We start from the raw sequence: 57,671 nt of genomic DNA, 5'->3' as shown, positions 1-57,671 counted from the left end.
CGATGACATAGACAGTGATCCGGATGATGATCCAGATAATGACGGGCCTCCGGAAGATGGAGAAATCGATGAAAATCCGCCGATTGATGAAGACGACCATGATCCGGCTGATCCGCCTGTTGTAGATTTTGCCCTGAGAAAATGGATTCCTGGTAAAAAACCATATTATATTCCTGGGGACACAGTGGACTTTATTATTAGTCTCCACAATCAGGGAAATGTTGTTTCATCTTCTATCGGTGTTAATGATTATATTCCAGCAGGCTTCCAATTCCTACCAGCTATAAATGGAGGTTGGAGTGTAAATGGCACCAGATTGGAATATTCATATGGTACCAGATTGTATCCGGAAGACAGTGTACAATTGCATTTGAAATTGAAAGTGATAGTTTCTGCCAACCCTACTCTTTCAGATTGGGAAAACTATGCAGAGATCAGAACAATGAGAGATACATTTAACCTCGTAAGAGATAATGATGATGCAGACAGTAAACCTAACACAGATGATGCCTGGGAAAGAGCAGTCCATGATGATGAACCGTGGGATGATGTAATTGATGGAAATGGACAGGTAGAAAATGAAGATTCTGATGATCATGATCCAGAAAAGGTAGTAGTTACTGCATGGATCGGAGATTTTGTATGGAAGGATCTGGATGGAGATGGTGTTCAGGATGCAGGTGAGCCGGGAGTACCTGGTGTACATGTGTACCTGTACAAGTGTGCAGATGGCAGTATCGTAAAGAAAGATACTACTGATGCAAATGGTAAGTATGAGTTTGACTTCTTATTGTCTGACAATTACTTCCTGAGATTTGATCCATTGCCGATCAATATGCCTAATTGCGCCTTTACTTTTAAAGACAAGGGTGGCAACGATGCCAAAGACAGCGATGTGAGTCCAAGTGGTATTACTGCATGTACTTTCTTGCAGTGGGGAGAAAGAGACAGTACCTGGGATGCAGGATTGGTTGAACTGGCGAAATATGGTGATTATGTTTGGCATGACAGAGATGCCGACGGTGTTCAAGAAGTTGGTGAAGAAGGAATAAAAGATGTTGTAGTGACACTGTATGATGCAGATACACGTCTGCCTGTTAAAACCACTACAACTGATGCAACTGGAAAGTATCTTTTTGAATATCTGATGCCTGGAAATTACTATGCTAAGTTTGAATGGCATCCAATGTGGAATCAAACTACTTCAAATCAAGGTAGCGATACAAAAGATAGTGATGTAGATGGAAGCAATGGAGCACAAACAACAGCAAGTACTTACCTCAGCCCGGGAGAAGATGACAGAACGTGGGATCTTGGTTTGTATAAGTGTATCATGATCGGAGGTAGAGTATTCTTGGACAAAGACAAAGATGGAATTTTTGATCCGACAGAAAATGGTTTGAATGGACTAGATGTGTATTTAGTGGATGCAATGAGCGGAGCTGTTGTTGCTAATTTAAGGACTGCAGTCAATCCATCGACACCATCGGATGACGGATATTATAAATTCGCATGCATAAAGCCTGGCATGTATCATGTTAAATTTGAAAGACCAGGACATTTAGCGGCATCAGAGCCATTTAAAGGAGGCAATACGGATAAAGACAGCGACATCAGCCATGAATTTGGCGTGAACACGACCAGGAAATTTACAGTACTGAGTGGTGATATGATCTTGAATGTTGGAGCGGGCTTCCAGGATAAAGCGACCTTAGGGGATCGTGTATGGTTGGATCGCAACTTTAATGGAATACAGGATGGAAATGAAGAGCCTGTGCAGGGAGTTAAGATTGCAGCCTATACGCCAACCGGAGTGATGGTAAGTGAAGCCACCTCTGGATTTGATGGTACTTATATGTTGGATGGAGTTGCGCAGGGAGATTACTATGTAAAATTCACAGCGCCGGTAAGTTTTGGATTTACGATACCACATGCTGGATCAGATAACATGGACAATGATGTGGATGGAACGAACGGCTACGGAACAACTCGAATGTATCGTGTACAAACCGGAGATGCCTTCCCGACCATAGATGCAGGATTGGTATATCAGGTTCTTCCATTGGAGTGGCTGAGTTTTGAAGCAAATTACAATGGAGAATTTACTGAATTGGATTGGACAACGGGATTGGAAATCAACAATTCACATTTCATAGTTGAAAGGAGACATGAGAGTGAATCAGACTTTTCTGAGATTGGTCAGGTGGAAGCATCCTCTGAGACTGGAGCATCCAGACATGCTTATGAAATGGATGACTTGAATGTAAACCAATCAGGAGTATATTACTACCGAATCAGACAAGTGGACAGAGACGGCAAGTACAACTACAGTAAAGTGATCTCCATTAAGGTACAAAGGGGTAAAGATTTGAGTTTGGAGATTTATCCGAATCCTGTGGACGATTTGTTGAAAGTGGAGATAGGATTATCTGAAAATGGCATACTTGAATCGAGGGTGTTTGACAACAATGGCAAGAGTGTGTTGGTAAATCCATTTGGAGGAAATTATATGAAAGCTGGAAAGTACAGTGAATTGATAAATACATCTGTACTCACCCCTGGTCAATATAATCTTCAAATCAAAACCAGCAATGGATTGATTAATAAGAGATTTACCGTCTCCAGGTAAAAGAGAAATTCTAAAGCGATTAAAAGTTAAAACCCGGTGGAATAAATTTCTACCGGGTTTTTAATTTAACAATACAGTAACTCGCCCGGATAATGAACGTTCTTTCACTTCTAATGTGCATCATTTCCATTAGGATGAATTATTGGTTTTTAGACATTGCCAATAATTTATAAACTAAAAATTGATTTTTACAATTGCTTATTCCTCATCTTCAGTTTCGAATGCAAATATTATTTAACACTTTCCTAATATTATTTTAACGCGCTGTTTTTAATCTCTCGAAGGAAATTTTCGTCAAAGTATTAAATTCAAAAAAATGAAAAAGAAGATTTTATCTATGTTGACATTTACTTTGTTTGTTCAAAGTTTGTTTGCACAATTTCAAATGGGGGTGGAAGTGGGGCCTTCAGTGAGCAATATGACTATTAAAGGAACAGGTAGTCTAATCAATGACCCTGATCCTTTTTTGGGAATAAGAGCCGGACTTTCTGCCAGTTTTTCACCAATAGATGCATTTAGCATCAAATCCGGGTTGTATTACCACAAAACAGGTTTTATTGCAAGTCAGTCTTTGGATTTTGAAATATTTGATGTAGACATTCCGGCTAATTTAAAAGCGATTACTCAATTACATTTTATCGAATTACCTGTACTTGCTCAATATAATTTTGGAAAGGGCGTGATCAAAGGTTATTTGGAGGCAGGGCCACAAATGAGTCTTGCGGTGGATGGAGACATTCGTACCAGGGCCAGTTTATTGGTAGACTTCAATTTAGGAACTTATGACATCAATATGCGGAATTCAAATTTCAGACAATTTGAGTGGGGTGGAGTAATAGGAGCCGGCATAAAATGGAAACTGAATGAATCCATGAGAATGTCTTTAGGAACTCAGTATTTGCATGGGTTTACTGACCTGACCAATGAACCAATCCTGGACATCAGGACCAGCCGAAATGCGTTGTCCGCACAACTTGGATTGCAATATCAATTTTAGTACTTCATCGCATCTGAAATAAACAGGACTTTCCGGTTAATCCGGGAAGTCTTTTAATTTTTATCCGGTTTGATCAAACCAAGGCTGGGAGTTCAAAGCTTATGAGCTTACCTTTTAAATCACCTGTGACATCAAACCCTTCAATCAAAACATCCTGAAAAGTATTGACCATATCAATGGTTGCATTTGGTAAATTTACTCTGAGGTAATTGTCAGTAAATCCGGACAAACCATTAAAAGGTTCATCTTGCTTTTGCTCCAGCAATACTTTTTTTCTGGTGTTGAAAAATTGAATATAAAAATTATTCTTCTTCTTAATCGATAAATTTCTAAGCTGCTGACTTCTTTGATGCCTGGTAGAAGCAATAACTCTTCCCGACATTTCATTTGCCAAAGTGTTTGGTCTCTCGGAGTATGTGAAAACGTGCAGATAACTTACATCCAGTCCATGAATAAAGTCAAAGCTGCTTTGAAAAAGCTCATCAGATTCACCAGGAAAACCAACAATGACATCCACTCCGATGCATGCATGGGGCATTACATTTTTTATGTACGCAACTCGTTCTGCATAAAGTTCTTTACGATACCGCCGCTTCATTAGACTCAGGATTTGATTGTCTCCCGATTGTAAAGGCATGTGAAAATGTGGCATAAATCTTTTAGATGCGGCTACAAAATCAATTACTTCCTTCGTGCATAAGTTTGGTTCAATGGAGGAGATTCTGAATCTGTCAATTTCTTCTACTTCGTCGAGGGCTTTAATAAGGTCTATAAACAATGCATCCTTTTTGGGTCGGGCACCTTCAATTACCTCTGTCCCATTGCCAAAGTCACCAAGATTAACTCCTGTCAAAACAATTTCCTTTACTCCCTTCCTTCCAATTTCTCTGGACAGTTCAACAATTCGGTCTACTTCACCAGAACGGGATCGACCCCGTGCCAAAGGAATGGTGCAAAAACTACATTTATAATCACAGCCATCCTGGACTTTTAGAAAAGTTCTGGTTCGATCTTCAATCGAATAAGATGGAATAAATTGATTAACATCACGAATATCACCTGCATGAATTTGTCCTAATGGATTCATAGGTTCCAGGTGCTGTAAATGTTCCAGGATATTGAATTTCTCAGCCGCACCAAGTACCATGCTGACACCGGGGATACCAGCTATTTCAACAGGCTTCAATTGCGCGTAGCAACCTATTACAATTACTTTTGCAGAAGAATTATTTCTTAATGCGGAGCGAACGGCCTTTCGACATTTTTTATCTGCCTGATCGGTGACCGAACAGGTATTCAAAATGTAAATGTCTGCTGCCTCCTCAAAGGCCACTTCATCATAACCCGCCTGCCTGAATTGCTGACTAATGCCGGAAGTTTCTGCAAAATTGAGTTTGCAGCCAAGGGTATGAAATGAAACAGTGCGTCCGGTAGACAAATGAAGGATTTTGGTGCAAAAATAGACTTATCCTGTTGAATCAGCAAAAAGTAATTAGCAGACCTGCGTAAATCATGGGATTTTCCGGGGTTAAAAAAATGGGGTACCACCTTGAATAGATAAGTTTTATATAATTGCAAGCATTATGTGAAGCTTGTTTTTAATTTTGCAGGGAAAGTGCTCCTTGTTTGGAAACGGAAAAATGGCATTTAAGATCAAAATAGCTGATGAATAGATATTTTTTTTACTTAATTTTTATCTTCATTGTCTCTGCAATTTATTCTTGCAAAAATGACAATACTGTTGAAATATTAAAATATTCTGTGTTGAAAGAATACCCACACGATGCGAGTAGTTTTACTCAAGGTCTGGCATGGGAGAATGGTCAGTTGTATGAAGGGACCGGACTGGAAGGTAAATCCAAATTGCTGAATGTAGATCTTGCCACCGGAAAAATAAATAAAGCAGTTGATCTTGGAGCGGAATATTTTGGGGAAGGAATATGTATTTTGAAGGATAAGATATATCAATTGACCTGGCAAAACAGGAAGGTATTTGTTTACGACAAATCAACCTTCAATTTGTTGCAGACTTTTTCAATTGAAACCGAGGGTTGGGGAATCTGTACCGATGGACAAAATCTAATCGTGAGTGATGGAACCAATAAATTAAGTTTCTATGATCCGGAGAAATTTCAGTTAATTAAAGAATTATTTATCAAAGAGAAAAATGCAAACATCTACCATCTGAATGAATTGGAATTTGTCGATGGAAGTGTTTATGCAAATAAATGGAACAGCGATCTTGTATACAGAATCGATCCTGTATCGGGTAAAGTAACCGGTAAATTAAATTTGTCGGCGTTGACCAAAAAGGCCCAGGCTGCCCATCCGGAAGCAGATGTATTAAATGGAATTGCATTTAATTCCCAATCAGGTAATTTTTATGTTACCGGTAAAAGATGGTTGACTCTTTTTGAAGTAAAACTGGATTAAATTTTGACGGCAGTACTTTCAATATTCGAATGGTTCTAGTAGGGTAATTTGAAGAATCAATTATAAATTCTTAAACTTAATTGCCAAACATTGAATATTGATCTATTAAGTTGAATGAAAAGGATAGTTGGGAAATGTGATGCATTTTGATCGAGTGCGAACAATTGTCCAGAATTATATTCTATTCACTGAACCAATAAATTTTCTAATTTTAATGTTTTATTTGAAATGATCAGATGTTACTAAAGTTATTTTTAGCACTTTTTTTTATTTGTTCCATCGCATTGCTGTTTTGGAATTCTACTTCTCAAATGGAAGTGGAAAAGACTCCAATAGTTGAAGACATTCATGGTATCGATGAAACTTCAAAAATTAAAGGAATAACTTTAGTAGCACCTCCAAGACCATTTAAAGAGAATCCTGCTCACAGTATTAAAAGTGTACATGCAGAATGGATTGCAGTCATTCCTTATGCATACACCCCTTTGGATAAACCTGAAGTTAGATACAATGACAACAGTTGGCAATGGTGGGGTGAAACTGAGCAAGGGGCAAGGCAGACCATCATCATTGCCAAAGAGAATAAATTGAAGGTAATGCTTAAACCTCAAGTGTATATTCACAGAGGATGGACCGGATCTTTGGATTTTATTTCAACTGATGATTGGAAGTTGTGGGAAGCTCAATATGCAAAATATATTTTAGGCATGGCGGCAATTGCAGAAGAGCTAAAGGTTGATCTTTTTTGCATAGGCACTGAATTTAATAAATCCACTCAAAAGAGGACATCCTTTTGGTTTGATTTAATTCGTAAAGTGAAGTCTGTTTACAGGGGTAAATTATGTTATTCAGCCAACTGGGATGATTATGCCGCAGTTAATTTTTGGGATGAACTGGATTTTATTGGTATCAGTGCGTACTTCCCTTTAAGCGATGAACCTAGACCGGACGCTGCAACCCTCCAAACTGCCTGGATCCCTTATCTCCAAAGTCTGGAGCAATTTTCGAAGCAACATCGCAAGAAAATATTATTTACTGAATATGGATATCTGACGGTGGAAGGTTGTGCCGGAAAGACCTGGGAACTTGAAAAAAATATCAGAAACATGACTCCAAATCAGGAAGCCCAGGCCAACGCTTATCAGGCTCTTTTAAGCAGTTGGTGGGAGAAGGACTTTTGGGCAGGCGGGTTTGTGTGGAAATGGTTTCCTGATGGAGAAGGACATGAGGGTTACCCGGACAAGGACTATACCCCCCAGGGTAAGATGGCCGAAAATGTTCTTAAAAGTTGGTACTCCAGATAAAACAACCTGATAGATTGTCGACCCCTGCAACCCACAAAACTGTTGGGTTAAACATTGGTTAAAGAATTAAATTGATAAAATGTTTGAACCAAAATTTCTTTCGGTTGTCCCATCTTTGCCGCAATGAATAAAAAAGCAATTTGGCTGGTAATAGGTTTGATGGGTGTTGCTCTGTTGGGAACAGTCATCCTGCAGTTCTATTGGATCAATTGGTCGGTCAGGCTCAATGAAAAGCAATTTGATGACCACATCATCACGGCTTTGAAAAGAGTCGCCGACAAACTGGAAAAAGAAAAAGAGAACTGGGAACTTTCACAAATTGAAAAATGGATACAAGAGGGCAACAGACCCCTTGAAGATCAAAAGCGCCTCTTGGAATATGCTACCTTATTGATGAGCAATCAAATTTCGGCCATCATGGATTCCAGCAGTTTCAGTTCGCTTGATCCACAATACAGCTGGGATAAAAAGAGGGAAATTGTGGAAATGATAGACCGCGAATTGCGAATCCATCCGGCAGGTTTGGAACAACGAATCAATCCACAAAAACTTGCCGCCCTGTTGAAACATGAATTTGATGAACTCAATCTTAATTTGAAATATTCATTTGGAGTGTACGACAATGCTCATAAAAGTTTTGTCATTTTGAATGAAAATTACGTAGTTGATCTGGCTACCAACCCCAATGCTTCCCCTTCAAATGTGGACGACAATCAAGTATTGACAGAAACTTCCTATCGTGTTGCCCTGTTTTCTACGGCCAGCGGATCTCCCGGTATCCTGAAAGTGGTATTTCCGACCAAGCAATCCTGGTTATGGAAATCTGTCCTGCCCATAGTATTCTTGTCATTATTGTTGACCGGATTGATTCTGGGTTGTTTCATTTATGTAATTTATGTGATCTTTCGACAAAAGAAATTATCTGAAATCAAGAATGATTTTGTCAACAACATGACGCACGAATTCAAAACTCCAATTGCCACCATTTCATTGGCTTCGGACTCCATTCTTTCCCCCATGATCATACAATCTCCCGACAAAATCAGGAGGTTTATGGACATCATCAAACAAGAGAACCGGAGGATGTTGAGTCAGGTTGAAAAGGTATTGCAGATGGCTTTGCTTGATAAACATGATTTTCAATTAAATCTCAAGCCATTGGATATTCATGAAATCATCCTGGAAGCGGTCAGAAATATCAGCCTGCAGGTGAATCAGAAAAATGGACAAATCCACGAAGAGCTTGGGGCCACTAATTCCATTCTCAGGGCAGATCAAACGCATATGACCAATATAATTTACAATCTGTTGGACAATGCCAATAAATATTCAATGGAGTCACCATCCATCCGGATTGTTACCGAAAATGTGAAAAAGGGAATTCAGATTAAAGTAATAGACACTGGAATAGGAATGACCAAGGAGGCTCAAAAGATGATTTTTGAAAAATTCTACCGGGTTCCCACCGGCAATTTGCATGATGTGAAGGGATTTGGGCTTGGATTGAGCTATGTAAAAGCAATGGTACAAGCCCATAATGGAACAATAGAAGTCAGTTCTGATTTGGGCAAGGGTTCAACTTTTACGCTTTATTTTCCCAATTAAGCCAAATTTTTAAAGGGATAGTATATATTTTTCAATTTTAAACGTTAGTAACTGAGTATAATTCTCACTTTATGATTGCAGCAAATACCGAAAACACACCAAACACCAAAATTTTGTTGGTTGAAGACGACCGTAATTTCGGGGACGTCCTCAAGTCCTATCTTGAAATGCATGGTTACGATGTGGACCTAGCAGTGGATGGTATCGATGGATTTGAGCAGTACAGACGGGGTACTTATGACCTCTGCATCCTCGATGTTATGATGCCGCGAAAGGATGGTTTTACTTTAGCAAAAGACATTCGTACCAAGAGTGCAGAAGTGCCCATCATTTTCCTTACAGCCAGAACACTCAAGGAAGATATTGTGGAGGGTTTCAGGATAGGCGCTGATGATTATGTAACTAAACCATTTAACTCTGAGGAGTTGCTTTACAGAGTGCAAGCCATACTTAAAAGGGCTAAGAAAAATAAAGCCAATCCTTCTGAAGAAGTAAACGACTACATCATCGGGAAGTATCATTTTAATTTTCCATTGCGGGTTCTGTATCTGAAAGACAACGAAGAAATACACGATAAAGTAAAACTAAGTCCGAAAGAAGCACAATTGCTCAAGATGTTTTGTGAGCATCGCAATAACATTCTCGCCCGTTCTGAAGCCTTATCGAAAATATGGGGAGAAGACAATTATTTCACTGCCAGAAGTATGGATGTGTTTGTGACCAAGTTGAGAAAATACCTTGCCAATGATTCAAATATTGAAATCAGCAACATACATGGCAATGGATTCAGAATGATCATCCACGGTGAAGAAGGTTCGGAACTATAATCATTCCGAAGTTTAACTCATTACAAATTTTTGAGTTAAGATTTTCTCACCTAATTATTTGTTTAGACTGTATTCTACGGAAATTGCCGTGTTCAGCAACTTAGAAATAGGACAGTTTTTTTCTGCATTGTGCACACATTCCGCAAAAACTTCTTCTCCTATTCCCTCCACTTTTGCATTCAGGACCAGATGAGAAGATACAATGCTTCCATTTTCAAACTTGATACGGCACTGCGTTTCTAACAGTTCTGGTTTGAATCCGGCTTCACCCAACACAAAACTTAATTTCATGCTGAAACAGCCTGCATGGGCCGCGGCTACCAATTCTTCAGGATTGGTACCAATACCTTGTTCAAATCGAGACAGGAAAGAGTACTGAGTGTGGTTAAGGATTCCACTTTGAGTGCTGAGGTTTCCGGTTCCTTCCTTTCCTGATCCTTGCCATTGTGCGTTTGCGGTTCTTATCATCTTTGTTTTATTGAATTGAAAAAACAAAACACCCGGTAGATGGTTTAGTTCAATAGACAGATTTCAAAATCATATTTTACTATTTACCTGCATCAGACCGATTTTAAAATATGATTGTTTGGACTACATTTCTATTAATCTAAAATTCCTCACAAAAATAAGCCAACTAAATTTTTATACTTTTGAGCAATTATTAAAAATAAGATGGAGACAATTCAATTGCAGGACCTCTGTGATAAACTCATTTCTGTAGCCAAAGAGGCTGGATGTTTCATACGAGGAGAGTTAGAGCGTGTTACATCGGCGCACATTGAAGTAAAAGAAAAACACAGTCTGGTCACTTATGTGGACAAGGAGACTGAGAAGATGATCGTGTCACAACTGAAGGAAATTTTTCCATCGGCTGCATTTCTTACGGAAGAAGGTACAACCGAACAATTGTCGGGAAAGGAATATACCTGGGTCATTGATCCTTTAGATGGAACGACTAATTTTCTTCAGCATATTCCCGTTTTTTGTGTCAGCATCGCATTGGTCAGGAATGGGCAACCTATCCTGGGAGCCATTTATGATCCCATGCAGAATGAATGTTTTTACGGTTGGAAAGGAGGGGGAGCCTGGATGAATGGCAAGAGAATTCAGGTAAGCAGCACTCCCTTATTGTCAGATGCGGTTGTTGCCACCGGTTTTCCATATGCACGCAAAAACATCGACTCCCTTATTGTACTTCTTAAATTGGTTCTGGAAGAAGCAAGAGGACTTCGTCGTCTAGGATCCGCCGCTTTAGATCTGGCGTATACTGCTTGTGGAAGGTTTGACGGTTATTATGAAGCCATGATTAACCCCTGGGATGTGGCCGCGGGTATTTTGCTGGTGGAAGAAGCAGGAGGAGTGGTCACCGACATGGATGGTCTTGCGGATCCCCTCTACAGTCAACATATTGTAGGCGGAAATTCTGCTATTCATGGTATTCTGCTTAGCCATTCGAAAGCAGTCAATCCGCATCATACATAGACCAAATCCATTTTTGGGGCATGGTTTGGTCAGAAGTAACATGGTTTTATTTATTATGATTGTTTGGAAATCTATCTATTGGATTGATGATTGTTCGATAAAGCAATTGTTTAACTGAATTTTCGTTTAGTTTTGAACCTGGAATGAGTAAAAATGGATTCCGGGCAGTTGTATTTATAGTAAGTTTACAACAAATTTAAAAAAAATGAAAAAGTGGGCTCTTATAGTTCTTTTGGTGATTTCCATAGGCGGATACATAGGCTACAAAATGTACAACAAACCATTCGATGTCATGAAAGACATGAAGGAGGACTTCTCGATGACCGCGGAAGATCTGTACAATCAGTTTGATGCCAATGAAGAGGAGGCAAACAAAAAATATCTCAACAAAATTATTTTGGTAAGTGGAAAAGTTCAGGGAACTGTCGTAAACGACACGGGTATGACCGGCCTGTCCTTAGAATCCGGCTCGCCGATGGGTGGAGTTATTTGTGAATTTGATACAAAAACGGATCCCGTTAAACAAAAATATAAACCTGGTACAGAATTAAAATTAAAGGGAATCTGTACCGGAAAATTAATGGACGTCGTGTTAAGCCGTTGTGTCATTGTAGAAAAATAATTACCCTTCTTTCTTTGTCATTGATTTGCAAATTTGTTTGATGATGAAACCGTTTTATTTGGTTTTATTTACTGACGCTAAATAGTTATTTACTCCAACATGTCCTCCTTCAAAATCCGAATTCTTGTTTTCCTGGGTGCCTTGACCATTATTGGTATTTTTATAATGCAAGGTGTTTACATCTTTAAAAATTACAACAAGGAAGAAGGGGAGTTTCATCGTGCGGTAAACATAGCATTGAGAAATACAGCTGTTGAAATTGCCAAATACAACGGTGTGAAATTACCAGAAAAAGGTTTGATTAAGATGGAGTCTTCAAACATTTACGAGGTCAATGTAAACTCTCCAATAGATCAGGCAATTTTGCAGACTTATCTGGAGACTGAATTTGATAAGCAGGGCATCACCACTTTATTTGAATACGGCATTTATAATTGCAATACCAATGAACTGGTATTCAGCGAATGTTGTCTTGTGGCAAAGACAGAAAAGAAAGTAACGGTAAAGAAGAACAAGGGTAAGAAAAAACCGGAGAACTATTATTTCGTAGTACGCTTTCCTGAGAAAAAATCATTTCTGTGGGTAGAGATGAAATCCATTTGGTTTTCCACCATCTTGTTGTTTATCGCTTGTGCGATTTTCAGTGCTGCCATCATAGTGATCTTGAGACAAAAGAGGTATTCGGAGTTGATGAGAGATTTTGTAAACAACATGACCCATGAATTTAAAACCCCCATTTCCTCTATTAAAATATCTGCCGATGTGCTTTTGCATCATCCACTCGTTGAAGATGATAAACGTTTGACCCAATATGCTCAGATTATTCGGGATCAGAATCAGCGGCTGAATGATCAGGTAGAAAAGGTATTGCAGATTGCCAAGATGGAATCTTCTTCTTTTTCGCTTAACAAAGAGGAATTGGATTTACACGAACTCATTAAACAATGCAGCAGTCAGTATGCTTTCAGACTGGGCGATGGGGGCGGAAGCCTGCAAATGTTTCTGGATGCAAACAAATTCCGGATGAAGGCAGATCGTTTCCACATGACGAATGTCATCTCCAACCTGCTGGACAATGCTGTAAAATACAGCAAAAGCAATCCTGAGATCACCATCAGGACTTCCAATATTAAAGACAATCTGATCATTGAGATCGAAGACAAAGGCATTGGCATACAAGCGCACGACCTGGATAAGTTGTTTCAAAAGTTTTACCGGGTCTCCACCGGAGATGTACACAATGTCAAAGGATTTGGAATTGGTCTTTACTATGTAAAAAGAATTTGCGATGCTCACGAATTTGAACTTAATTTGCAGAGTGTTTATGGAGAGGGAACTACGGTGACGATCACATGTAAAAACAGTTTTGAATGAAAAAAGCCAGATTACTTTATGCAGAAGATGATGAAACCCTTAGTTTCATCACCAAAGATCACCTGGAGCTTCAGGGTTATGAAGTGGTCCATTGTGTAAACGGCGCCATCGCATTTGAGGTGTTCAAGAATGAAAAATTCGACTTGTGCATTTTTGATGTAATGCTACCCGAAATGGATGGATTTACACTTGCAGAGAATGTGAGAAAGAAAGATCAGCAAATACCCATTCTCTTCCTGACTGCCAAGTCCCTTAAGGAAGACCGTATACACGGCCTAAGATTAGGTGGAGACGATTACCTTACCAAACCATTCAGTATAGAGGAACTCATTCTTAAAATTGAAATATTCCTTCGCAGGAGCAGAGTATTTGAAGCGCCTACGCAAGAACAGGAACTTTTCGTTGGTTTGTATAAATATCTTCCGCTGGAATATCAGTTGATTAAGGACAGCAATGTGCGCATCCTGACACAAAGGGAAAGTGAGCTGTTGGATTTCCTGCTTAAAAACAAGAATAAAGTCATTAAACGGTCTGTAATACTGGAAAGCCTTTGGGGGGAAGATGATTATTTTATGGGCAGGAGTTTGGATGTTTTTATTTCCAGACTGCGCAAATATTTGAGTGAGGATCCGGCTATTAAAATCGACAACATCCATGGTATAGGTTTTAAGTTTCTATGTCCTTAGAATGCCATTAATTAAGAGATACCTCCTTCTAGTGTTTAGCCTATGTCTTCAGGGGCTGTGGGCTCAGAGTGCCAATCCCTTTGAAATACGCTCATCCAATAATACTGCTTCTCCGGACACCGGTCAAATTTCAATGGACACCAGTGCGGTGTTTAGGAATCCTTTTGAACTTCGTCCGGCTGCAGCAAAAGTAAATTTTGCCGTAGAAACTGGCTATTTTAAGTCTGTCTTCAAAAACTGGATGTCTGTAAGACAGGATCCCACAGAGATCCGGAGCATCCTGTTCTGGTTACTCCTCTTCCTGACTTTTATGATGTCCATTGCCCTGAATCTCAACCGGAATTTTTTGATCAAGCTTTACCGGAGCAATGTGAATCTCAATTTTATGAATCTGCTGTACCGGGAGAGCAAAGAAGAAAACAGGCTGATCTTTCCTATACTTTATGGCCTCTATTTTGCAGGCTTGAGCATATTTATTTATCTGGGACTCATCCTCTGGAAAGGCAGTCTGCATCCTTTGATCCTTTTGTACATCAGCTTAGGCGTAAGTGGCATTTACCTGATTCGTCACCTTTCCTTGCGTTTAATCGGCTGGGTCTTTGGAATCGGCAGGGAAACGGACCGATATCTTTTTAACATTGTCAGCTATGGCAGCATGCTGAGTGTCTTGTTGATCCCCATCGACTTCATCCTGGCTTTTTCCAATTCCGATTGGTCGCGAAAGCTTATGTGGTGGTTTATTGCTTTTTTGGCCCTTAGTTATGCATTCAGACAGTTAAAAGAAATTTTATTGGCTACCAACCTATGGCGAAACTCAATATTTCATTTTTTGTTGTACCTTTGCACCTTCGAAATCGCTCCCTTGGCTTTGCTTTATGAGTTTTTTCATAGGTCGGTCTAGGAGGCACAGCAAAAATGCCGCAGTAAATGCCGACGAAAACGACGACCATTGCGACCACACCAGCCGACAGACTGAAAAAGGTGAAAACCATTTTGGTCTCACAGCCTAAACCCGAACGATCCCCCTATTTTGAGATTGAGAATAAGTATAACGTACAGGTGGACTGGCGTTCTTTTATTCAGGTGGATGGACTTACTGAAAAAGAATTTCGCAAACAAAGGATACGTCATGATGAATTCCCTTGTGTGATCTTCACCAGTAAGAATGCTGTGGATCATTTTTTCAGACTCGCTGAGGAGTCCAGAGTCAAGATCTCTGAAATGTGCAAATATTTTTGCACCACTGAGACCATTGCCAATTACCTCCAGAAATTCATCATTTTCCGAAAGCGCAAGGTGTTTCACGGGACTAAGAATATCTCCGAACTTGCGACTGCATTTAACAAACATAAAGATGCAGGAACCTTCCTCCTCCCTTGTTCAGACACCGGCAGCAGTGAAGTATCCGATTTTCTAAAATCTACTAAAATAAAATTCCAGGAGGCGGTCATGTATCGCACCGTAAGTGCCGACCTGTCCGACCTCAAGGACATTAAATACGACATTTTGGTGTTTTTCAGCCAACTGGACATAAAATCACTTTTTGAAAATTTTCCGGATTTTGAACAGGGGGCTACAAGGTTAGCTGCTTTTGGGAACGCTACGGCAAAGGCTGTGCTCGATGCTAAGCTCATTCTAGACATCCAGGCACCTTCTCCACAGACGCCATCGATGACCATGGCTCTGGATGAGTATCTCAAGAAATCCAACAAATAATCAACCAGCATTCCATGCGTCCGGGCTTCATATCAGATCTTGCAGACCGGCTGAGCCGGTCACTACCAGGTAGAAATGCCCATTCCCGTATGTCTCCTTTACCCCATAGGCTCGATGAACTTCCTGCTGAGGACCATACAAGGGCATCCGTGATGGTCTTACTCATGGGGGATGAGCAAGAGATGTATTTTCCATTGATCAAGAGAAATCCGGTGAGTGCTCATGATCCACACAAGGGTCAGGTGAGTTTACCCGGAGGAAGAAGAGAGGAAAGCGATTACAACATGCTCTTTACTGCGCTGAGAGAGACTCAGGAGGAAATTGGCGTTCCGGCTTCTGACATCAAGATAGTGGGTGCCCTCTCCGAATTATACATTCCTGTCAGCAACAACCTGGTATATCCTTACATTGGCTGGTATGAGGGCGACCTCGATTTTGTCCTTCAGGAATCAGAGGTCTTCGACATACTGCGTTGTCCGGTGCGGCATTTGATCAAGGAAGATCTTTATACAAGGAGAAAGCTGAAGACCAGTTATGCAAGTTCAATTGAAGTTCCGGGCTTCGAACTGGAAGATGCCTGGGTCTGGGGCGCAACGGCCATGATTCTGGAAGAATTAAGAGAGCTGATCCATACCATTTAGAAATGATAAAGGCCTGGGTTTAGGCCAATGCACCCTGTTGTTCAAATTTTGGAAAATAGGTGAAGGCCAAGGCAGCCAGCAACCAGCCTGCAAAAACATCAATCATGTAATGATGGCCCAGATAAACGGTTGCCACAATTAATGAAGCGGCAAAAGGCAACATCAGATAAAATATTTTTCGTTCAAATTTAAAGGCAAAACTCATCACCAGAACGGTGATGGCATTGTGTAAACTAGGAAAAGCATCCCGCCTTACTCCTTCACTGATGTGAAAAAACTGGTACATATTTTCCTCTACCTTCCAGTTCAACAAGGCAGGGTTGTGAAACAATTCTTTGAAATAATGTTTGGGACCCACCGCAGGAAAAATTACATACAAGAAATAACCGGTAAAAAAAGTAAGCATGATGGTGACCAGAAATTCCCGGTATTCCTTTTTTTTATTTTTCAGATACAATATCAATCCAAGAGTGACGGGATAATAGAAGAAAAGAGAATAGTTGATTTCAAGCCATTTGATCAGCCAAACAGGTCTGTATTTTAAAGCTTCTACCGACAGTTGGTAGCCGATCAGTTTCTGGTCGATGGCAATGAGCCGGTCGTCAATATTGGTAGGATGTAGAAAATAGACCAGATCATGAAGATTGGTATAGATGGCAATGCAAAAGAAAAAAGGGGCAATGTCCCGGAACACCTGCACGGGTTTTCGGTCCTGATATTTTAACTGGACGTAGGCATAGATGATCATCAGGATAAAGGTGATGAAGAATCTTTCCCGTGCGCCATTGGGGTAACCCTTTTCACCTACAAAATAGAAAGTCAGAAAACTCATGGGCAAGAAAAACCAAAGTGCCAGTTTTTCTTCAGTTCGCAACAAGGAATAAATTTGTTTTATCCGGTTCATTTTGATTTCAACACTTTTTAAACCATCCATTCTAATAGATACAGTATCCGAATAAATGGATCTTTCACTGTAACTAAAGAATAGCCTATTGAATTTAAAACCTATTGGTATAAAAAATTCAAGACGGCGAAATTAAGAAAATATCCATTGTATATTTAATTTTAATATCTTGCCGATGGCTTTAATTCAATACCGGGTTCCCTTCACCTGGTCTCTACAAAAGTTTTTGTCAGCGGGAATGAAGAGTGGCTATATTCTGGATACCAGAATATAATTGGCTTATTGTCCGGCAGACAAACCTGCTTTGGTATTTACAATGTTCTTGAAAGGAAACTTAACATGAGAGGAATTAGAAATGACTTATTTCGGGAGCAACATTTAATGTGAGAGAACGTTTTTAATTGGACGACTATTATAGAATTATGCCTTTTGACTGGTTTAATAAATTTTTGTATATGAATTCAACAAACTTATTGATCAAATTTTACTTATTATTTTTTATTTTTACTCTCTTATTTTTTACCAGATGTGAAAAAGAAATCAACTCTTATACTCGACCAAGTGAAAATGAGTCAATTCATGCAAAATACTTATTTTCAAAGTGGAAAAGCAGATCAAAGGAATTACCTTATAGAAACGTATTGGTACAAAGAACAGATTCCTCGAGTTTAGAAAGCTACAATAAAGCACCAGATTGGTCAAAGGCAATAATGTATTATGATGATCAAAAAATGCAAACAGTAATCGAAGTGCCTATTCTACAAAACTATCAAAGTGCTTATTATTGTGAAGATCAATACAGTACCACAGACACAACATTTAGCCCAAATAATAGATCACTAGTAATCATTTAAGACACAGCTGGTTCTTATTTTTTAGCTGTTTGCAATGTAATTCCAAACGAAAATTTTGTAAAAATGGGTGGGATAAATAGTAATAATAACTATAGGACTAAAGAACCCAATTTTGATGGTGTTGTTTTTTACACTGATTGGGATGATTATATTTTAGAAGGGTATAAATTTATTGGTGGCGAATGTATTGCGGTAATTGACAGTATTGTTCATGACCCAAATGATACTATAAATATACTTATGCCACGCACAGACCCATGTTTCATCATTCAGATTTGCGAGAGGATTAGAATACCCTGTGGTCCAATTACTTTTGGTGAATTACAATCAAGAGAATTTTGTGAACATATCAATTGTCAAAATTTTGTAGTATGCCCGGAAATTCTGAATAGCAGTGCTAACGGAAGGGGTGGGTATCGTGGAACAAATGGATTAAAAGATGGATGGAATAATTCGGGTAATGGGAATTCCAACGGTGGAGGAAATAATGGTGGTTTGAATCTAGGTCATTATATTGAGGATTGCGGCGATAATCCTGGATTTACTAGTGAACTAGCAGGTTTGGTTACAATTTGTAATACTAAATTTAAGGGAAACTATGAAGAATTTAAAAAATGCTTGACTGCATCACTAATTGATTATGGCGAACCTGTTGGTGTGGAGTGTATTAGGAATTTATATAATCTTTCAAATATAGAGGTTGAATTAGCTCTTGAGTTATTAGATGATCCAGATGTTTTTAACATTGATGATATTCCTCAAGAGAGCATAAATGATTGTGAACGCAAATTGATTTGGAGACATATTTCTTGCGCTCTCGCAATAAAAAATAATAAGGAGATTGCAGAAAATACCACCATAAATATCTTTGGGTCAAATAGACTTAATGATTGTAGTGATGCGTTTAGACATGCATATTTTAATGCACTTAATGTTAAATCTTGTGGATCAGTAAATGCAAAATTATTCGCCGATGCCCACGAAAATTGTAATGGGATTCAATTTGGACCAGATCTGGAAGCTAGTATGGATTTTCATAATAATGATCGTGGTCGAAAAATTGCCATTAATAATCCAAATGCTTCAAATTTAGAACTAACCAATCTTGTTTTAAATGAATTAAATCAAGGGCTCCTTAGATTTATCTTTCCATTAAATCTTAACGGAACTATAAATCAAAACAGCCAAATTGTTTTGACTTTCCAAAATTGTAACTAATGAAATTTAGTAATCTATTTTACAAATTAATCGCTTTTAATTTATTATTTTTAAATTCATGCTTAAATAACTTTGATTCTATAAAAATAGAAGATTGTTCTCGGGATCAAGAATTTTATTTAGACAAAAATAAAATACATCCTTACAAATGTGTTGTTAAATTGAAGGGAATGATAGATGATATGGCAAAGGTAAATGATTTCATCATTGGACCTGGAAAAGTCGACACACTCCTGTATAATGGAGATTGGTATGATAACCCATTTAAAATTGAATATAAAGCTTTAAATTCTACGAGAGGTGAAATTACCATTTTATACAAATTTTATTAATGAACAACCATTAACGTGTGAAGCTAGTAGCTGCAGATCATGAATATTTGGCTGCCCATTGGATCGACAAAATTGTAAAGAGGTTAAAAGATATTTATGACAACGTATGTACAGATGTTGAGTAGGTCGCAATCCATCGAATTAAGACCAAATATTTAAAGGTCAAGAACAGATTGCCGGATATGGATATTGAAGTTCAGCTGCTTTTTGATAATAAGTTTAATTACAACGAATGCTGGAATCTGTTTTTTAAATTTCCAGAATTCTCATTGGTTTAGAAGGGCTTAATAGATAGGAAAAAGAGACTTACTTATCTGCTAAATTATTTATGGAAACTTAAAAATAATTTGTTTAAAGTACAATTATGGGTAATCGTACAAAATGATTTACTTCAGCTTGGTAGAATTAGATTTCAGCGGATTAAATTCAGAACCCACTGGATGGACTGTAATTATTCATCTGTTTGTACAAATTCAGGGTGTATAAATTTGACCTTTTTATGCAAATATAAAAATCAATTTTATATTTGCATAAAATGTCGTCTCAAATGGTTATCAAACGCAATATTGAGGATAGGATTAGAGAGATGTCCCGAAAATTTCCTATTGTATCTTTGACTGGACCACGCCAGTCTGGAAAAACAACCCTTTTAAGATCGATGTTTCCGGAATATCAATATGTTTCATTGGAAAATCCGGATATTCAGGATTTTGCTTTACAAGATCCTCGTAGATTTTTGGAAAATTATGGTCGTTATGTGATTCTGGATGAAGTCCAGAGAGTTCCCCATTTGTTTAATTATCTCCAACAAAAAGTAGATGATGATGGCATTGCTGGGCAGTATCTGTTGAGTGGATCGCAAAATTTTCAACTTATGGAAAGCATCACTCAGAGTTTGGCTGGTAGGGTTGCTTTGTTTAAATTGTTTCCTTTTTCTTTTCGTGAATTAAAAAATGCAGGTTGGATGTCAGATACCATGGAAGAAACCATTTTCAAGGGTTTTTATCCCCGAATTTTTAGTTCTGAAATATCTCCTTTAGATTATTATCCAAACTACTTTGAAACTTATCTACAACGTGATGTCAGGCAGTTGACCGCTGTCCAGGATTTGGTGATTTTCCGAAATTTTGTGCGTCTTTGTGCAGGTAGAATAAGTCAGCCCCTTAATTACCAATCCCTCTCAAGTGACGCAGGAATTTCACCACCAACTGCTAAAGCCTGGATGGGTGTTTTGGAAGCAAGTCATATTTGCTATTTACTACCTCCATATTTTCAAAATTATTCCAAGCGTTTGGCCAAGTCTCCAAAACTGTATTTTACCGATGTGGGACTAGTAGCAAATCTATTAGGCATTTCCTCACCAAGAGATCTTCAAACTCATTTTTCTCGGGGTCACCTGTTTGAAAATTTGATAGTATCTGAAATCATGAAACAGGGATTCGAAAAGGAATGGAATCCCCAATTTTATTATTGGAGAGAAAGCAATGGACATGAAATCGATTTGTTGTCAGAGACAAAAAACGGTTACACCATAGCAGAAATTAAATCTGCATCTACCATTAATAACTCATTTTTTCGAAATCTTCAATTTTTTCAAAAACATTCAAATGCTGATTTGCAACTCAGGTCGTGGCTGATTTATGGCGGGAATGAATCACAGCAAAGAGGCTTTGCTACAATAAGGCCTTGGAATGATTTGGAAGGAATTTTTTAACAAATGGATAGCACTCAAAAATCCCAGATCTAAATTAATTTGACCAATGGATGAGCTAAATGTACCAAACCATGTTTGTAATATTTATTTTGCTTCTACTAACAGGTTGTCAAAAATCTGCCACCACAATTTTTGTAAATGAACACAGCCAATTAATTTTTAAAAAGAAAGACAGTTTATTTATTACTAATGAACCCTTTGCTTTTATAAAAATAAATAAATTTTCAAATTCTAAAAACATAATGGTTTATTCAACAGAATTAGGTTGTGATTCAATTGGCAATGAATACAGCATTGAAATGACAATATCAAAGTTGAATAATTCATTTTTACTGAAATTTAATGATACCTGTGCTGAAAATTCGAACTATTCAGGAAAGTATAATCAATTAATTTTAGATCCGATTCAATGGGATTCACTTAAAATTCATTTTGCACACAGTGTGGAATTTGATGTAATTGTCCATCGTCATAAAACAAAGGATTTATCTAAGAATAGCCATATGTTGGATTTTGATTCAGAAATTTTACTTTTTTTTCATGATATGTTTAATAATGATAATCGTTATACTCGATCAATTGAAGTTCCAGAAATTATAATGTTCCATAAGGGTTTAGTTATAAAAAAAAGAGACGAGGATATTTACCCAACTATTTAATCAATATTAAAAAAATAAGTTATTCTAAATTTAATTATTGGTAATCATACTAAATGATTTACTTGAGCTGGTTAGGATTAAATTTCTGTTGATTTATTTTTGAACTCACCTGAATCTTAGCAATTATTCTTATTTTTGAACCGACACAAAGCGAACCAATTAAATGAGGACATCTCTCAAGCACTCATTATTTACCCCTTTCATTCGTTATGATTATGAATGCATGCCGGATTAGTTTATGGTACTTAAAGTACAGCTGCAGATGAAAAAACCTACACTAAGCATATTTAATGGATTCAGGAAAGGTCTTCATTCCGACCCCAAATTTATCTATTACGCTAATACATCCTGGTATTTGGTCTATACAATTCCTCTTTCATATGTAAGGGATATACAGGAATTTGAAAGTAATATCGAAGAATGTGGGTTATATTTTAACATCGATTGGTCTTATGAAAGGGATGTGAATAAGGTAAATGCTCAATGTAAAAATTGGAAATAATAACATTTATTGATTTTATATGCAACTAAAAATGCTACTATCTATTTTTTTCAGCATGATTTATGTATTTCAAAGTGCAAGTCAAGCAACGAATCGAGACTCAATTATTGGCATTGTTGAATTGATAAAATCTAAGGGTAGTTATCTTGAAAGTAATAATAAAAGAGATTTAGATAATTATTGGTGTAAAGCAGCTGTGTTAATTGATTCAATGTTATTCAATTATGACAGTATTTTAATAGAATATATAAATCAAAATGAAGAGTTTATAAAAACTTATAAAGATTCATCTGTGGTTTTTGTTTCAAGTGGATCAAATGGATCCTCAACATTTGAAAGAAGTTATTGGTTTTACAAAGAGTCCTTAAAATATATTGGCATTGATAGTATTTCTCTAATTACCCAATTTCTTAGGGATAACAACCATGTGTTTGTCTATAAATTTCTTCAAAATTATGATACAACTAATGTGTATTTTCTTTACGAACAGCTTGATACTATATCAAGAATAAAACTATTGGAAAATATGTCTTCCATCTTAAAGTTAAAAGATAATTTTAATATTTTCTTTTCATTCATTAAGTTCAAAAACATAATTAAAAATGATTCATCACTCTACGTAAAATATTTGTATAATTTAAACAGATCAGAAACATCCAAAATGAGAGATTCTATTTTGGGTAATGAATTGTATGAGTATTTTACTTTAAGAAATTCAAATTGGAACTTAGACAGTTTTTTGATTAAATTTAGCATTAGAATTGACTGTAATATAGCTTCAATAAAATTGGATGAACAACAAAACATCGGTCCATCATCTTGGACATTAAAAATGCAGAGGTATTATGAAAAGCAAGATAGTCTTCTAGGTAAAATTGATTTTACAAAAGTTGATTCTAATATAATTAAATTAATTTTTGATAGGTTTAACGATATTTCAATGGTTGAATCTGATCGAGACGTTGTGGAGTTTGTCGATGTAGCCCAATTGCCTCCAGAGGATCGAAGGATTTATGAATTGTCAAATGATACCACTCTGTGGGATGCAAGTATCTATCAATATAGACCTGATTCAGCTGATAGTGGATTTAGAGCAGACACCTTGACAAATGCTGAGCTAATTGGAGAGTTGTATCAATTGAACTTTCATAGTATTAATGATTCAATTGGAGTATTTGGTTACGAATTTCCAAATCAATTGATAATTAGACTTCGCAAAATATTTCAAATACTCGGCGATCGCAATACCTTCGGGTCTTACACCCCGAGTCCGCAGGATACCGGCATCCTTTATGCCTGGGTGGATAAATATTATGATGCGGTACTGCACAGCAGCTATCCGGCCATGCAAGATGAGGCAGCTGATCAAATTCTAAGACTATGGCGTTTGGTGTATCCAAGATGGGTGGGTTGGTTAAAAAATGAAAACTTAATGGAACGAGCACTCATTAAACAGCGGATCATTTATATGCTGAATGAGGAGTTGATATTGGACCTGATCGCTCGGGGAGATGCCGTATATACTCCTGAATCACCCAAGGAAGCACATATTCTGGCGGATCCACTACTGGATGTGTTTTATGGAGTAGTGATTCCGGAGCATTTGAAATCCACAAGAAGGCCATCGTGGTCAGCGGTGGAAGCACAACGCTGGGTGGATGACTACATCGTTCCCGCGCTGAAACGGTGGAAGTATTTTGGCTTTTAAACTTAATTCACCATGAAGAATACCTTTCTCATAATTACGTTTTTCTACTTACTCACTGCCTGCCTTTATGATTAGAAGAAGATTGATTAGATTGTATTAATATAAAATGCAAATAATAATTTTTTTATCATTTAAATTTATAACGGAGAATCTAAAGGGCTGGCAGGAAGGAATTTACTTTTTGGAATTAAACGCAGCTGGTGTCCGATATACTCAAAAAATAGTTAAAGTGAATTGAGGCTCTCTTAATGTCCTTCGGGACTTTGTCCGATGTCCATTTTATGATACTTAAGATTTACCATTGCAACAGCGGTCCATTCATCTCCTAAAGGCTATCTTTACACCATGATTGCAATCCAGGACAAATTGATCAGTGATGAAGTCGTACAAGCTTTCTTTGCATGCGAACTCAGTATTTGTAAAGGGGCCTGTTGCGTGGATGGTGATTACGGTGCCCCGCTGGAGGAAGAAGAATGCAAATCTCTGGAAGACATCATTCCCGCGCTTAAACCTTATCTTCCGGAAGCTTCCTATGAGAAAATACTAAAAGACGGTGGATACGTCTTTTATGAAGATGTGCAAACTTTTGGAACGCAATTGATGCCGGAGGGACCTTGCGTATTTATGAACTATGATGAACACGGAATAGCCATCTGCGGAATCGAAAAAGCCTGGAAGGAAGGCGCCGTCAATTTTCGAAAACCCATCTCCTGCCACCTCTATCCCATCCGGGTCAAACACAATCCTGATCAGGGTTTCACCGCACTGAATTACGACCGCTGGCACATTTGCCGGCCAGCCTGCTCCAACGGACTCAACAACAAAATTCCTTTATACAAATTCCTTAAAGAAGCACTCATTCGTAAATTTGGAGAAGCCTTCTACGAAGAACTGGAAGCAGCTGCGGAAGAACTTGGGAAGAAGGAGTTAATTAGTTAATTCCAATTTCAAGAACTTAATCAATTAACAAAACGTTGAGTTAAGGATGTAAACAGTCAAAAGACAATAAAAAAGCCCACACCACCCATCAGAATGGGGACGCAGGCCCTCTTATCGGAAAATAAGGCCGCAAAAGTAAGGCTTTTGGATTGTATTGGGATTGTTTTTAATTATATTATTAACAATTAAAAACAAAATTTATGTACACGACATTTATTTTTAAAAAAATCCTAAAGTTTTCTGCTTTAAGTTTAAGCTCTATCCCTTCGACATTAGTTATCATTGTATTTATGAGCTTCACTTCTGTTTGTCTAAATGCACAGTGTTTAATGGGATCTAATGGAAATCCACCATGCATTTTATCAAACTGCAATATTGGGAGTAAAAAATGCCTGAAACTAAAAGTGCATTTTATTAATAATGCGATTGCTGGCACTCCATCAACTGCACCAAATGATATGTTCATGGCTGGTTTTATAGGTGCAATTAATAGCTATTTTTTACCAGGTAATATAGAATTTACATTCGATGAGGAATGTATTCATAGGGTAGAGATGCCGAATAAAACACAGAACACCTTAGGCATCGATTTGATGAAAGATTCCAATGGGGAGGTAATCGAAAATACCATTTTTGGTTACAAAAGGGGCTATATTAATGCATATGTATATCAGGTTAACAACGGAAGTGGTTTTGCATGGGGTCAAATGGATCCCAAAAACGAATTTTTATTTGCGAGTCTAGACCCTAAAACCTTCGCACATGAATTGGGTCATGTATTGTCTTTATTTCATACAAGGGCAAATCAGGATTATACAAATCCATTTACTTGGGAGTGTAAAGGTGGTATATCAACAACATTGGGTGATTTTATTTCAGACACATATGCAGATCCTTATACAATGGATTTGGATGACGACAAAATCCAAGACAAAGATAAATGGTTTTCAAACTGTTCTACTTTAAGTGAAATTAACAATTACCCCGATGCTTGTGGTAACACAACTATTCCATGGAATCCTCCAATAAGCAATTTAATGGGAATTGATGAAGCACACAGTTGTTGGGATCATTTTACGCCTTGTCAATTCTCTGCTATGCATTGTGAAATTGAAAATAATCTTCAAAATTATTTAACAGATTGTCTTCTAGGAGCAGACCCAACTTGTAGTACAGATATTGAAATTAATATACCGACAGTCTGGAGCAATATAACAAAAATTATGTGCCCGGGACAGAAAATAAAAATTTCAAAGAATGGCTCATTAACCTTGATAAATTCTAAGATTACAAAGTCAATGCAACCTCGAAATACTGAATGCCCAACGCTCACAGGAATGTGGGATGGTATTTATATCGAATCAGCTGGATATGGATCTGGTCAAACTCCCGGTGGCCCCCCGAGTCCCACAGGCGGAATTCTTTCAGTCACTGAGAATTCTGTGATTGAGTTTTCGATTAATGGTATTCAAGCTCCAGGATCACATAATGGTATTACAATTAGTAATAGTAAGATGGAAAATAATGGAATTGCCATTTATTCGAAAGGGCCAGGAGGTTTAATCAGTTCCGGAAATGTATTAATTACATCAAGTCAGATTAATTCTTCACCAGCTTCCTTACCCGTTTTAATAAGAATGAATGGAAGTAATCTTACTATTCAATCTTCTTCCCAAATTACAAACTTAGGTGGGTCAGAAATTACAGGAATTAAGAGTTATAATGGAAAGTTGATCGTTAAGTATTCAACAATTAAAGACTTTGGTGTTGGAATTGACAAAGAGTTAAATGGTGGAATTGGGATTGGCCTTATTTTGAGCAATAATCACATACTTGGTGATTATATTTCTGTCAGAAATACGAGTTCGGGCGTTACAGCAACAAAGAATTACTTTGAAGGTGAAATAAATCAAATCGGAAAGTCCTATGGTCGGTGGTACGCCAATACTTTTAAGAAAGATGTATCACTAAATAATCCAACACTGAGTTATTTTTTTAGCGAAAATCAGTTTGATGGGTCAAAAATGGCTCTCAACAATAATCAGAGCTTAACCGATGCAACTTGTAATGTTTGGAAAAATACACAAATAGCAGCTTATGGATTTGTGGATGTAAATGATATTAAAGCCAGCTGGGGTGCTAAAGAAGTTTCATCCGGTAATAAACATGATGGATCGATGCCAGGAATGATTAATATTGGCACTAAACCTATTAGCAATTATCAATGGTTAGGTGATCTTCTGACAGTATTTACTTACGGTTTTCAATTCACAGGACGAAATGCAGATGCACCTAACTTAAATTGTCAGTATAATTTATTTCCAACACAATTTACTGGCGGTGGTGGAGGCTCAGAGAGTGAATACAATAATGACAACAATAATCAGTTATGGTCGAATCTCACTCAACAATTAAATTCTCTTGAGACTCAAGCCGGGAATGCAACTGGACAAGCTCTTCAATATTTGCAGGAACAAATTGCAGATGTCAAAGTATCCATTGGACAGACAGTATTAAATGCACTCCAGAATATTGATCCACTAGAATCCCCAGTGAGCTATGATCTTTGGGTAAGTCGGGGAGATGTTGTAGTTAGTCAACAGATTACCATGATTGGGTATTGGAACTCAACTGATTATTCCGGTTTGTATAACTATATTAATGGTTTAAGTCTAAGTGGCGATGATCATCTGGATAGAGGAAACTTACTTAGTGGTCTCAATACTTTGACCACTTTTCAATCCCAATCTAAAAATTTGAGTCAGCTTGAAGAAGAGGACTTAAATATATTAATCGGCATAGCATCATCCTCATTTGGATCATACACTGCACTAATTCGAGCTTGGCTTAACATCCAATATGATATCCGTATTGATCCACCTGCTGAGTTAAATTCTTATTCAAGGAAATATACAAATTCAGATTTAGGTATAACATCAACTTTAATATTGGTTCCGAACCCTACTTCAGACTGTGTAGAGCTAATTTGGAGAGGAACAGATCCAAGCATCATGCTTGCAGTTACAGATCTAACAGGAAAATTAAAATTTTCATCAAACGTATTAAAAAATGTCCCCGTTTGTCTTAAAGATGTACTTGGCAGTGGACTTTTCATCCTGCAAATCTCTTCAGGTAATTCATCTCAAATATTTGAAACGAGAAAACTCATCATTAAATAAGCAAAACAATATGTTGGGGAGTATCGTTATTCCCCAACATTTTAATCGATCAAAGAATGAAAGTAATATTTATAATTTTAAGTTTGACCATCGCATCTTGTACGGGCTCAGCTCAAGATCGATCATTCTTTAACTTGATACCAGACATTGGAGCAGTCAAAGGGCAATGTGTATTTGGTTCCATAGAATGTGATTCACAATATATTTATATAGTCGGAGATGAAGTCGTTAGTCAGGATTCAAACGGTCGCAATAAAAAAGTTAAACCATATTTTACAAAATTCGATTACCAAGGAAATCTAATTCATTCTGTAGTAGTAGGGGAAAATGATTTTTCAAGGCCTTATAAGTATGAAAATTATCCACTCTTCAAAAGAAATGATTCTATTTATTATTATAACATGTACAATTGGGATGATACAACACTTCAGTATCTAAAAAACTATATAGTCGCCATCAATATGAGGTCAGGAAAGATTGTGAAGAAAGTTAAAGTGGAACAACCAGTCAGTGGTGATATTATTTTTAGTACTCATTCTGAAATGGATTCTGGTTCAAATGAGTTAATTTATGTATTCAGACATATATATCACAGACAATATACTACAGACCAATATATATATACTTACAATGACAGTCTGGAACAATTATCGAGAATAAAAGTAAAGAATATTCAAAGACGAATAACGATAAGATACATCTCATTCAAAGGTGGATTCTATCATCTCATTGGAGATGAATTTGAAGTTAAAAATAATGAATTGACGCACAAAGGATGGCTCATCTATCTTAAGGTGGATACATTAGGTAATGTAATAAGAGAGAATAGACTAATGACTCCCGGTAATATTTATACAAATGGAGGATTTACTTATACAATAATTAAAGACGAAAAAGACAGCGGCTATTATATCGGCACCAATGATAATATTGATTTTGTAAATGACAAGTTAATACCTTACATTTTTCATGTCTCTTCGGAACTCGATACCGTCTATTGGAGGACAAGATTCCAACACTCACTGTACCTAGAAAAAGGGAATGCTTCATTTATCAATAGAATTACCATGCTTAATGATGGATCTGGTATGGTCATCTGTGGATCTGTTTTCACGCAAGAAGTAAACGAACCAGACTATGGTATTATTTTTAAAAGTAACTTAAATGGCGATAGTCTTTGGACTCGAGATCTTCAACCCTTGGGTTGGGACAGTACCAGAGCCTGGTGGATGAGCATGGAAAGCATTAGAACCACACCTTATAATACTCTTATAGTATGTGGAAGAGTATCTGATGGGAGTGAAGAAGTGATTAAGGGATGGCTGCTACATCTTGACTCAGAAGGCTGTCTTGTTCCGGGTTGTGATAAAGTCGTAAGTAATACAGACATTCAATCTGGCAAAGAAAAAGCTTTTGCCATATACCCTAATCCATCAATATCAAACCATTTGTATTTACTCTCAAGAATTGGGGATCAATCAAAAGTCACTCTAGAATTAATTGACCTTTCTGGTAAAGTACTACATACCTCTCATTTTAATCCACAACTGGGGACACAATATTTATTGCAATTTCCAAGTGATCTATTAAATGGTGAGTACTTACTAAAGATTCAAGGAAAAGCGTATCATCAGATAGAGAAAATTGTTGTTATTAGATAGAGAGTTTAGAATGAACTTTGGTATTATCATTACTCCCCAACATTTTAAACTTTCTTTGGATGAAAATATTACATATATTATTAATATTGAGTTTCGCAACACAAGAGATAATATCTCAAGAACGCACATTCTTTAACTTAACTCCGGATGTTGGAGCAGTCAAAGGGCAATGTGTTTTTGGTTCGATAGAATGTGATTCCCAATATATTTATATAGTAGGTGATCAAGTCGTCAGTCAGGATACGACAGGAGGTTATAAGAAAGTCAAGCCAAATCTCACAAAATTTGATTACCAGGGTAATCTTATTCATTCTAAGCTAATAACGGAAGATGATTTCACAAAACCCTATGTTCGGCAAAATTACCCACTCTTCAAAAGAAATGATTCTATTTATTATTACAACATGATCAACTGGGATGATACAACACTTCAGTATGTTAAAAACTATATTGTCGCCATCAATATGAGGTCGGGAAAGATTATAAATAAAGTTAAAGTAGAGCAACCAGTCAGTGGTGATATTATATTTAGTACACATTCTGAAATGGATTCTGATTCCAAAGAATTGATCTATGTATTTAGACATCAATATTCCAGACAATATACTATGGAGAATTATATATATACCTACAATGACAGTTTGGAACAATTGTCAAGAATAAGGATCAAAAATATTCAAAGAACAATAACGATTAGATACATCACATTCAAAGAAGGATTCTATCATCTCATTGGAGATGAATTTGAAGTTAAAAATAATCAATTTACACATAAAGGATGGCTTATCTATCTTAAGGTGGATACATTAGGTAATCTAATAAGAGAGAATAAACTTATAACTCCCGGTAATATTTATACAAATGGAGGATTTACTTACACAATTAAAGATGATGGGAGTGGCGGTTATTTCATTATTACAAATGACAATATTGATGTTTTGAATGATAAGTCAATACCTTATGTCTTTCATGTATCTTCTGAATTGGATACTGTGTATTGGAGAACTAGATTCCAGCAACCATTAATCATGGTTGGTAATAATTTTCAATGGATTAATAATATGAGTTTACTTCATGATGGTTCTGGAATGGTTACATGTGGATCTCTTCTAACGCCTCCTGTTGCAGAGCCTGGTTATGGATGTCTTTTTAAATGTTCTATTCTAGGTGATAGCTTATGGACAAGGTTATATCAACCTTTAGGCTGGGATAGCCTTCGGGCAACATCCATGGTAATGGAAAGCATAGTAACCACACCTTATAATTCTTTAGTTGTATGCGGGAGGGTTTCTGACCGTAGAGATTTAGTGTGGAGAGGCTGGCTTCTACACCTTGACTCAGAAGGCTGTCTTGTTCCGGGTTGTGATAAAGTCGTAAGTAATACAGACATTCAATCTGGCAAAGAAAAAGCTTTTGCCATATACCCTAATCCATCAGTATCAAACCATTTGTATTTACTCTAAAGAATTGGGGATCAATCAAAAGTCACTCTAGAATTAATTGACCTTTCTGGTAAAGTACTACGTACCTCTCATTTTAATCCACAACTGGGGACACAATATTTATTGCAATTTCCTAGTGATCTATTAAATGGAGAGTACTTACTAAAGATTCAAGGAAAAGCGTATCATCAGATAGAGAAAATAGTTGTTATTAGGTAAAGAGTTTAGAACTTAGAGGCAACTAGCAATAATTAATTGGGTCATATTTTCTGTACATCAATTTCTTTTCCGAATTGCAGGATGTAGCCATTGATGTCCAGGATTCCGAATTCGCGCATGCCAAATTCAAAATCATCTATCGGATAATAAATGTGAACCTCATCCTTTAATTGCGCCCATAAGGTATCTACATCGTCCACCTGAAAATAGAAACTGCCGGAAAAATAGCAACCCTCAAAAGGAGTATGCTCATTGGGGCTTGCCAGCATCAGATAGGCCTCATCCTTGTGTAGGGAGGCCCATTTCCAGTCTGGATTGTACTCATCACAGGAGAAGCCAAGCAACTCTGTATAAAACTTAATGGATTCTTCTAATTTGTCCGTCCAGATCATGGGACGCAGCGAATGAAACTTCATAATTATATTTTATTAATTCCTACCTAACAATCAACAAAGAAACTGAAGAAAACCAATTTCGCAAAACAAAATTAGAACGGCAGGATTGAATCCTTTATCCGTCTCGATGAGGCTGATGATTTAGACAGAAGTACGCTGGTATCTTGGATAACATTCAGAAATTCATTAAATGCCCTTAACCAAATTTCATTGTACAATCCGCAAACATCCCCGGAGGACAAATTCAAATTTATAGAATGGGTTAAAAAGATTCCAATACTTCATTATATAGTTATCGAATGAGAAATTCAGCCCGGCCTTTTTCATTTTAGCTAAAACTGATTTAAAAAGCGTTCAAAACAAAATACTGTTTGAGCCCCCATGCAGATAAGCTAACAAATAGATTACAGTAAGGCCTGGAGCTATTGCTGCTGCTTAATGCGAGTTTATTTGGTTTAGCTTTTTAAGTTAGTTTTAGCGTTAAGAAATGAAAACAGCCTTGATTTTTTTTTGGTTCTTTTTTGTATTATGAAAAAAAAGAACAATCATAATGGAATGGAATTTAGGACAACTTTAGTGAATGACGGGGTCCACAAAACTGGTTTCTCCCCAAATTTTTGGCTTGACCCAATTTATATCCTCCATCATCAACCCATGGACCCATGGTCTGACAACATGATTTCATTTTAGGCTTATTTCAATCTATATTTGTAAAAAAATAAGAAAAATGAAATTCATTGCATTTACCTTGTTAAGCTTGTTTTGTTTGAACCTGGCGTCTGCTCAGAATTGGTCCTTGAAAGCTTCCGTCCTGTTGTCCACTACGCTGGACGAATCAAAGCGTTCCATTACCATCAGGTGGAACCAGGAACCTTTGGCAACAAGGTACATGATTTTCAGAAAGACAAAAGAAGCCAAGGCCTGGGGTGTTGCCATCGGAAATTTACCCGGGGATGCACTGTTTTTTACAGATACTTCCATTCAGATTGGCCAAGCCTATGAATACCGTGTAAGCCGGTCAGCTTCAGATATAGGTGCCAATGGCTACCTATACGGTGGAATTAAAGTTCCTGCTGTTGAACCAAAGAAAACTATTTTACTGCTGGTGGACAACCGGGTGAAAGACAGCCTTACTGCTGAAATCAGTCGTTTGAAATCTGCATTGGAAAATGAATCCTGGCATGTGTTACAATCCAATATCCCAACGACCATGACGGTGTTGGAGGTGAAGAATCTGATAAAGACCCAAAGAACCAGTTACCCCTCGTTGAGCACTGTTTTCATTATAGGCCATGTTGCGGTACCATACTCCGGAAACTTCGCCTGGGATGGACATACAGATCATGCCGGGGCCTGGCCGTCAGACACCTATTATGCAGACATGGACGGGGGCTGGACAGATGTAAGCGTCAACAACGTTACAGGATCCAGGGCAGAGACTAAAAATATTCCCGGTGATGGAAAATTTGATCAGAGCCAGATACCCAATGACGTTGAACTGGAAGTAGGCCGTGTAGATTTCTACAACATGCCTGATATTAAAAAGTCAGAAATCACCCTTCTTCGTAATTACCTCAATAAAAATTACCTTTTCAGAACCGGTAAAATTAAGGCCAAGAGGAAAGCAGTGGTGCAAGACAATTTTAATTTCATGGGTGAATTTTTTGGATCTACCGGATACCGCAATGCTTCCGCATTTTTTGGCCCGGACAGCGTTATTTCCGGCAGCTACAGAGATTTATTGTTGGCTGACTCTTATTTGTGGTCCTATGGCGCCGGAGGTGGAAGCTATACCTCGGCAGGAGGTATCAGCAATACTACTCTAATGGGTACGGATTCGCTCCAAGGCATTTTTACAGTTTTGTTTGGTTCATATTTTGGAGATTGGGACAGCCCGAATAATTTTTTGAGATCTCCTTTGGCAAGTGGTACCATGCTGACCTGTGTATGGGCTGGAAGACCGGGTTGGCAATTTCATCACATGGCCATGGGCGAACACATAGGATACAGTCACCGACTCAGCACCAACAACAATGGCGCCCTTTACAATGTAAGTCCTACCGCACTCAGAGGAACGCACATGGGGTTGATGGGCGACCCAAGTCTGAACATGTATCCAATGCAAGCTCCTTCCGGATTGTTGGTGAAAGAAAACAAAGAGAACATAGACTTGAGCTGGCAGGCATCCCCGGATGCTACGGCAGGCTATACCATCCTGCGTAAATTTAAATCAGAGACACAATATAAAATTGTAGCCAGAAATCTGAATGCTTTGACTTACAATGAAAAATGTCTGACAAAGGACTCTACCTATGAATATCTCGTCTGTGCAAGCAAGCTAGAAACCAATGCAAGTGGATCATTTTATATGTTGTCACCCGGCGTCAAAGGAAGTGTCACCATAAAAGACAACCATGTGGCAAAAGCAGATTTTCAATATGTAAGTGATTATGAATTTTTCAGCGCAAAAGCTACCAGCCTGAATGCTTTGGGAAATACCTGGATTGCAGATGGAAAGACATTTAACAGAGACAGTTTGAATCTTGTATTGGATTGCAAAACCAATCCACTTAATCTTACACTCATTGCCAATTCAGCGTGTAATGTAGATACCGTAAAACGCCTGATCAGCTATGTATGCAGTGTTCCGGAAATTGTAAAAACCAGGATCACTCCTGATATTAAATGTTTTGGTGAAGTGACCAATATTTATCTGGACAGCATCAGAGGAGCGGCTCCATTTACTTTTGCATGGAGTAATGGCAGTACAAAATCTTCCGCGGAAGGCGTGTCCGGAAAAGTTACCGTGATTATAAAATCTAAAAAGGCTACCGCCGATACCATGACGTTTAATCTGCCACAATTCGCCGAATTGATCATCGACAGCATTCATGTCAAAGGGGTAAATACGGGGTTCAATAAGGGCAAGATACTCAAAGTCGATATTCAGGGTGGAACACCTCCATATATTCAGGAAATTGTAGGCAATTTTGATCCTGATTTTTTGGAGCCCGGAGAATATACTTTAAAAGTGATCGATGACAACGGATGTGTGACCGTACGAAGATTTATCATAAAATTAAATGTCGGTCAATACGAGGCGGGTGAATCGCATGCCGTTATTTATCCTTCACCGGCAAAAGATTATGTGCTGATCCAATTTTCAAAGTGGACGACCTTGCCAAAGGATTGCCGATTACAGGATGTGCATGGCAGAGAATTTCATCCGGAGATTACTTCACCTTCAGTGGATGTGATGAGGTTAGATCTGCGCAATCTACCTTCTGGATGGTATCAGATCCTGAGCCCTTCTACCGGCCTTAGACGGGGCTTTATGAAGATTTAGTGTTAAATTAGTCTTAAAATACGAATTACTTCGTAGGAATAAATCTTCTTTATTATATTTGCTATACGAAACTATTCGTACAAGCGTATGGCAAAGACAGGAATAAGACCCACAGAAGCGGAATTGGACATTCTCCAGATATTATGGAAGCATGGTCCTTCAACGGTAAAGCAAGTAAATGAACTGATCAACGAAAAGAGAGAATCAGGTTATACCACGACCTTAAAGATCATGCAGATCATGGCAGAAAAAAATTATTGCAGCCGTGAAATGGATGGAAAAACACACATCTACAGTGCATTGGTAAAAGAACATCACGTTAAGAAAAGTGCTGTGAAGGAATTGGTGGATGAAGTGTTTGAAGGTGCAGCCATGGAACTGGTTATCCAGACATTGGGGCATTATAAAGCTACCGACAAGGAACTTAAAGAACTCAAGCATTTGATCAGGGAGCTTGAGAAAACGCAACAAGCAAAATAAATCGTCATTGAGTTGAATATTCGTCTTGATTAAATTCACTGACATACAAATATTAAGGGGCTATGAATTTTAAATTGTAAAGGATATTTTTCATTCTTAAAATCTAAATGATGGGTAGTGGTCAAGTACAGTTCTGGTCAGATGTGCAAAGTTCCTTCGCATGGATGTTGGTTCATTCTCTTTGGCAGGGGACTGTACTTGTTTTTCTGGTTTTGTTGGCAGAGAAGTTTCTAAATGCCCGCAAACCTCAATTGATCAATGCAATTTACAGATTCAGCCTGATTGCATTCCTCTTGATCACTTTGGGTACTTTTATTTATCACTTTTTTATCGGCGTGGACATATTTAAATTGTCTCAATCCTGGTGGTCCGGATTTTCGGACAATTGGGTGCTTTGGGTAAATCGTTCCTGGGCTGTAGGAGGCTTCATTTTATTTGTGCGCTATGTGTTCTCTTATTATTTTTTAGAGCGCATTCGATGGCAATCAAATGCAAAATTCCCGGATGAATGGAATCGTATTTTTTTACAAATCAAGCAGAATTTGCAAATCCGGCAATCCATTGTTTTTATCCACTCTGAAAAAATCACTTCCGCTTTTGTTACCGGCTTTTTTAAGCCTATGCTGGTACTGCCAACTTCCTGGGTGAATAACCTGAGTTATGAAGAAGCAGAATGTGTGATTGCACATGAGCTGGCTCATATTCTTGCAAAAGATCACCTGTACAATGTGATTTGCAATTTTTGTGAATTGATATTTTTCTTTAATCCTGCTGCTCATTTTATCATCAAACGTATAAGATTTCAAAGAGAAATTTGTGCGGATTGGCTCACCCTCAGAATGATCCCAAAGACTTTGGAATATGCATCCCTGATTCTTAAGTTGGGAGAGAATCCAACATTCATTCCTGAATCAGACCAAATTGGTTTTAGTTCTGAAAAAAATCAGCTGTGCAGAAGAGTGAAACATATTCTGAACATTAATTATTCCAGAGAGAAAAATTACAAAACATGGATGAACATGTTTTTCACCTTTGGGTTTACTTTGTTGTTGGGATACTTGGTAGCCGATAGGGAAATACAGCTGCCCGTCAGCATTTCCGGCAGGTTGGATTGGGCTTGTCTTCCAGAGAACGATGAAGTGGCCACACCGGAAAAGAAGACCAGCCATAAAGTCATTCCGACAAGAAGGGTAACACCTTCTGCTTTAAAATTAAGCCAAACAAAAATTAAAAAACCAAATCCGAACGGAATTCATCCTGCACAAAATATCAATGAAGAGACTGAGTTGCTGACAGAAAAGTCTGCGGCTGATCATCTCGACGAAACAATTGTAGAAACTGAGGAATTGGAAGTGATGGATACAGACGAATCAACACATGAACATGAAGTCAGAATGTCTGAAATAAGAGAATTGGCGAGGACGCTGAGACAAGGGGCTGCTGAAACAAAAGATAAAGTGATAAGGGCCATGTCCCAGGCAATTAAATCATCCGGCCAAAAGGAGCAAAGCTATAAAATCATTATTTTGCAGAATCAGGGGGATCTTAAAATCAATGTTTCTGATTATAATACCAAAGAGGCAGGGATAGAAATTAATTAATTATTTTTAAATAAATTACGTGGTTATGAAAAAAATAAGTTCATCAATTTTAGCAATGCTGTTCTGTACAGGATGGCTTTTGGCCCAGGGTTCAGATACGGGCGTTACCAAAGAATCTGAAGTAAAAAAAGAGAAAAGAGTAATCGTAAAGAAAGTAATTCGTTCAGGATCTCCTTCTTCTGAGGAAGCACAGATCGAAGTAATAGTGGATTCGGTCCTCGGTGAGTTAAAGGGAAATGAAGAGGGTCGTAAAGTAAAAGTTTTCATACACAAAGACGGCAAGACCAAAGAAATCAACGGAAACAATGTGGAAGTTATAGTAGAAGAGGGCAGTGATGAGGATGGTCCGATGATGTTCCATTGGAATGAAGACGGTGGATCCAACATGGCAAAATGTGATGCACCCAATAAAGCTGTTTTGGGTGTGCAACTCAGAGATGCGGGGGGTGATAACGGAGCTACCATTGATCAGGTTTATGAAGGAAGTGGTGCAGAAAAAGCCGGCCTTAAAGAAGGAGATATGATCATGAAAATTGATGGCAAAAAAGTTTCCGGTTTTGAAAGTGTAGTAGACCTGATGTCCGGTAAAAAAGTAGATGATAAAGTAAAAGTAGTTTACTTGAGGAATGGCGAAGAACATAAAGCAACAGTGGTGCTCGGCAAGTGCAGTCCTGAAATGTGCCAACCAAAATGCAAAGCCGGAAATATGAAAAATTTTCATTGGAATGAGCAGGGAATGAATGAAGAGCAAAAGCAAATTCTTAGGGAACACATCAGGGAAGGAGCTGATGAATTGAGAGAAGAGGCCTTTAGACTTAAAGATTTGGGTCGCGAAATAAGTGAAGAGTTGAATGCAGAGTTAAGAAATCTGGAAACAAAAAATAAGGTGCAGGATGAATCACTGGAGATCACGTATCTCTCCGGCTCCCCGAACCCAAGTCAGGGGCAACTCAAAATAAAGTACCAGGGAACCAAAGGTCCAATGATGTTACAGGTTTTGGATCTCAATGGAAAGGAGCTTTATAAGGAAGACCTGAAAGAATTCAATGGCAGCTATGATAAAGAGATCAACATTGATCATGTGAAAGGAACCGTAATTCTAAAAATTACACAGGGTAAAAAGGTTTTGTCTGAAAAAATTATTGTGGAATAGATTTTTTTATTCACCTTTGCCTTCAGATAATTTAATAACCAAAATTCAACACAACCCGGAGTCCAAAAACTCTGGGTTTTGTTTTTAATCCCTGTTTCAACCTACAATTTTTCGATGAATGTCAAGGACTTTGGATTGGATGTTGTTGATTTTTTCTTCCATCCAGCTGTCGTAGGATTGCTTTGGTTCCATAAAGCTGATGTGGGCTTTGTATTGCCACAATTCATCTATTTCTTCTAAGCCCAGATTAAACGGAGGGTACATTGGATTGTCAGAAAGCAAACTGAGGGTGTTTTTGTTGAAGTCAGGGTATAATCTTTTGTAAACAATACCATTTTGACGCGAGATTAATATGTATGTTTTACCGGCTATTATTTCCTTCAGTTGCTCAACAAAAGAGCATACGACTATGGATCCAGATTCCATGGGCGGCATGCTGTCTCCGCTGATTTCAAAAGCACGATAATATTTACCCTTTAGGGAGGGCAAATTGATCTTGGGAAGTTCTTTTACATATTCCGGATTGTCAAAACCTTCCAGATACCCCGCGTATGCCTTGTTCTGGATCAGTTCAATGTTGGGATTCCCTTTTTGGTCCATGGTAAGACTGAGTACTTGTCTCCCATGAATTTCATTTAATTCGGTTTTGTCATGACTCAGATCATATTTCAACAATACCTCTGCCGGAATGCCATATAGATTGCAAATGTTTAAAAGTGTGGCCAAATTCGGTTCGGTGTGACCACGCTCATAATCGCCCAAGGTGGTTCGTGAAATACCCAATTTATCGGATATTTGTTGTTGTGACAATTGATCTCTTTGGCGAAGGAATTTGATATTTTCAGCAAAGTACATATTTCAGTTTATCTTGCAAAGATAATCATTGTCGAATATTTCGACACCAATGTCGGATTTATTGATATAGCGAAATGAGTAAGCTAGAAAAGTTGAAGACGCAATTTTATCACTTTTTAAGTCCGATCAGGGATTTTAAAAGAAGGCAGACTTTTGTTTTTTATTCATTAATCTGTTTTGGTATAATTCTTTTTTTTATACAATTCATAGTGGCACCTCATCCTTTTCTATGCAGATTTAAAGGAGAAAATTACAGCATGTTGTGGCAGGTAGCGCCACCGGATGGATCACCTTTGAAGTCAGAAATGCTGGCGGTAGGCAATGATTGGAAAAAAATTCAATTTGAATTTGCCATGTGGCCCTTGTTTGTATATGATCCTTACCAAAACAATCAGGAGGATTCCTGGAAGAAACCATTTACCGGTTCTGATGGATCAGTTTGGTTGTTGGGAACTTATGAACTCGGGAAAGATGTCTTGTCCAATTGTTTATACGGGTTGAGAAAATCTCTGCTGATTGCACTTATGAGTGTTTTGTTTGCACTCGTCATTGGATTGCCCGTAGGATTAGGCTTGAGTTATTATCATTCCAATGGGTTAAAAGTTTCTTTTGTCACCTGGTTGTTTGGATGCATTTTACTTTTGTTACTGGGTTACCTCTTTTTAGTTTTCATTGAATACCGGATACTTTCATTTCAGTTGGTATTGATATTCTTTTTACTGTCGGCCATTTTTATTTTTTTATTCAGGAGAGGTGAAAAAAATAGGCATGGCATAAAGTTGTTTCCGGATAGGATTTTGTTGAATTGGATAAGTCTTATGAAATCATTTCCCATCATGCTGGTTTTGCTGTTGTGTGTTCAATGGGTTCAAAAGCCGGGAGTTGTATTTTTGAGTATGATCATGGGGATATTTTTCTCAGTGAGTGTGAGCAAATATGTGAGATACCTCAGCATCAGTGAATCTCAGGAAACTTATATAAAATCCATGAAAGCCTTTGGATATTCGGATGCAAGAATCATTTGGGTGCACCTGATGCCTAAGATACTGCTGGATATTTTTCCATTGCTGGCCTTGGGAATGGGCAGTAGTATTCTTGCAGAAGCATCACTTTCATTTCTTGGATTGGGACTTCCGGTTGAGGAAATTAGCTTGGGAAATATGATGCACAGTGCAAGAAATTATCCCAGTGCATGGTGGGTCGTTTTATTTCCCGGGCTCTGTGTATTTTGGTTGGTATACACTTTTCAAATGTTGGGAAAAGCCTTTGATGCTGAGGAACACCGCTAAGCTTGGAACATTATTATGCCTCCTTCTGGAGATCATATTTGGAAGAATGGAGGATTTATTCTCTGAACAATTCTGTCCATAGAAAATTTAAATAAGGGGACCTTGGAATGTACTTTCCTGAAATAGGTTTATCATTACGTTAATATTGTAGCTTATGAATTTTAATTTAGACAGAGATTTAATTTTTTTTGATGTTGAAACTACGGGGTTGAATGTCATACGTGACAGAATTATTCAACTGGGGATGGTGAAGTACCCAAAAAATTCCGGAGCTCCTGAAGAGATGATGCTCATGATAAATCCAGGCATTCCAATTTCTGAAGAGGCCATGCGCATTCACGGGATTACACCTGCAGATCTCGCCAACAAGCCGGTTTTCGCCCAGGTTGCTAAAAAGATATTTGATTTTATTGGCGATGGAGATTTGGCAGGATACAACTCCAACCGTTTTGATGTTCCAATTCTCATGGAGGAATTAGCCAGGTGCGGCCTTGACCTTAAAATAGAAGAACGAAGATTAATTGACGTTCAGCGAATTTTCTACAGAATGGAGCCCAGAACTTTAAAAGCGGCCTACCAATTTTACTGTGGTAAAGAAATGCAAAATGCACATGATGCCATGGAGGATATCAGGGCAACCATTGAGGTTTTGAAAGGTCAATTGGATAGATACAAAGAGACAGATTTTATCGAAGAAGATGGCCAGACGATTTCCAGGCCAATAGTAAATGATATGCAGATCCTTCATGATTTCACCAACGATCTGAAGACCCTGGATGCCACCCAGAGATTAAAATACAACGAACAGGGAGAAGTGGTTTTCAATTTTGGGAAATATGTGGGCCAACCGGTGGCCAAAATACTATACGAGGACAGAAATTATTATCATTGGATACAGGAAAAGGAGTTTTCAGTACAGGTTAAGAAAATGTCTGCCAAACTACTGAAGGAGTATGAAAACAATTTAAAAAAGGGCTCTTAATCCAATGCAACCAATCGGCCTTTTAATGCGTTGAATAGGTACAAGAAAATTTATGGGTAAGTGGTTTTTAGTTTTGATATCTGTTGCAGTCTTTTTTAGTTCATGCAGTGAGAAAGAGGATAAACCGGTAGGCACCTTGGAATTAGTCATAAAGGGCCGGTTTGGACAAAATCCACTGGTGATGGGTCAGGAGTATGATTTTTTTGATGGTTCGAAAATTTACTTCACCAAATCTGAGTTTTTTCTCAGCAGGATTAAATTGAGGACAGCTACCGGAAAAATCGTACCCCTAAGTTCCAGTGTAAGGTTCGTGAACCTTCAGGATCATCATTTCACCTTGCAAAATGCAGAGAATGGCCTCAGTGTAATTTTTGATAAAATTGAGGTTGGCGAATATGACCGATTCAGTTTTGGAATTGGGGTTCCACCTGAATTGAATAACAAAACTCCAAGTGATTTTCCTACTTCAAGTCCATTGAGTGACGGAATTCATTATTGGTCGGGTTGGGATTCTTATATTTTTTCGAAAACAGAAGGAAGTATCAGTGATGGTACCAGGCAGGAATTGTTTGCTTATCACAGTGGATTTAATGATGCCTACGAAGAGAGTAACTTTAATAAGCAAATTATTATAGAGGAAGGCAAGACTACAAAGTTGATGATGGAATTTGATCACCGGGCTTTGTTTGGTGACCTTTCCAATTATATAAATATTTACAATGATCCGGTAATTCATGAAGGAAAGGATTTTATGGCTGTTTTTATGACCTATTTTAGATCGGCTTTAAAAATTTAAGAACCCTTATGCGGAGTTTAAGACCCTTAACGATTGGATTGTTTTTGAGTTTAGCTTCCTGTGAGAATGACAATTCCCCCGGTGCGGATGATTTAAGTTCGATTCCATACCAGCCAAAGTCTTATCCGCTTGTAGTTCCACGTAACCTGCCTCCTTTGCCGGACGTTCCTGACAACCCAATGAGCTATGATGGCGTGCAGTTGGGTCGGCACTTATTTTATGACCCAATCCTCTCTTCTGACTCCAGTCAGTCCTGTGCCAGCTGCCATAAGCCTGAGTTTGCTTTTACGGATGGATTGGCATTTAGTAAAGGAGTTACCGGTCAGTTTGGGAATCGAAGCTCCATGTCGCTTTTAAACATCGCATACTTCACCAAGGGTTATTTCTGGGATGGAAGGTCACCTACTTTAGAAACACAGGCATTGGAGCCGGTTGAAAATCCGATAGAGCTGCACGAAATGTGGCCCAATGTCGTCGAAAAGTTTAAAAAACATCCGACCTATCCTGCGATGTTCAGGAAGGCGTTTGGAATCAATTCAAAAACTGAGATTACCAAAGAGCTGGCCGCGAAAGCGATTGCCCAATTTGAGCGCATATTGCTTACAGGGGGAAACAGTCTTTATGTCAGACAATTGAATAAGGAAATATTTTTTGATGGCGACCAACAGGAAGGGATGGAAATGTATTTTAATTCTGACCCTTCATTACCTGACGCACAATGTGGTCATTGCCATGCTGCACCCACTTTTGCCTCCAGCGATTATTTTAACAATGGACTTGATAAGGCAGTATCCTTAGATGATTTCAAGGATAAAGGCAGGGGAGCTGTAACCGGTAATCCCCTGGATATGGGAAGATTCAAAGCTACCGGCCTGTTTAATTGGCATCTTACTGCACCCTATATGCACGATGGTCGTTTTAAAACCATCGAAGAGGTGATGGATCATTATGTAAATCATGTTCAATCAGCACCCAACCTCGATCCAAACGTTGCCAAGTTGGTCCTCACTACCCGACAAAAGAATAAGGTAATTGCTTTTTTAAAGACCCTGATTGACACTTCTTACCTTCAGAACCCGGATATTTTTAGTCCTTTTTAAGTTTTTTTTAAATTTTTTTGGGCCAAAAGTCATTGTAAATTTAATTTAATATTGACTTTTAAAAGCTAATTTTTTAATTTGTAAAAATTAAAAAACTAATAATCAATAATTTAGACATTATTAAAGTTAAATATATAATATATTAATATATGACAGAGCCTATTTTTTGTACTTGTGGGCGGATATAAATCGTGCGATCATTGTACTGTGATTGTTTAACAAAGGGAAGAAATACAATCAAATGCTGGTAAAAGTATCAGCGACCGTAAATTCGGATATGTTCATGGGATTAAAATTTGTTAATAGGAAGCCATCCTAAAATGGGTGGCTTCTATTAACAAATTGACCAGACCCGGACATCAAAACTTGATTTCAATTCATGAGAGATAAGAGTAAGCTAGTTTGGATATGTTCATGGGATTATAATAGCCAGTTGTTGCCTTCAACTGGCTATTTCCTTTAATAAGAAACAATTTTTTTTCTCGGATAAATCTATTTCAAAACGAAAAACAGAAAGTCCTGCCGGAAGAGGCGGGACTTTTTTTTTGTATTATACCCAAAATTGTCATTAGAATTCTATTACAAGCCAAAATAGCTTTAAATGCAAGCCTCTTCTCGAAATTCGTGCTCAATGAAATATGATTTCACCTCCATGCGAATTTCTTGCGAGGAGTCTTGCCTGTGTTGCTCTTTTGCCTTTCACTACGAACTCTAATGACAATTTTGGGCTAAACTGTTTTGAAATACCAATGGAGTGGCTCTCATTTCGAAAAGTTACCCAGCATCAAGACCATTCAAGACCTGTCTGTGGTCAGTATAAATAGGGGTAAAGAGATATTCTTAGCAACAACCTGAAGAAGGGGTGCAACAACCGGTGGCGGGCACCAGATTTTTCAAATCCTTGTATATTTTTTCAGGGGAAGGCAGACATAAGTCCAGGGCCAGACACTGGGTACGCTTTGAGGTTAATGTTAAGAAATTTCCATCTTGTTTTAATCCGTATCTACCAATGGTATCTGTCTGATATTCCACTTCCACTTCCAGATCTTCTCCTCCAAATAAGAGTTCTGCTTTCTGTAATATTCCGGATAGTTTTGCGGGAGTTAACCTGTGGTCTTTATCTGATGCCACCCAGACTTGCATACTGATGTTTTTTTCCAATCTTTCGGTACCTCCACAATCCACAAAATGCTTGGTGGTAAGACCAGCCTCTGTAATGTGAAAATGAGCGGGAACACTTTGTCCATCTGCCTGTATCAAATGAAGTTCTGAGGAGTTTTCCAGAAATGATTTTAATGCTGAAAGTTTCATGTTATTTATTTTATGGTTTAAATATTAAAGAATGATAGCCATGCGCGCCGATTAAGTGTTTTTGTCCGTATTCTCTATAAATTGAATGACGGCGGTTTTGATTTGATCTCTGATTTTTCGGGTGAAATCCAACCTTTCTTCTTCACTACCTTGAAAGGAAGAAGGGTCTTCCAAACTCCAATGCAAACGTTCATGTTGACCGGGAAATACCGGGCAGCGGGCAGCATTTCCCTCATCACATACGGCTATCACACAATCGTAATGCCTGCCTTCTTTATGAAGATCAAAGACACTTTTGGCCTTGTAATGCGAAATGTCAATCCCTATTTCTGCCATCGCTTGAACAGCCAACGGATTTAAATTGCCGGCTTCAATCCCTCCACTTTCTGCCAGAAAATGATCGGATCCATATTCATTTAAAAAAGCTTCTGCCATCTGACTTCGGGCAGAGTTGTGAATGCATAAGAATAAAACTCTTTTTCGGTTCATCATTTAATTAAAATTGCATCGTTATTTTACGATTATTAGATTACTTTGCTAACAACAATTTCCCGGGGTGCACCCGGATTCTATAAAACGCCCCAAATGTTTCTTCATTTCGTTCCAGTTGACAGGATCTAAACAATAACAGACTTTGGTGCCTTCGATTTCTCCTTTGATGATTCCTGCATTTTTAAGTTCTTTCAAGTGCTGAGATACGGTGCTCTGAGCGATCGGAAGCTCCTCCACCAGATCTCCGCAGACACAACTGTTTCTTTTCAACAGAATTTGGAGAATGGCTACCCGGGCAGGATGTGCCAACGCCTTGGCAAAATCTGCAATCCTGTTGTCTCTCAGACTGAATTCTTCACTTTTGTTGGTCTTCATATATTGATTATGATCGTAAAATTACGATTAATAATCTGAATGCAAAGCACCTTAACATTTATTTAATGAAGATGGTAGGTCAAATTTCAATGAAATGGGCTGATTGAGGGATTTTAATGATACAGCCTTTTTTGAGCTCAAGCTACTTTAACTGCCAGGGAATGCATTTGACTCAGCGGACGCTTAGTTGAAGATGAATGTTAAAATAAAGATTGAGTTAAAGTCACCTGGAATTCTTGTTCCAAATCTTCCAACTCATGTCTGCCTGTAAATAAAGCATTTCCAAACCATTCTTGACACTTGCTCCAGACAGTTTACCTCTCTTCAGAAATTCAGTTTCCAGGGGATTGTAGATGAGGTCGTAAAGAAGACAGTTAGCATTGAGGCGATGATACGGAATCGCCGGACATAGATCTGATGCAGGATACATTCCTACCGGACTGGTGTTGATCACCAAATTCCAGGAATCATCCCAATTCAGATCCAACTCTTCATAGCTCAATCCATTTCCTGAAGAGGAGACCAAATTATAAGTAAGACCTAACTTTTTAAGTGCCCACGTGACGGCTTTCGAAGCACCTCCGGTACCCAGAATAAGCACACCAGTAATGGTTCGGGTACCGATAAATTCGGTCAGGGTTTGCAAAAATGCCGGGCCATCTGTGTTGTAACCCACCCACTGATGGTTCTCGTTATAAAGGCAATTAACGGCACCAATTTCCAAAGCTTCAGGGCTGATAAGGTCAATAAACTCAAGTATTACTTGTTTATAGGGAATGGTTACATTCAATCCGGTAATTTGATTGTTTTCACTTAAAAAAGCTTGCAGGCTGTCTTTGTTTTCAAGAGGGTATATCTCATAGGCGAGGTCTTTCAAGCCGGCTGCAGCCCACTTTTTTTCGAAGTAGCCCTTTGAAAACGAATGACCTAAATTCTTGCCGATCAAGCCAAATCTGCGCATATGTTGTTTTGTCGTGGGTAAAATTAGACTTTTACAGGATAAGCTGTCATTGAAAACAATTATTGGCTTTGTTCGTTGAATTCAGTAACTTTTCATTGAATCTATAAAAATTACTACGAAAACATTCGTACATTATAAAAAAGATTAATTTTGTAAAAGATTAGCCCCATTTGAAGGATTTGTACTTTTATGTTAAATTTTTCAAAAATTAGATTTTTGTAATAATCTTATGTTCAGATGGATTGTTAAGACTACGGTAAAGAAAAAATGAAAGAAGAAATGAAGTATAGAAGACCTTGGTACATTTTATTGCCATTGCTAATGGTGATGGCCTATTTTACGACTCAATGTAAGAGTTCCTCGAGACCCCTCAGCAAAGAAGAACTGATTCTCCAGATGATATACAAGCAGAGCCAGACCTATCATTACAATCCGCCTTTGATCAATGATGATTTTTCCAAAAAGGCTTATGATCAGTATTTGGACAATATGGACTCAGGTAAAAGGTTTTTGACCAAAGCAGATTTGAAAGCAATGGAATCTTACCGATTAATGTTGGATGACCAATTCAAAGAAGGCAAACTTGATTTTTTTGAAAAATCAAATGAGATCATAAACGCTGCAGTAGCGAAGACTGAATTATACTACAAGGAATTTATTGAGAAAGAATTCAATCTTGACCATGAGGAAATGATTGAATTGGATCCTGATAAAAGGACCTGGCCTGAGAATGACAAAGAACTAAAAGAATACTGGAGGAAGTCCATGAAATATGATTTTATCTCCAAGTATTATGACGATCTGGCCGCACTTGAAAAAGAGAAAAAAACGAGACCAAAAGATTCAATGTTTTACGACATAAAAAAGGAGATCAGGGAAAATATGGACAACTGGTATAAGCGGTTAGATGCGATTACCAGATCAGATCGATTTGAGTTGTACGTCAACAGTTTGATTCACATTTATGATCCTCATACAGATTTTCTCAACCCAAAAGAAAAAGAAGATTTTAACATCACCATGTCCGGTAAACTTGAAGGCATAGGTGCGAGGTTGCAGGCAGATCATGAATATACCAAAGTAACTTCCATAGTTCCTGGAGGACCTGCCTGGAAGCAAAAGGAACTGGAAGCAAATGACATCATTACCGGAGTGCAACAAGAAGGTAAGGATATTGTAGACATCAAAGGAATGTTAATTGACGATGTCGTTAAGATGATACGAGGTAAAAAAGGAACCAAGGTTACACTAAAAGTTAAAAAACCGGATGGTAGTCTGAAGGACATCACCATTGTAAGGGATGAAGTTATTATGGACGAGGGATTTGCACGATCAGCTTTGGTAGGTGTGGATTCCATACTCAAAAATGTAGGATACATCAAGTTGCCAAAATTTTATGCGGATTTTGAAAATCCAAATGGTGCAAGTTGTGCAAAAGATGTACAGAAAGAGCTTAGAAAATTAAGAGGTGCGGGAGCGCAGAGTTTGATTCTTGATTTAAGAAATAATGGAGGCGGATCTTTGCAGGAAGTAGTTGAAATGGCAGGTTTGTTTTTCAAGGATGGTCCGGTAGTTCAGGTGAGAGATCGTGAAAGAATAAGTCCTTATGCCGACTCTGATCCGGGCGTAGATTTTGATGGTCCGGTAGCGGTACTGGTCAATAGTAACTCAGCATCTGCTTCTGAAATTTTGGCAGCCTGCTTACAAGATTACAAACGTGCGGTAATTATAGGAGGCGAACCAACTTTTGGGAAAGGATCTGTTCAGAGATTTATAAATTTTGATCGCATGCCCGGTAACGATGAATTCAAGCCTTTGGGAGAAATGAAAATCACCATCCAAAAGTATTACCGCGTAAACGGAGGTTCTGTCCAGTTGAAGGGTGTTGAACCGGATATTTTGATTCCCGATGCCTATTCCTATATTGAGAACGGTGAAAAGGAGTACGAAAATCCAATGCCTTATGATGTCATAAGGAGTTTAAATCCAGAGCAAGAGGTATTCAGAATTTCGAATATTGATGAATTGAAAGAGAAGAGCAAGGAAAGAGTGAAAAGTAATCAGGATCTAAGTTTGATAGATGAGCAAGCCCGTAAATTCAAAGAGATGAGAGATAAGACAACCTATCCGCTCAATTTTACAAAATTCAAAAAGGAAATGGATCTACGAAAGGAAGAATCCAAAAAATATGAACAAATAGGTAAAAATCCAATACAAGGACTCAAAGCAGACAATTTAAAAGAAGATCTCAGTTACATCAACATGGATTCTTCCAGAGTGGGTAGAAATGAAGACTTTCTTAAAAGTATTACGAAGGACTTGTACATCATGGAATCCATTAATGTACTGAACGATATCAGAAAATAAAGATTCAATTCCAAAATCAGTAAATGAGAAGGTCGTACAAACTCATGATGTACGGCCTTTTTTATTAAGCTCTTTTTTCCAAAAGAAGGACTTTTTGTCAGGCTGAGGGGATACAGGTATTTTGAGAAAAAATATTTTAAAATATTGTCTGTCATGGTTTTAGATAATTTATTTACTTTTTAACAAAAAGAAACCTGACAAAAGTCATCGATGGCACAATGCTTGACCTTGATAATAGTGAATCTTTATATTTCGTTAGAAAATTTGCAGTCACCTATTTAATTTTAAGAGATGAGTTTTGAACCAAGGTTATTTAGTGCCGGATTACCGGACGATCCGGAGATGTTGCCGTTTGTGGCTGTAGCAGAAGATGAAGAGCCATCCAAGGATGAAGATTTCGGTCAGGTTTTGCCTGTCATGCCTTTAAAGAACACCATTTTGTTTCCGGGTGTAATAATTCCGATTACAGTAGGAAGAGACAAATCCATGCGCGCCATTACCAAGTCGCATGAAAATAATAAGTTTATTGCCGTGCTTACCCAGAAGGACAGTGCTACGGAGGATCCAAAATTTAAGGATTTATATACCACCGGAACCATAGCCCGCATTGTCAAACTGCTTAAAATGCCTGATGGAAGTCAGACGGTTATTTTGCAAGGAAGAAAAAGGTTTGTTGCAGAGGAAGTTTTAAAAGAAGATCCCTATCTGGAAGCGAGAATTAGTTTACGCAATTATGTCTTGCCTGAAAAGAAAATGGAATACAATGCCATGATTAAATCAATTCAGGAGCAGTCAAGAAAAATTGTAGAGTTGTCACCCCAGATACCCAATGAAGCGCAAGTGCTTTTACATAATATTGAGAATGACAGATTTCTTTTAAATTTTATTAGTTCAAATTTAAATATAGGCATTGAAGATAAGCAGGCTTTGCTCGAGAATGATAACCTTTTTACAAAAGCAGAAACACTGCTCATTTATTTGAATCAGGAATTGAAATTGCTGGAAGTAAAAGATCAAATCGAATCAAAGGTGAGAGTTGATTTGGAAAAACAGCAAAGAGATTATTTCCTCAATCAACAACTTAAAACCATCCAGGAAGAACTTGGGCAAGATCCACAGGAACAGGATATAGAAGAGCTTCAGGAAAAAGCGAGCAAAAAGAAATGGACAAAGCCTGTCAAAGATCATTTTGATAAAGAGCTTAACAAATTGCAACGCATGAATCCACAGGTTGCGGAATATTCCGTTCAGATGAATTATCTGGAAATGATGGTGGATTTGCCTTGGAATGAGTACACAAAAGATCAATATGAATTGAATAAGATCAGGAAAGTTCTTGATAAGGATCACCATGGGCTTGAAAAAGTAAAAGAAAGAATCATTGAACATCTCGCGGTGCTTAAATTGAAAGGAGACATGAAGGCACCAATCTTGTGTCTGGTGGGCCCTCCGGGAGTAGGAAAAACTTCCCTGGGTAAATCCATTGCAAAAGCTCTGAATAGAAAATTTGTAAGGATGTCTTTAGGTGGTCTTCATGACGAATCAGAAATCCGCGGACATCGTAAAACTTATATAGGCGCAATGCCCGGAAGGATTATCCAGGCCATTAGAAAATCAAAGTCTTCCAATCCTGTTTTCATTTTGGATGAGATCGATAAAATGGGAAAAGATTTCAGAGGTGACCCATCGTCTGCATTGTTGGAAGTTCTGGATCCGGAGCAAAATTCTACCTTCCATGACAATTACGTGGAGATGGAATATGATTTATCCAAAGTATTGTTTATCGCCACCGCAAATTCATTAAGTGGAATCCAACCTGCTTTATTGGACAGAATGGAAATGATAGAAATTCAGGGATACTCAATGGAAGAAAAATTGGACATTGCCGTAAAACACCTTATTCCAAATTTGCTCGAAGAGCATGGGCTTAAAGCAAAGCAAGTAAAAATCAGCAGCAAGCTTATTGAAAAAGTAATTGAAGATTACACACGAGAATCCGGAGTCAGGTCTCTGGGCAGACAACTGTCTTCTGTCATGAGAAAAGCAGCTCTGAAAGTAGCCATGGAAAAAGCCAAACAAGTGAATTTTGGTGTCGAAGATGTGAAAGAAATTTTAGGTGTTGCAAAATACAACAATGACCAGTATCAGGAAAATCTACCTCCTGGTGTGGCAATCGGATTGGCATGGACCAGAGTGGGTGGGGACATACTTTATATTGAAACTACCATTTCAAAAGGAAAAGGTAAAATGATACTTACCGGAAACCTTGGGGATGTGATGAAGGAGTCAGCAACGACCGCCATCAGTTTTATCAAATCACACAGCAGCGAACTCAATATTGATCCTGATTATTTTGAAAATAATGACATCCACATCCATGTACCGGAAGGGGCCATTCCAAAGGATGGACCGTCTGCAGGAATTACCATGTTGAGTGCGGTGGCTTCTTCAATAATTGGCAAGCCAATTAAACCTTACCTCGCGATGACCGGTGAAATCACCTTGCGTGGCAGAGTGTTACCTGTAGGAGGAATAAAAGAAAAAGTACTGGCTGCCAAGCGCGCAGGTCTAAAAACCATCATGCTTTGCATTGAGAATAAAAATCACATTGATGAAATTCAAGCGGATCATTTAAAAGGATTGGAATTTCATTATGTAAGAGACATGCATGAAGTGTTAAGCTATGCGCTGGGAGTTTCTAAGTTTTAATCAGGTCCCTCTGCTCTCGCAAGTCTAAGACTTGTGTGGACGAACTCTGCTCGCTCCCTGCTTGTGCAAGTCTGAGACCTGTGTGTATGTATAAATAGTTTCTAATTATTAGATGTAATTCAGATATCATTCTGAATACGCATGTTTAGTTTTAGTATCTCAAAGGAAATTATCAAGGTTTATGAAGCATGATACATTGTATGTATCAGGGGGCTTTCATCCATGTGAAGGGAATGATGTGCTAATCCCATCATGGGATATAGTATAACAACTTGGGCACAAGTCGCAGACTTGCGCCAACAGAAGATTTTGAGAATGCATTGGGTTCAATTATTGTTATACATAGGTTCATTAGAATAACCAGGGCACAAGTCGGAGACTTGCGCCAACAGAAGAAGGTAATGATGTGCTAATCCCATCATGGGATATAGTATAACAACTTGGGCACAAGTCGGAGACTTGCGCCAACAGAAGATTTTGGGAATGCATGAGATTCAAATATTGTAATACTTAGGTTCTAACTTGGGCACAAGTCGGAGACTTGCGCCAACATATGAGACTTGCGCCAACATAGGCAATGGAGTGTTTACTTTGAGCAAACATTAGATTTACATAAAATAGTAGTAAATGGATGGCAATTCTTTTCAACTTGTAATTCTAAATTAATATCTAAGAGAAAAAGTATAAACTATTTAGGATGTTTTTTATAACTGTTTTTGATACTATCAACTTCATGTTGATCCGGTGATTTGTGCTTTGGCGCCTCTTCTACTTTCTTATTAGAAACACCACTTGCGGTCTTTTTTTTGGTCCATTGACATGAATGATTTAACATGCCAACCAATAAAATACTAAAATATAATAATCTTCTTTTCATCTTTGAATTTTTTATTGCCTACAACTTCCAATAAATAATTTCCAGCGGTCAAATTGGATTTACTAAAACTTAAATTATGAGTTCCTGAAACTAAAAAATCATTGTAAAATTCTTTTACAATTTTTCCTTGATTGTCCAAGAGTCTAATTGATATTTGTTGTGCGGCATCTAAATTGAAACTATAATTAAAACTATTGTTAACTGGGTTTGGAAAAACAGTTGAATTTAATTCTTTGTGTGTATCATTTTCGGTTGCACTAACAATGGTATAAATTTCAGCTATAGCACTTCGGTAAGTGTCGTAACGACTTTCACTCGGCACATCACTTCCATAAGATCCATTGATCCAAATTCTTGGGTAGGTAGAATTAGTATATTGCCTACAAGAGCCGATGTAATCACCCCATCGCTCGGTGGTTCCATTTAATAGATCAACATAAGATTCACCAGAATTGACTAAAACGGAAGAAGACCAATCCATATTCTGATCACAAAAGACAACCCTAAATTGTGGATAAATATCATCTCCACTTCGCAAAAAACCAATCATTACGGATAAGTCATTTTTATTCTTGGCATAACAGGTAAGGGAAGGATACGCATAGTCAAAACTTCCTTGTAAACCAAAGGTGCTGGACTGTGCTTTTAAAGTTTCAACTGTAATTCTATGATAATTAATATATCCCCATCCGTTTCCTTCATTGGTATTGTGAGTGACGTGTACAATTCCATTTAGATAAAAAGCACCTAATATCCTGCTGTCTCCAGAATCCAATACATCATTGCTTCCAAGTTGTCCGGCATTGCCTCCAGGGGCATAAGCGGGTACCGTGATGGTATAACTGGATAGATTTGGGTTACCAGTAGTCGCATCATCAATATACCACAGACGTAATTTATCAGATCCACCAGATTTTGCATTTACGAGATAAATTCCCGGACCGTAATTGCCTTTTAATCCATAGGAAACAGGGTAAAGCGAAAACGCATTGATAGGTGTATTGCTTAATCCGGAGTAATAATAATATTTCATGGTACCTCTGTTATATATAGATGTTTTGTCAATCTGATAAATGATGCTTTCATTTGAAACGCCATCGTCGCTAAAAAGATTGCCGGTAAGTACAATATCGTTGGTTGATTGACCCAAACCCGGATAATCAAACCAGGAATTACTATTGGTTGGATCCCCATCAAGGGTATAATAATACCAACCATCATTTCGTGGGTTATCAGAATAAGAAATTGCCAATAATACTTTTGAAACATTTGCTTTGCTACCATGAAGTACAACTAAAATAAATCGATTTTTATCAGAGTCGAAGATTACTTTAGGGTCATACAGTTTACTGGTTATATCATTTCCTGTAAAAAAATCAAACCAATACTTGCCTGCGAAATATGTGCCAGTAGAGCTATAATATTCAATTCCATCATTGTTAACGGCAACAATATTTCCACTGGTAGAGATAGCCAATGAATTATCCGGAGGTGTGCCGTGAAGCATCCAGGGACCTTCAAATTTTCTTGAAATTACAGGATCTGGTGTTAAGAATGCCGGTTCCTCAGCTGGTCCATTATAAGTTTGTTTTTTAGTTTGATTCCATTGTTCTTTAATGGCTTTAACATCCGGACTCTCGTGTTCGGTTACATTAAAACGTGTATTAATTTTAAACCTCCAATCACCTTCCGGTTTGTTGTTTGCATCGTGTGCAACAAATTCTTTTTTACTTGAATTCCTTTGCCCTGTTGGTTCAGATGGAGCAGTTGGTGTAATAATCAATTCCTGACTATTGACTATTAAATTATAAAAGCAAAATAATGCCAGAGTTAAATAATATTTCATTCGTTGAAATTTTATAAAATTAATTTATTAGATTTATTAAAATACCAGGCAAACCAAAAAAGGGAACTTAATGCCCAACCTAAAAGTTGGTCAATCATTTCAGTTTTAATATAATGCCATAGAAAAGAATACCAATTCATATAATCCTTTATACCTTGAAATAGTCCAATCAGAGTAAAGCAGCTGGAAACTGCAAATCGTATAGAATATTTTTCATATGCATCAAAATATAAAACAAAAGCAACCAAAATTCCGGAAAGCTGCTCATACGGTAAACCGTGGGGTAAATAAGACACTGACATACCGTCCATTTGTTGATGATAAAAGATCATGGCCCTGGGCTTACCCAATTTTTCTGTCATAAGTTCTTCTTCTTTTTCTTTTTCTTTCGTTGGAATATTTGGGTTGGAACGAGGGATTATATAGAGTTCGTCTCCGGTTAAATTTTGGTTTAATACATCCAATATGACCTTGCTGTTGGAGGTGTATTGACTGAAGTCATTGCGAAAACCACCCATCCACATGATGGATTGAAGGGCAAAATAGATAAAGCCAGCTACTATGCTGCCAATGACTATTTTTTTCATCTGTTTGAATTTTCGATTAAAAATAATAAATTCTAGCTGAAACTTAAAATACTTCTAATAGGATGTACAAAAAGTATCTATTAAATATTCTTATAGAATGCTTAAAACATGGCTGAATGCAACAGTTAAGGGCGACATTTTTCAAAAATACTTCATATGGGGTTTTAAATCCTAATTATTTTCTCAATATTGATTTATTTAAATTCTAAAAATGACAGATAATCTGCCAGTCATCTTATTATAAATAAACTTGGTAAAAAACAAATTGGGATAAATCATTAGAATTAATGCTTTCTTTTTGCTGTACTAAACTAAATCGCAAATTTAAACCGGGACTTTTAACTCGCTCCCTGCTCTCGCAAGTCTGTAACTTGTGAGGATGTATAAATAGTTTCTAATTATTGGATGTAATTCAGATATCATTCTGAAAACGCATGTTTAGTTTTTGTATCTCGAAGGAAATTATCAAGGTTTATGAAGCCTGATAAATTATATGTATCAGGGGTCTTTCATCCATGTGAAGGTAATGATGCGCTAATCCCATCATGGGATATAGTATAACAACTTGGGCACAAGTCGGAGACTTGCGCCAACAGAAGATTTTGGGAATGCATTGGGTTCAATTATTGTTATACATAGGTTCATTAGAATAACCAGGGCACAAGTCGGAGACTTGCGCCAACAGAAGAAGGTAATGATGTGCTAATCCCTTCATGGGATATGGTATAACAACTAGGGCACAAGTCGGAGACTTGCGCCAACAGAAGGAAGCTCGAAATAACCAAGGTTGTTTGATGCTTCCTAGCGTCAAACATTACGGTGATTAAAAGTAGTACCCAACAAAGTCTACGTAAATTTCAAGCTGGGAAGCTCGAAATAACCGGGTTGTTTGATGCTTCCTAGCGTCAAACATTACAGTGATTAAAAGTAGTACCCAACAAAGTCTACGTAAATTTCAAGCTTGGAAGCTCGAAATAACCAAGGTTGTTTGATGCTTCCTAGCGTCAAACATTACGGTGATTAAAAGTAGTACCCAACAAAGTCTACGTAAATTTCAAGCTTGGAAGCTCGAAATAACCAAGGTTGTTTGATGCTTCCTAGCGTCAAACATTACGGTGATTAAAAGTAGTACCCAACAAAGTCTACGTAAATTTCAAGCTGGGAGGCTCGAAATAACCATGGTTGTTTGATGCTTCCTAGCGTCAAACATTACGGTGATTAAAAGTAGTACCCAACAAAGTCTACGTAAATTTCAAGCTGGGAGGCTCGAAATAACCATGGTTGTTTGAAGCTTCCTAGCGTCAAACATTACGGTGATTAAAAGTAGTGCCCAACAAAGTCTACGTAAATTTCAAGCTAGGAAGCTCGAAATAACCAGGGTTGTCCTAAATGTTCGTCGCAGTTGTAGACAATGTTTGGGGAAATTAGAGAATTAGAGATAACTGAACGATCTCTGCTTCAGCAGAGTATCGTGCGACAGCACGATAAGTGAAGGCACCGCGAAAGCGGCTAGTAAGAGAATTTGAGAATGAGAGAATTTGAGAATGAGAAAATTAGAGAATTGTTACATGGTTGTTTGAAGCTTCCCAGCGTCAAGCATTACGGTGATTAAAAGTAGTACCCAACAAAGTCTACGTAAATTTCAAGCTGAGAGGCTCGAAATAACCATGGTTGTTTGAAGCTTCCCAGCGTCAAACATTACGGTAATTTAAAGCAGTACCAATTAAAATGCACGTAATTCTTCCCAAGCCTAAACATTAATTAATTCTTCCGAATTTATAAATCAGACTTGCCCTCAATTGGGTCTGTGTGATGATGTTAACCGGAGCATTGTTTGATGGTGTTTGACCGGTGGTGCTTTCTAATAAGTCAGCATGGCTCTTTGAAAATGAAACTGGAAACGATACTCCGGTATTTATTGAAAAGTTTTTGTAAACCGGAGCAGTCAAACCAATTTGCATCAGGAAATTAACCTTACTTTGTTTTCTTACAAACAAGCTGTTGTTTTTAATTTGTACCAGTTCAGTTTTACTTCCGTTGAATACTGTTTTCGCCAGTGGTAAAATCATGTTGAATCCGATTTCAGAAGTCCATTTTTTATACCAGTTATAGCTCAGTTGAATGGGTAAATGAATGTGATAAAGTTGTTCCCTGTAATCAGTGGTTGAAAGCAATTCAGTAAGGTTGTCATTATTTGGAGAAGAAGTGTTTGACTTACTGTCTAAATTAAATAATATGTTACTTAAGCTGTCACGATTGTCCAAAAGTGCAGTGAACTCTGAGGTGTTCATCAGCAAGAAATCGCCGGTTTGGTATTCTAAAAACGGACTAATTTTTACAGAAAATGAACTATTAATTTTCCTTTCTAAAATGGATCCAAAATGAACGGAATAAGCACGTGAATCGGGGTTGTATTGAAAACCTGTGAGAAGCCCAAATTCAAAATTTGTTTTTTGTGTAGATTTGGTAAAACGAGGGTTTATTTTATTTTCCAAATAAATA

The 57,671-nt window shown here is 37.8% G+C and carries 49 protein-coding genes (2 of these 49 cut by a window edge); 35 read left to right on the top strand and 14 right to left on the bottom strand.

Features of this window, described 5'->3' with window-relative positions:
- Positions 1-2,629, top strand: the 3' portion of a protein-coding gene (locus IPJ53_16555) for a DUF11 domain-containing protein (protein ID MBK7800713.1). The gene continues 9,935 nt to the left of window position 1, outside the view; 2,629 of the gene's 12,564 nt are visible here — the last part of the coding sequence; its start codon lies beyond the left edge, outside the window; the stop codon is at positions 2,627-2,629.
- 316 nt (positions 2,630-2,945) lie between these two features.
- Positions 2,946-3,626, top strand: a complete 681-nt coding sequence (locus IPJ53_16550) for a PorT family protein (GenBank protein MBK7800712.1) — start codon at positions 2,946-2,948, stop codon at positions 3,624-3,626.
- Between the two features lie 73 nt (positions 3,627-3,699).
- Here IPJ53_16550 and mtaB read toward each other — a convergent pair whose 3' ends face one another.
- On the bottom strand, positions 3,700-5,064 hold the full coding sequence (gene mtaB, locus IPJ53_16545; protein MBK7800711.1) for a tRNA (N(6)-L-threonylcarbamoyladenosine(37)-C(2))-methylthiotransferase MtaB: 1,365 nt from the start codon (positions 5,062-5,064) through the stop codon (positions 3,700-3,702).
- A gap of 227 nt (positions 5,065-5,291) precedes the next feature.
- On the opposite strand from mtaB, the gene IPJ53_16540 reads away from it, so the two are divergent.
- The 4 genes from IPJ53_16540 to IPJ53_16525 all read left to right on the top strand — a co-directional run bounded on the left by IPJ53_16540 (position 5,292) and on the right by IPJ53_16525 (position 9,795).
- Positions 5,292-6,059, top strand: coding sequence for a glutaminyl-peptide cyclotransferase (locus tag IPJ53_16540; GenBank protein MBK7800710.1), 768 nt, complete (start codon positions 5,292-5,294; stop codon positions 6,057-6,059).
- A gap of 236 nt (positions 6,060-6,295) precedes the next feature.
- Positions 6,296-7,363 (top strand): hypothetical protein, encoded by a 1,068-nt coding sequence (locus tag IPJ53_16535; GenBank protein MBK7800709.1) that lies wholly within the window; start codon positions 6,296-6,298, stop codon positions 7,361-7,363.
- A 123-nt stretch (positions 7,364-7,486) separates the two neighbouring features.
- Complete coding sequence (locus tag IPJ53_16530; GenBank protein MBK7800708.1) at positions 7,487-8,968, top strand: HAMP domain-containing histidine kinase; 1,482 nt, start codon at positions 7,487-7,489, stop codon at positions 8,966-8,968.
- Between the two features lie 71 nt (positions 8,969-9,039).
- Entirely contained in the window at positions 9,040-9,795 is a 756-nt protein-coding gene (locus IPJ53_16525; GenBank protein MBK7800707.1) for a response regulator transcription factor, read from the top strand.
- A 54-nt stretch (positions 9,796-9,849) separates the two neighbouring features.
- Here IPJ53_16525 and IPJ53_16520 read toward each other — a convergent pair whose 3' ends face one another.
- Positions 9,850-10,263: an OsmC family protein gene (locus IPJ53_16520; GenBank protein ID MBK7800706.1), complete on the bottom strand. Its 414-nt coding sequence runs from the start codon at positions 10,261-10,263 to the stop codon at positions 9,850-9,852.
- A gap of 213 nt (positions 10,264-10,476) precedes the next feature.
- Here IPJ53_16520 and IPJ53_16515 point away from each other — a divergent pair, with 213 nt between their 5' ends.
- The 7 genes from IPJ53_16515 (at position 10,477) to IPJ53_16485 (ending at position 16,316) form a co-directional block, all read left to right on the top strand.
- Complete coding sequence (locus IPJ53_16515) at positions 10,477-11,277, top strand: inositol monophosphatase (GenBank protein MBK7800705.1); 801 nt, start codon at positions 10,477-10,479, stop codon at positions 11,275-11,277.
- Positions 11,278-11,482: 205 nt separating this feature from the next.
- Entirely contained in the window at positions 11,483-11,899 is a 417-nt protein-coding gene (locus IPJ53_16510; protein MBK7800704.1) for a hypothetical protein, read from the top strand.
- 99 nt (positions 11,900-11,998) lie between these two features.
- Positions 11,999-13,273: a HAMP domain-containing histidine kinase gene (locus tag IPJ53_16505; GenBank protein MBK7800703.1), complete on the top strand. Its 1,275-nt coding sequence runs from the start codon at positions 11,999-12,001 to the stop codon at positions 13,271-13,273.
- Positions 13,270-13,959 (top strand): response regulator transcription factor, encoded by a 690-nt coding sequence (locus tag IPJ53_16500; protein ID MBK7800702.1) that lies wholly within the window; start codon positions 13,270-13,272, stop codon positions 13,957-13,959. The genes IPJ53_16505 and IPJ53_16500 overlap by 4 nt, the downstream gene beginning before the upstream one ends.
- A 1-nt stretch (position 13,960) precedes the next feature.
- Positions 13,961-14,860 (top strand): DUF4271 domain-containing protein, encoded by a 900-nt coding sequence (locus tag IPJ53_16495; protein ID MBK7800701.1) that lies wholly within the window; start codon positions 13,961-13,963, stop codon positions 14,858-14,860.
- 26 nt (positions 14,861-14,886) lie between these two features.
- Positions 14,887-15,675 (top strand): uroporphyrinogen-III synthase, encoded by a 789-nt coding sequence (locus IPJ53_16490; GenBank protein MBK7800700.1) that lies wholly within the window; start codon positions 14,887-14,889, stop codon positions 15,673-15,675.
- 14 nt (positions 15,676-15,689) lie between these two features.
- Complete coding sequence (locus IPJ53_16485; GenBank protein ID MBK7800699.1) at positions 15,690-16,316, top strand: CoA pyrophosphatase; 627 nt, start codon at positions 15,690-15,692, stop codon at positions 16,314-16,316.
- 19 nt (positions 16,317-16,335) lie between these two features.
- Here the strand turns inward: IPJ53_16485 and IPJ53_16480 are convergent, their stop codons facing one another.
- Positions 16,336-17,220, bottom strand: coding sequence for an inositol phosphorylceramide synthase (locus IPJ53_16480; GenBank protein ID MBK7800698.1), 885 nt, complete (start codon positions 17,218-17,220; stop codon positions 16,336-16,338).
- Positions 17,221-17,675: 455 nt separating this feature from the next.
- Between IPJ53_16480 and IPJ53_16475 the strand changes: the two genes are divergently transcribed.
- The 8 genes from IPJ53_16475 to IPJ53_16440 all read left to right on the top strand — a co-directional run bounded on the left by IPJ53_16475 (position 17,676) and on the right by IPJ53_16440 (position 25,146).
- Entirely contained in the window at positions 17,676-18,074 is a 399-nt protein-coding gene (locus tag IPJ53_16475; protein ID MBK7800697.1) for a hypothetical protein, read from the top strand.
- Between the two features lie 63 nt (positions 18,075-18,137).
- Positions 18,138-19,292: a hypothetical protein gene (locus tag IPJ53_16470; GenBank protein MBK7800696.1), complete on the top strand. Its 1,155-nt coding sequence runs from the start codon at positions 18,138-18,140 to the stop codon at positions 19,290-19,292.
- Complete coding sequence (locus IPJ53_16465; protein ID MBK7800695.1) at positions 19,292-19,624, top strand: hypothetical protein; 333 nt, start codon at positions 19,292-19,294, stop codon at positions 19,622-19,624. Before IPJ53_16470 ends, IPJ53_16465 begins: the two co-directional genes overlap by 1 nt.
- A gap of 547 nt (positions 19,625-20,171) precedes the next feature.
- The gene (locus IPJ53_16460; protein MBK7800694.1) at positions 20,172-21,338 is read left to right on the top strand and encodes an ATP-binding protein; all 1,167 of its coding nucleotides are present in this window, start codon (positions 20,172-20,174) and stop codon (positions 21,336-21,338) included.
- A gap of 71 nt (positions 21,339-21,409) precedes the next feature.
- The gene (locus IPJ53_16455) at positions 21,410-21,997 is read left to right on the top strand and encodes a hypothetical protein (GenBank protein MBK7800693.1); all 588 of its coding nucleotides are present in this window, start codon (positions 21,410-21,412) and stop codon (positions 21,995-21,997) included.
- Between the two features lie 262 nt (positions 21,998-22,259).
- On the top strand, positions 22,260-22,499 hold the full coding sequence (locus IPJ53_16450; GenBank protein ID MBK7800692.1) for a hypothetical protein: 240 nt from the start codon (positions 22,260-22,262) through the stop codon (positions 22,497-22,499).
- 31 nt (positions 22,500-22,530) lie between these two features.
- Positions 22,531-24,207 (top strand): hypothetical protein, encoded by a 1,677-nt coding sequence (locus tag IPJ53_16445; protein ID MBK7800691.1) that lies wholly within the window; start codon positions 22,531-22,533, stop codon positions 24,205-24,207.
- 345 nt (positions 24,208-24,552) lie between these two features.
- Entirely contained in the window at positions 24,553-25,146 is a 594-nt protein-coding gene (locus tag IPJ53_16440) for a DUF3109 family protein (protein ID MBK7800690.1), read from the top strand.
- 178 nt (positions 25,147-25,324) lie between these two features.
- Here the strand turns inward: IPJ53_16440 and IPJ53_16435 are convergent, their stop codons facing one another.
- Positions 25,325-25,612, bottom strand: coding sequence for a hypothetical protein (locus IPJ53_16435; GenBank protein ID MBK7800689.1), 288 nt, complete (start codon positions 25,610-25,612; stop codon positions 25,325-25,327).
- Here IPJ53_16435 and IPJ53_16430 point away from each other — a divergent pair.
- The 4 genes from IPJ53_16430 to IPJ53_16415 are packed head-to-tail and all read left to right on the top strand — an operon-like array spanning position 25,611 to position 31,647.
- Complete coding sequence (locus IPJ53_16430; protein ID MBK7800688.1) at positions 25,611-28,325, top strand: hypothetical protein; 2,715 nt, start codon at positions 25,611-25,613, stop codon at positions 28,323-28,325. The genes IPJ53_16435 and IPJ53_16430 overlap by 2 nt on opposite strands.
- A gap of 56 nt (positions 28,326-28,381) precedes the next feature.
- Positions 28,382-29,986: a T9SS type A sorting domain-containing protein gene (locus IPJ53_16425; GenBank protein ID MBK7800687.1), complete on the top strand. Its 1,605-nt coding sequence runs from the start codon at positions 28,382-28,384 to the stop codon at positions 29,984-29,986.
- A gap of 59 nt (positions 29,987-30,045) precedes the next feature.
- Positions 30,046-31,449 (top strand): hypothetical protein, encoded by a 1,404-nt coding sequence (locus tag IPJ53_16420; GenBank protein ID MBK7800686.1) that lies wholly within the window; start codon positions 30,046-30,048, stop codon positions 31,447-31,449.
- A gap of 3 nt (positions 31,450-31,452) precedes the next feature.
- Positions 31,453-31,647, top strand: a complete 195-nt coding sequence (locus IPJ53_16415; GenBank protein ID MBK7800685.1) for a T9SS type A sorting domain-containing protein — start codon at positions 31,453-31,455, stop codon at positions 31,645-31,647.
- 41 nt (positions 31,648-31,688) lie between these two features.
- Here IPJ53_16415 and IPJ53_16410 read toward each other — a convergent pair whose 3' ends face one another.
- The gene (locus IPJ53_16410) at positions 31,689-32,063 is read right to left on the bottom strand and encodes a VOC family protein (protein MBK7800684.1); all 375 of its coding nucleotides are present in this window, start codon (positions 32,061-32,063) and stop codon (positions 31,689-31,691) included.
- Positions 32,064-32,769: 706 nt separating this feature from the next.
- Between IPJ53_16410 and IPJ53_16405 the strand changes: the two genes are divergently transcribed.
- The 4 genes from IPJ53_16405 to IPJ53_16390 all read left to right on the top strand — a co-directional run bounded on the left by IPJ53_16405 (position 32,770) and on the right by IPJ53_16390 (position 38,622).
- Positions 32,770-35,388: a hypothetical protein gene (locus tag IPJ53_16405; GenBank protein MBK7800683.1), complete on the top strand. Its 2,619-nt coding sequence runs from the start codon at positions 32,770-32,772 to the stop codon at positions 35,386-35,388.
- 102 nt (positions 35,389-35,490) lie between these two features.
- On the top strand, positions 35,491-35,868 hold the full coding sequence (locus IPJ53_16400) for a BlaI/MecI/CopY family transcriptional regulator (protein MBK7800682.1): 378 nt from the start codon (positions 35,491-35,493) through the stop codon (positions 35,866-35,868).
- A 110-nt stretch (positions 35,869-35,978) separates the two neighbouring features.
- Positions 35,979-37,469 (top strand): M48 family metalloprotease, encoded by a 1,491-nt coding sequence (locus IPJ53_16395; GenBank protein MBK7800681.1) that lies wholly within the window; start codon positions 35,979-35,981, stop codon positions 37,467-37,469.
- Between the two features lie 25 nt (positions 37,470-37,494).
- Positions 37,495-38,622: a PDZ domain-containing protein gene (locus IPJ53_16390; protein ID MBK7800680.1), complete on the top strand. Its 1,128-nt coding sequence runs from the start codon at positions 37,495-37,497 to the stop codon at positions 38,620-38,622.
- A 96-nt stretch (positions 38,623-38,718) separates the two neighbouring features.
- Here IPJ53_16390 and IPJ53_16385 read toward each other — a convergent pair whose 3' ends face one another.
- Positions 38,719-39,477 carry a LexA family transcriptional regulator gene (locus IPJ53_16385; protein ID MBK7800679.1) on the bottom strand — a complete coding sequence of 253 codons (759 nt, stop codon included), beginning with the start codon at positions 39,475-39,477 and terminating at the stop codon, positions 38,719-38,721.
- A 74-nt stretch (positions 39,478-39,551) separates the two neighbouring features.
- Here IPJ53_16385 and IPJ53_16380 point away from each other — a divergent pair, with 74 nt between their 5' ends.
- From IPJ53_16380 to IPJ53_16365, 4 genes are all read left to right on the top strand, one after another.
- Positions 39,552-40,766: an ABC transporter permease gene (locus IPJ53_16380; GenBank protein ID MBK7800678.1), complete on the top strand. Its 1,215-nt coding sequence runs from the start codon at positions 39,552-39,554 to the stop codon at positions 40,764-40,766.
- A 154-nt stretch (positions 40,767-40,920) separates the two neighbouring features.
- Entirely contained in the window at positions 40,921-41,748 is an 828-nt protein-coding gene (locus IPJ53_16375) for a 3'-5' exonuclease (GenBank protein MBK7800677.1), read from the top strand.
- A gap of 52 nt (positions 41,749-41,800) precedes the next feature.
- Positions 41,801-42,544: a hypothetical protein gene (locus IPJ53_16370; protein MBK7800676.1), complete on the top strand. Its 744-nt coding sequence runs from the start codon at positions 41,801-41,803 to the stop codon at positions 42,542-42,544.
- 8 nt (positions 42,545-42,552) lie between these two features.
- Positions 42,553-43,644, top strand: a complete 1,092-nt coding sequence (locus IPJ53_16365) for a cytochrome C peroxidase (GenBank protein ID MBK7800675.1) — start codon at positions 42,553-42,555, stop codon at positions 43,642-43,644.
- An 840-nt stretch (positions 43,645-44,484) separates the two neighbouring features.
- On the opposite strand, the gene IPJ53_16360 is transcribed toward IPJ53_16365, so the two are convergent.
- The 4 genes from IPJ53_16360 to IPJ53_16345 all read right to left on the bottom strand — a co-directional run bounded on the left by IPJ53_16360 (position 44,485) and on the right by IPJ53_16345 (position 46,783).
- A complete protein-coding gene (locus IPJ53_16360; GenBank protein MBK7800674.1) occupies positions 44,485-44,955 on the bottom strand; it encodes a hypothetical protein in 471 nt (156 codons plus the stop codon).
- Positions 44,956-45,006: 51 nt separating this feature from the next.
- Positions 45,007-45,447 (bottom strand): arsenate reductase ArsC, encoded by a 441-nt coding sequence (locus IPJ53_16355; GenBank protein MBK7800673.1) that lies wholly within the window; start codon positions 45,445-45,447, stop codon positions 45,007-45,009.
- 45 nt (positions 45,448-45,492) lie between these two features.
- Positions 45,493-45,822, bottom strand: coding sequence for a winged helix-turn-helix transcriptional regulator (locus tag IPJ53_16350; GenBank protein MBK7800672.1), 330 nt, complete (start codon positions 45,820-45,822; stop codon positions 45,493-45,495).
- A 223-nt stretch (positions 45,823-46,045) separates the two neighbouring features.
- Positions 46,046-46,783, bottom strand: a complete 738-nt coding sequence (locus tag IPJ53_16345) for a shikimate dehydrogenase (protein ID MBK7800671.1) — start codon at positions 46,781-46,783, stop codon at positions 46,046-46,048.
- Between the two features lie 279 nt (positions 46,784-47,062).
- On the opposite strand from IPJ53_16345, the gene IPJ53_16340 reads away from it, so the two are divergent.
- Positions 47,063-49,150, top strand: coding sequence for a carboxy terminal-processing peptidase (locus IPJ53_16340; GenBank protein ID MBK7800670.1), 2,088 nt, complete (start codon positions 47,063-47,065; stop codon positions 49,148-49,150).
- A gap of 291 nt (positions 49,151-49,441) precedes the next feature.
- Positions 49,442-51,859, top strand: a complete 2,418-nt coding sequence (gene lon, locus IPJ53_16335; protein ID MBK7800669.1) for an endopeptidase La — start codon at positions 49,442-49,444, stop codon at positions 51,857-51,859.
- A 688-nt stretch (positions 51,860-52,547) separates the two neighbouring features.
- Here the strand turns inward: lon and IPJ53_16330 are convergent.
- The 4 genes from IPJ53_16330 to IPJ53_16315 all read right to left on the bottom strand — a co-directional run.
- Positions 52,548-52,736 (bottom strand): hypothetical protein, encoded by a 189-nt coding sequence (locus tag IPJ53_16330; GenBank protein ID MBK7800668.1) that lies wholly within the window; start codon positions 52,734-52,736, stop codon positions 52,548-52,550.
- Complete coding sequence (locus IPJ53_16325; protein ID MBK7800667.1) at positions 52,711-54,582, bottom strand: T9SS type A sorting domain-containing protein; 1,872 nt, start codon at positions 54,580-54,582, stop codon at positions 52,711-52,713. The genes IPJ53_16330 and IPJ53_16325 overlap by 26 nt, the downstream gene beginning before the upstream one ends.
- Positions 54,583-54,593: 11 nt before the next feature.
- On the bottom strand, positions 54,594-55,169 hold the full coding sequence (locus IPJ53_16320) for a hypothetical protein (protein MBK7800666.1): 576 nt from the start codon (positions 55,167-55,169) through the stop codon (positions 54,594-54,596).
- A 1,757-nt stretch (positions 55,170-56,926) separates the two neighbouring features.
- A protein-coding gene (locus tag IPJ53_16315; protein MBK7800665.1) for a hypothetical protein crosses the window boundary here: on the bottom strand, positions 56,927-57,671 show its 3' portion. Its footprint extends 542 nt past the window's final position; only the last 745 of its 1,287 coding nucleotides appear in the window; its start codon lies beyond the right edge, outside the window — the gene reads right to left on this strand; its stop codon occupies positions 56,927-56,929.

This window comes from Candidatus Vicinibacter affinis, from assembly GCA_016714365.1.
GTDB lineage: Bacteria > Bacteroidota > Bacteroidia > Chitinophagales > Saprospiraceae > Vicinibacter > Vicinibacter affinis.
This window is presented reverse-complemented; position numbering and strand designations above follow the sequence as displayed.

Bases quoted from the DNA above. Each gene is read 5' to 3' on its own strand.
- IPJ53_16550 (MBK7800712.1), top strand. From the start codon at position 2,946: ATGAAAAAGAAGATTTTATCTATGTTGACATTTACTTTGTTTGTTCAA.
- IPJ53_16540 (MBK7800710.1), top strand. From the start codon at position 5,292: ATGAATAGATATTTTTTTTACTTAATTTTTATCTTCATTGTCTCTGCA.
- IPJ53_16535 (MBK7800709.1), top strand. From the start codon at position 6,296: ATGTTACTAAAGTTATTTTTAGCACTTTTTTTTATTTGTTCCATCGCA.
- IPJ53_16530 (MBK7800708.1), top strand. From the start codon at position 7,487: ATGAATAAAAAAGCAATTTGGCTGGTAATAGGTTTGATGGGTGTTGCT.
- IPJ53_16525 (MBK7800707.1), top strand. From the start codon at position 9,040: ATGATTGCAGCAAATACCGAAAACACACCAAACACCAAAATTTTGTTG.
- IPJ53_16520 (MBK7800706.1), bottom strand. From the start codon at position 10,263: ATGATAAGAACCGCAAACGCACAATGGCAAGGATCAGGAAAGGAAGGA.
- IPJ53_16510 (MBK7800704.1), top strand. From the start codon at position 11,483: ATGAAAAAGTGGGCTCTTATAGTTCTTTTGGTGATTTCCATAGGCGGA.
- IPJ53_16505 (MBK7800703.1), top strand. From the start codon at position 11,999: ATGTCCTCCTTCAAAATCCGAATTCTTGTTTTCCTGGGTGCCTTGACC.
- IPJ53_16500 (MBK7800702.1), top strand. From the start codon at position 13,270: ATGAAAAAAGCCAGATTACTTTATGCAGAAGATGATGAAACCCTTAGT.
- IPJ53_16495 (MBK7800701.1), top strand. From the start codon at position 13,961: ATGCCATTAATTAAGAGATACCTCCTTCTAGTGTTTAGCCTATGTCTT.
- IPJ53_16490 (MBK7800700.1), top strand. From the start codon at position 14,887: ATGCCGACGAAAACGACGACCATTGCGACCACACCAGCCGACAGACTG.
- IPJ53_16485 (MBK7800699.1), top strand. From the start codon at position 15,690: ATGCGTCCGGGCTTCATATCAGATCTTGCAGACCGGCTGAGCCGGTCA.
- IPJ53_16480 (MBK7800698.1), bottom strand. From the start codon at position 17,220: ATGAACCGGATAAAACAAATTTATTCCTTGTTGCGAACTGAAGAAAAA.
- IPJ53_16475 (MBK7800697.1), top strand. From the start codon at position 17,676: ATGAATTCAACAAACTTATTGATCAAATTTTACTTATTATTTTTTATT.
- IPJ53_16470 (MBK7800696.1), top strand. From the start codon at position 18,138: ATGGGTGGGATAAATAGTAATAATAACTATAGGACTAAAGAACCCAAT.
- IPJ53_16465 (MBK7800695.1), top strand. From the start codon at position 19,292: ATGAAATTTAGTAATCTATTTTACAAATTAATCGCTTTTAATTTATTA.
- IPJ53_16460 (MBK7800694.1), top strand. From the start codon at position 20,172: ATGGTTATCAAACGCAATATTGAGGATAGGATTAGAGAGATGTCCCGA.
- IPJ53_16455 (MBK7800693.1), top strand. From the start codon at position 21,410: ATGTTTGTAATATTTATTTTGCTTCTACTAACAGGTTGTCAAAAATCT.
- IPJ53_16450 (MBK7800692.1), top strand. From the start codon at position 22,260: ATGAAAAAACCTACACTAAGCATATTTAATGGATTCAGGAAAGGTCTT.
- IPJ53_16445 (MBK7800691.1), top strand. From the start codon at position 22,531: ATGCTACTATCTATTTTTTTCAGCATGATTTATGTATTTCAAAGTGCA.
- IPJ53_16440 (MBK7800690.1), top strand. From the start codon at position 24,553: ATGATTGCAATCCAGGACAAATTGATCAGTGATGAAGTCGTACAAGCT.
- IPJ53_16430 (MBK7800688.1), top strand. From the start codon at position 25,611: ATGGCTGGTTTTATAGGTGCAATTAATAGCTATTTTTTACCAGGTAAT.
- IPJ53_16435 (MBK7800689.1), bottom strand. From the start codon at position 25,612: ATGAACATATCATTTGGTGCAGTTGATGGAGTGCCAGCAATCGCATTA.
- IPJ53_16425 (MBK7800687.1), top strand. From the start codon at position 28,382: ATGAAAGTAATATTTATAATTTTAAGTTTGACCATCGCATCTTGTACG.
- IPJ53_16420 (MBK7800686.1), top strand. From the start codon at position 30,046: ATGAAAATATTACATATATTATTAATATTGAGTTTCGCAACACAAGAG.
- IPJ53_16410 (MBK7800684.1), bottom strand. From the start codon at position 32,063: ATGAAGTTTCATTCGCTGCGTCCCATGATCTGGACGGACAAATTAGAA.
- IPJ53_16405 (MBK7800683.1), top strand. From the start codon at position 32,770: ATGAAATTCATTGCATTTACCTTGTTAAGCTTGTTTTGTTTGAACCTG.
- IPJ53_16395 (MBK7800681.1), top strand. From the start codon at position 35,979: ATGGGTAGTGGTCAAGTACAGTTCTGGTCAGATGTGCAAAGTTCCTTC.
- IPJ53_16390 (MBK7800680.1), top strand. From the start codon at position 37,495: ATGAAAAAAATAAGTTCATCAATTTTAGCAATGCTGTTCTGTACAGGA.
- IPJ53_16385 (MBK7800679.1), bottom strand. From the start codon at position 39,477: ATGTACTTTGCTGAAAATATCAAATTCCTTCGCCAAAGAGATCAATTG.
- IPJ53_16380 (MBK7800678.1), top strand. From the start codon at position 39,552: ATGAGTAAGCTAGAAAAGTTGAAGACGCAATTTTATCACTTTTTAAGT.
- IPJ53_16375 (MBK7800677.1), top strand. From the start codon at position 40,921: ATGAATTTTAATTTAGACAGAGATTTAATTTTTTTTGATGTTGAAACT.
- IPJ53_16370 (MBK7800676.1), top strand. From the start codon at position 41,801: ATGGGTAAGTGGTTTTTAGTTTTGATATCTGTTGCAGTCTTTTTTAGT.
- IPJ53_16365 (MBK7800675.1), top strand. From the start codon at position 42,553: ATGCGGAGTTTAAGACCCTTAACGATTGGATTGTTTTTGAGTTTAGCT.
- IPJ53_16360 (MBK7800674.1), bottom strand. From the start codon at position 44,955: ATGAAACTTTCAGCATTAAAATCATTTCTGGAAAACTCCTCAGAACTT.
- IPJ53_16355 (MBK7800673.1), bottom strand. From the start codon at position 45,447: ATGATGAACCGAAAAAGAGTTTTATTCTTATGCATTCACAACTCTGCC.
- IPJ53_16350 (MBK7800672.1), bottom strand. From the start codon at position 45,822: ATGAAGACCAACAAAAGTGAAGAATTCAGTCTGAGAGACAACAGGATT.
- IPJ53_16345 (MBK7800671.1), bottom strand. From the start codon at position 46,783: ATGCGCAGATTTGGCTTGATCGGCAAGAATTTAGGTCATTCGTTTTCA.
- IPJ53_16340 (MBK7800670.1), top strand. From the start codon at position 47,063: ATGAAGTATAGAAGACCTTGGTACATTTTATTGCCATTGCTAATGGTG.
- lon (MBK7800669.1), top strand. From the start codon at position 49,442: ATGAGTTTTGAACCAAGGTTATTTAGTGCCGGATTACCGGACGATCCG.
- IPJ53_16330 (MBK7800668.1), bottom strand. From the start codon at position 52,736: ATGAAAAGAAGATTATTATATTTTAGTATTTTATTGGTTGGCATGTTA.
- IPJ53_16325 (MBK7800667.1), bottom strand. From the start codon at position 54,582: ATGAAATATTATTTAACTCTGGCATTATTTTGCTTTTATAATTTAATA.
- IPJ53_16320 (MBK7800666.1), bottom strand. From the start codon at position 55,169: ATGAAAAAAATAGTCATTGGCAGCATAGTAGCTGGCTTTATCTATTTT.